The 54596-nt window shown below is 66.7% G+C and carries 60 protein-coding genes and 3 pseudogenes (1 of these 63 running past the window's edge); 31 read left to right on the top strand and 32 right to left on the bottom strand.

Translation table 11 applies throughout. The features are described from left to right. The first annotated feature begins 469 nt into the window (after positions 1 to 469). A complete protein-coding gene (locus F2P45_RS19135; RefSeq protein WP_370663281.1) occupies positions 470 to 1960 on the top strand; it encodes an FAD-binding oxidoreductase in 1491 nt (496 codons plus the stop codon). Between the two features lie 228 nt (positions 1961 to 2188). Next, positions 2189 to 2815 carry a pyridoxamine 5'-phosphate oxidase family protein gene (locus tag F2P45_RS19140; RefSeq protein ID WP_166878833.1) on the top strand — a complete coding sequence of 209 codons (627 nt, stop codon included), beginning with the start codon at positions 2189 to 2191 and terminating at the stop codon, positions 2813 to 2815. Between the two features lie 665 nt (positions 2816 to 3480). Here F2P45_RS19140 and F2P45_RS36300 read toward each other — a convergent pair. The 5 genes and pseudogenes from F2P45_RS36300 to F2P45_RS19165 form a co-directional block, all read right to left on the bottom strand. Continuing rightward, a pseudogene (locus F2P45_RS36300) lies at positions 3481 to 3603 on the bottom strand (acetyl-CoA C-acyltransferase); the annotation flags it as partial. Positions 3604 to 3819: 216 nt separating this feature from the next. Next, the gene (locus F2P45_RS19150; RefSeq protein ID WP_229505170.1) at positions 3820 to 4125 is read right to left on the bottom strand and encodes a DUF5676 family membrane protein; all 306 of its coding nucleotides are present in this window, start codon (positions 4123 to 4125) and stop codon (positions 3820 to 3822) included. A gap of 6 nt (positions 4126 to 4131) precedes the next feature. After that, positions 4132 to 4452: a hypothetical protein gene (locus tag F2P45_RS19155; protein ID WP_166878618.1), complete on the bottom strand. Its 321-nt coding sequence runs from the start codon at positions 4450 to 4452 to the stop codon at positions 4132 to 4134. Between the two features lie 352 nt (positions 4453 to 4804). Beyond that, complete coding sequence (locus tag F2P45_RS19160; protein ID WP_229505171.1) at positions 4805 to 5563, bottom strand: universal stress protein; 759 nt, start codon at positions 5561 to 5563, stop codon at positions 4805 to 4807. Between the two features lie 208 nt (positions 5564 to 5771). Then, a complete protein-coding gene (locus tag F2P45_RS19165; protein ID WP_166878622.1) occupies positions 5772 to 6308 on the bottom strand; it encodes an Hsp20/alpha crystallin family protein in 537 nt (178 codons plus the stop codon). Between F2P45_RS19165 and F2P45_RS19170 the strand changes: the two genes are divergently transcribed. Together F2P45_RS19170 and F2P45_RS37285 are read left to right on the top strand one after the other, a co-directional pair. After that, a complete protein-coding gene (locus F2P45_RS19170) occupies positions 6307 to 7515 on the top strand; it encodes a sensor domain-containing diguanylate cyclase (RefSeq protein ID WP_166878625.1) in 1209 nt (402 codons plus the stop codon). The two genes, F2P45_RS19165 and F2P45_RS19170, sit on opposite strands and share 2 nt — an antisense overlap. Positions 7516 to 7657: 142 nt before the next feature. Further along, positions 7658 to 7726 (top strand): annotated as a pseudogene (locus F2P45_RS37285) (hypothetical protein); the annotation flags it as partial. Positions 7727 to 7964: 238 nt separating this feature from the next. Here F2P45_RS37285 and F2P45_RS19180 read toward each other — a convergent pair. Further along, entirely contained in the window at positions 7965 to 10700 is a 2736-nt protein-coding gene (locus F2P45_RS19180) for an HAD-IC family P-type ATPase (RefSeq protein ID WP_166878627.1), read from the bottom strand. A gap of 899 nt (positions 10701 to 11599) precedes the next feature. Between F2P45_RS19180 and F2P45_RS19185 the strand changes: the two genes are divergently transcribed. Next, positions 11600 to 13687 (top strand): hypothetical protein, encoded by a 2088-nt coding sequence (locus F2P45_RS19185; protein WP_166878630.1) that lies wholly within the window; start codon positions 11600 to 11602, stop codon positions 13685 to 13687. Between the two features lie 183 nt (positions 13688 to 13870). Next, positions 13871 to 14428: a M35 family metallo-endopeptidase gene (locus F2P45_RS19190; RefSeq protein WP_166878633.1), complete on the top strand. Its 558-nt coding sequence runs from the start codon at positions 13871 to 13873 to the stop codon at positions 14426 to 14428. A 207-nt stretch (positions 14429 to 14635) separates the two neighbouring features. Here the strand turns inward: F2P45_RS19190 and F2P45_RS19195 are convergent, their stop codons facing one another. Further along, on the bottom strand, positions 14636 to 14779 hold the full coding sequence (locus tag F2P45_RS19195; RefSeq protein WP_166878636.1) for a hypothetical protein: 144 nt from the start codon (positions 14777 to 14779) through the stop codon (positions 14636 to 14638). A gap of 333 nt (positions 14780 to 15112) precedes the next feature. On the opposite strand from F2P45_RS19195, the pseudogene F2P45_RS19200 reads away from it, so the two are divergent. Next, positions 15113 to 15496, top strand: a pseudogene (locus F2P45_RS19200) (IS21 family transposase); the annotation flags it as partial. 89 nt (positions 15497 to 15585) lie between these two features. On the opposite strand, the gene F2P45_RS19205 reads toward F2P45_RS19200, so the two are convergent. Beyond that, the gene (locus tag F2P45_RS19205; RefSeq protein WP_166878638.1) at positions 15586 to 16134 is read right to left on the bottom strand and encodes an RNA polymerase sigma factor; all 549 of its coding nucleotides are present in this window, start codon (positions 16132 to 16134) and stop codon (positions 15586 to 15588) included. Between the two features lie 217 nt (positions 16135 to 16351). Beyond that, positions 16352 to 16897, bottom strand: coding sequence for an RNA polymerase sigma factor (locus tag F2P45_RS19210; protein WP_166878642.1), 546 nt, complete (start codon positions 16895 to 16897; stop codon positions 16352 to 16354). A 313-nt stretch (positions 16898 to 17210) separates the two neighbouring features. Here F2P45_RS19210 and F2P45_RS36305 point away from each other — a divergent pair, with 313 nt between their 5' ends. From F2P45_RS36305 to F2P45_RS19260, 10 genes are all read left to right on the top strand, one after another. Further along, positions 17211 to 18173, top strand: coding sequence for an FHA domain-containing protein (locus F2P45_RS36305; protein WP_166878645.1), 963 nt, complete (start codon positions 17211 to 17213; stop codon positions 18171 to 18173). Beyond that, positions 18167 to 19534 (top strand): FliI/YscN family ATPase, encoded by a 1368-nt coding sequence (locus F2P45_RS19220; protein WP_166878838.1) that lies wholly within the window; start codon positions 18167 to 18169, stop codon positions 19532 to 19534. Before F2P45_RS36305 ends, F2P45_RS19220 begins: the two co-directional genes overlap by 7 nt. Further along, on the top strand, positions 19531 to 20019 hold the full coding sequence (locus F2P45_RS19225; protein ID WP_166878647.1) for a hypothetical protein: 489 nt from the start codon (positions 19531 to 19533) through the stop codon (positions 20017 to 20019). The genes F2P45_RS19220 and F2P45_RS19225 overlap by 4 nt, the downstream gene beginning before the upstream one ends. Beyond that, positions 20009 to 20590 (top strand): hypothetical protein, encoded by a 582-nt coding sequence (locus F2P45_RS19230; protein ID WP_166878650.1) that lies wholly within the window; start codon positions 20009 to 20011, stop codon positions 20588 to 20590. Before F2P45_RS19225 ends, F2P45_RS19230 begins: the two co-directional genes overlap by 11 nt. Before the next feature lie 67 nt (positions 20591 to 20657). After that, positions 20658 to 21722: a type III secretion system cytoplasmic ring protein SctQ gene (gene sctQ / locus F2P45_RS19235; protein WP_166878653.1), complete on the top strand. Its 1065-nt coding sequence runs from the start codon at positions 20658 to 20660 to the stop codon at positions 21720 to 21722. Further along, positions 21719 to 22378, top strand: a complete 660-nt coding sequence (gene sctR / locus F2P45_RS19240) for a type III secretion system export apparatus subunit SctR (protein WP_166878656.1) — start codon at positions 21719 to 21721, stop codon at positions 22376 to 22378. Before sctQ ends, sctR begins: the two co-directional genes overlap by 4 nt. A gap of 22 nt (positions 22379 to 22400) precedes the next feature. Continuing rightward, positions 22401 to 22664, top strand: a complete 264-nt coding sequence (gene sctS, locus F2P45_RS19245) for a type III secretion system export apparatus subunit SctS (RefSeq protein ID WP_166878658.1) — start codon at positions 22401 to 22403, stop codon at positions 22662 to 22664. Positions 22665 to 22667: 3 nt separating this feature from the next. After that, a complete protein-coding gene (locus F2P45_RS19250) occupies positions 22668 to 23453 on the top strand; it encodes an EscT/YscT/HrcT family type III secretion system export apparatus protein (protein WP_166878661.1) in 786 nt (261 codons plus the stop codon). Next, complete coding sequence (gene sctU / locus F2P45_RS19255; protein ID WP_166878664.1) at positions 23450 to 24556, top strand: type III secretion system export apparatus subunit SctU; 1107 nt, start codon at positions 23450 to 23452, stop codon at positions 24554 to 24556. The genes F2P45_RS19250 and sctU overlap by 4 nt, the downstream gene beginning before the upstream one ends. Further along, the gene (locus F2P45_RS19260; RefSeq protein WP_166878667.1) at positions 24546 to 24965 is read left to right on the top strand and encodes a hypothetical protein; all 420 of its coding nucleotides are present in this window, start codon (positions 24546 to 24548) and stop codon (positions 24963 to 24965) included. Before sctU ends, F2P45_RS19260 begins: the two co-directional genes overlap by 11 nt. On the opposite strand, the gene F2P45_RS19265 is transcribed toward F2P45_RS19260, so the two are convergent. Further along, entirely contained in the window at positions 24962 to 26056 is a 1095-nt protein-coding gene (locus F2P45_RS19265) for a type IV pilus twitching motility protein PilT (protein WP_166878670.1), read from the bottom strand. The genes F2P45_RS19260 and F2P45_RS19265 overlap by 4 nt on opposite strands. Positions 26057 to 26295: 239 nt before the next feature. On the opposite strand from F2P45_RS19265, the gene F2P45_RS19270 reads away from it, so the two are divergent. Together F2P45_RS19270 and F2P45_RS19275 are read left to right on the top strand one after the other, a co-directional pair. Further along, positions 26296 to 26445 carry a hypothetical protein gene (locus tag F2P45_RS19270; protein WP_166878673.1) on the top strand — a complete coding sequence of 50 codons (150 nt, stop codon included), beginning with the start codon at positions 26296 to 26298 and terminating at the stop codon, positions 26443 to 26445. A gap of 88 nt (positions 26446 to 26533) precedes the next feature. Further along, positions 26534 to 26716 carry a hypothetical protein gene (locus tag F2P45_RS19275; RefSeq protein ID WP_166878676.1) on the top strand — a complete coding sequence of 61 codons (183 nt, stop codon included), beginning with the start codon at positions 26534 to 26536 and terminating at the stop codon, positions 26714 to 26716. A gap of 153 nt (positions 26717 to 26869) precedes the next feature. Here F2P45_RS19275 and F2P45_RS19280 read toward each other — a convergent pair whose 3' ends face one another. Then, the gene (locus F2P45_RS19280) at positions 26870 to 27061 is read right to left on the bottom strand and encodes a hypothetical protein (RefSeq protein WP_166878679.1); all 192 of its coding nucleotides are present in this window, start codon (positions 27059 to 27061) and stop codon (positions 26870 to 26872) included. Between the two features lie 323 nt (positions 27062 to 27384). Here F2P45_RS19280 and F2P45_RS19285 point away from each other — a divergent pair, with 323 nt between their 5' ends. Both F2P45_RS19285 and F2P45_RS19290 read left to right on the top strand, forming a co-directional pair. Further along, entirely contained in the window at positions 27385 to 27798 is a 414-nt protein-coding gene (locus F2P45_RS19285; RefSeq protein WP_166878682.1) for a hypothetical protein, read from the top strand. Between the two features lie 346 nt (positions 27799 to 28144). Next, positions 28145 to 28576 carry an N-acetyltransferase gene (locus F2P45_RS19290; RefSeq protein WP_166878685.1) on the top strand — a complete coding sequence of 144 codons (432 nt, stop codon included), beginning with the start codon at positions 28145 to 28147 and terminating at the stop codon, positions 28574 to 28576. Here F2P45_RS19290 and F2P45_RS19295 read toward each other — a convergent pair. The 11 genes from F2P45_RS19295 to F2P45_RS19345 are packed head-to-tail and all read right to left on the bottom strand — an operon-like array spanning position 28573 to position 39082. Next, positions 28573 to 28995: a lytic transglycosylase domain-containing protein gene (locus F2P45_RS19295; RefSeq protein ID WP_166878688.1), complete on the bottom strand. Its 423-nt coding sequence runs from the start codon at positions 28993 to 28995 to the stop codon at positions 28573 to 28575. The two genes, F2P45_RS19290 and F2P45_RS19295, sit on opposite strands and share 4 nt — an antisense overlap. Further along, complete coding sequence (gene pilV, locus F2P45_RS19300) at positions 28992 to 30305, bottom strand: shufflon system plasmid conjugative transfer pilus tip adhesin PilV (RefSeq protein WP_166878692.1); 1314 nt, start codon at positions 30303 to 30305, stop codon at positions 28992 to 28994. The genes F2P45_RS19295 and pilV overlap by 4 nt, the downstream gene beginning before the upstream one ends. Before the next feature lie 8 nt (positions 30306 to 30313). Next, positions 30314 to 30739 carry a type IV pilus biogenesis protein PilM gene (pilM, locus tag F2P45_RS19305; protein WP_166878695.1) on the bottom strand — a complete coding sequence of 142 codons (426 nt, stop codon included), beginning with the start codon at positions 30737 to 30739 and terminating at the stop codon, positions 30314 to 30316. A 2-nt stretch (positions 30740 to 30741) separates the two neighbouring features. Beyond that, positions 30742 to 31719 (bottom strand): ATPase, T2SS/T4P/T4SS family, encoded by a 978-nt coding sequence (locus tag F2P45_RS19310; RefSeq protein WP_166878698.1) that lies wholly within the window; start codon positions 31717 to 31719, stop codon positions 30742 to 30744. Between the two features lie 22 nt (positions 31720 to 31741). Next, positions 31742 to 32266: a type 4 pilus major pilin gene (locus F2P45_RS19315; protein WP_166878701.1), complete on the bottom strand. Its 525-nt coding sequence runs from the start codon at positions 32264 to 32266 to the stop codon at positions 31742 to 31744. A 59-nt stretch (positions 32267 to 32325) separates the two neighbouring features. Next, complete coding sequence (locus F2P45_RS19320) at positions 32326 to 33402, bottom strand: type II secretion system F family protein (RefSeq protein WP_166878704.1); 1077 nt, start codon at positions 33400 to 33402, stop codon at positions 32326 to 32328. Beyond that, on the bottom strand, positions 33392 to 34996 hold the full coding sequence (locus tag F2P45_RS19325) for a GspE/PulE family protein (RefSeq protein WP_166878707.1): 1605 nt from the start codon (positions 34994 to 34996) through the stop codon (positions 33392 to 33394). The genes F2P45_RS19320 and F2P45_RS19325 overlap by 11 nt, the downstream gene beginning before the upstream one ends. Beyond that, positions 34993 to 35565: a type IV pilus biogenesis protein PilP gene (pilP, locus tag F2P45_RS19330; RefSeq protein ID WP_166878712.1), complete on the bottom strand. Its 573-nt coding sequence runs from the start codon at positions 35563 to 35565 to the stop codon at positions 34993 to 34995. The genes F2P45_RS19325 and pilP overlap by 4 nt, the downstream gene beginning before the upstream one ends. After that, positions 35555 to 36844: a type 4b pilus protein PilO2 gene (pilO2, locus tag F2P45_RS19335; RefSeq protein WP_166878715.1), complete on the bottom strand. Its 1290-nt coding sequence runs from the start codon at positions 36842 to 36844 to the stop codon at positions 35555 to 35557. Before pilO2 ends, pilP begins: the two co-directional genes overlap by 11 nt. 10 nt (positions 36845 to 36854) lie before the next feature. Then, entirely contained in the window at positions 36855 to 38540 is a 1686-nt protein-coding gene (gene pilN / locus F2P45_RS19340) for a PilN family type IVB pilus formation outer membrane protein (RefSeq protein WP_166878718.1), read from the bottom strand. Continuing rightward, a complete protein-coding gene (locus F2P45_RS19345) occupies positions 38537 to 39082 on the bottom strand; it encodes a toxin co-regulated pilus biosynthesis Q family protein (RefSeq protein ID WP_166878722.1) in 546 nt (181 codons plus the stop codon). The genes pilN and F2P45_RS19345 overlap by 4 nt, the downstream gene beginning before the upstream one ends. Positions 39083 to 39361: 279 nt before the next feature. On the opposite strand from F2P45_RS19345, the gene F2P45_RS19350 reads away from it, so the two are divergent. After that, complete coding sequence (locus F2P45_RS19350; RefSeq protein WP_166878725.1) at positions 39362 to 40063, top strand: response regulator transcription factor; 702 nt, start codon at positions 39362 to 39364, stop codon at positions 40061 to 40063. Between the two features lie 3 nt (positions 40064 to 40066). Here F2P45_RS19350 and F2P45_RS19355 read toward each other — a convergent pair whose 3' ends face one another. The 4 genes from F2P45_RS19355 to F2P45_RS19370 are packed head-to-tail and all read right to left on the bottom strand — an operon-like array spanning position 40067 to position 43028. Beyond that, positions 40067 to 40519, bottom strand: a complete 453-nt coding sequence (locus F2P45_RS19355) for a hypothetical protein (RefSeq protein WP_166878727.1) — start codon at positions 40517 to 40519, stop codon at positions 40067 to 40069. After that, entirely contained in the window at positions 40510 to 42375 is a 1866-nt protein-coding gene (gene sctC, locus F2P45_RS19360) for a type III secretion system outer membrane ring subunit SctC (protein WP_229505172.1), read from the bottom strand. Before sctC ends, F2P45_RS19355 begins: the two co-directional genes overlap by 10 nt. Then, entirely contained in the window at positions 42372 to 42791 is a 420-nt protein-coding gene (locus tag F2P45_RS19365; RefSeq protein ID WP_166878730.1) for a hypothetical protein, read from the bottom strand. The genes sctC and F2P45_RS19365 overlap by 4 nt, the downstream gene beginning before the upstream one ends. Before the next feature lie 3 nt (positions 42792 to 42794). Beyond that, positions 42795 to 43028: a hypothetical protein gene (locus F2P45_RS19370; protein WP_166878733.1), complete on the bottom strand. Its 234-nt coding sequence runs from the start codon at positions 43026 to 43028 to the stop codon at positions 42795 to 42797. A 24-nt stretch (positions 43029 to 43052) separates the two neighbouring features. Here F2P45_RS19370 and F2P45_RS36310 point away from each other — a divergent pair, with 24 nt between their 5' ends. The 6 genes from F2P45_RS36310 to F2P45_RS19405 all read left to right on the top strand — a co-directional run bounded on the left by F2P45_RS36310 (position 43053) and on the right by F2P45_RS19405 (position 47544). After that, positions 43053 to 44252, top strand: a complete 1200-nt coding sequence (locus F2P45_RS36310) for a hypothetical protein (RefSeq protein ID WP_229505173.1) — start codon at positions 43053 to 43055, stop codon at positions 44250 to 44252. Positions 44253 to 44317: 65 nt separating this feature from the next. Further along, positions 44318 to 44740, top strand: a complete 423-nt coding sequence (locus F2P45_RS19385; protein ID WP_229505174.1) for an EscF/YscF/HrpA family type III secretion system needle major subunit — start codon at positions 44318 to 44320, stop codon at positions 44738 to 44740. Then, positions 44737 to 45570, top strand: a complete 834-nt coding sequence (gene sctJ, locus F2P45_RS19390) for a type III secretion system inner membrane ring lipoprotein SctJ (protein WP_166878740.1) — start codon at positions 44737 to 44739, stop codon at positions 45568 to 45570. The genes F2P45_RS19385 and sctJ overlap by 4 nt, the downstream gene beginning before the upstream one ends. 3 nt (positions 45571 to 45573) lie before the next feature. After that, positions 45574 to 46167, top strand: coding sequence for a hypothetical protein (locus F2P45_RS19395; protein WP_166878743.1), 594 nt, complete (start codon positions 45574 to 45576; stop codon positions 46165 to 46167). Between the two features lie 46 nt (positions 46168 to 46213). Next, positions 46214 to 46837, top strand: coding sequence for an HrpE/YscL family type III secretion apparatus protein (locus F2P45_RS19400; RefSeq protein ID WP_166878746.1), 624 nt, complete (start codon positions 46214 to 46216; stop codon positions 46835 to 46837). A 47-nt stretch (positions 46838 to 46884) separates the two neighbouring features. Next, the gene (locus tag F2P45_RS19405) at positions 46885 to 47544 is read left to right on the top strand and encodes a hypothetical protein (RefSeq protein WP_166878749.1); all 660 of its coding nucleotides are present in this window, start codon (positions 46885 to 46887) and stop codon (positions 47542 to 47544) included. A gap of 68 nt (positions 47545 to 47612) precedes the next feature. Here the strand turns inward: F2P45_RS19405 and sctV are convergent, their stop codons facing one another. From sctV to F2P45_RS19435, 6 genes are read right to left on the bottom strand one after another with little or no spacing between them, the layout of a single operon-like run. Further along, positions 47613 to 49706 (bottom strand): type III secretion system export apparatus subunit SctV, encoded by a 2094-nt coding sequence (gene sctV, locus F2P45_RS19410; RefSeq protein ID WP_166878752.1) that lies wholly within the window; start codon positions 49704 to 49706, stop codon positions 47613 to 47615. A gap of 44 nt (positions 49707 to 49750) precedes the next feature. Then, positions 49751 to 50032: a hypothetical protein gene (locus F2P45_RS19415; RefSeq protein ID WP_166878755.1), complete on the bottom strand. Its 282-nt coding sequence runs from the start codon at positions 50030 to 50032 to the stop codon at positions 49751 to 49753. Then, complete coding sequence (locus F2P45_RS19420; protein ID WP_166878759.1) at positions 50029 to 50478, bottom strand: hypothetical protein; 450 nt, start codon at positions 50476 to 50478, stop codon at positions 50029 to 50031. Before F2P45_RS19420 ends, F2P45_RS19415 begins: the two co-directional genes overlap by 4 nt. Further along, positions 50475 to 50834: a hypothetical protein gene (locus tag F2P45_RS19425; RefSeq protein ID WP_166878761.1), complete on the bottom strand. Its 360-nt coding sequence runs from the start codon at positions 50832 to 50834 to the stop codon at positions 50475 to 50477. The genes F2P45_RS19420 and F2P45_RS19425 overlap by 4 nt, the downstream gene beginning before the upstream one ends. A gap of 11 nt (positions 50835 to 50845) precedes the next feature. Then, complete coding sequence (locus F2P45_RS19430) at positions 50846 to 52000, bottom strand: hypothetical protein (protein WP_166878763.1); 1155 nt, start codon at positions 51998 to 52000, stop codon at positions 50846 to 50848. 7 nt (positions 52001 to 52007) lie between these two features. Further along, the gene (locus F2P45_RS19435; RefSeq protein ID WP_166878766.1) at positions 52008 to 52166 is read right to left on the bottom strand and encodes a hypothetical protein; all 159 of its coding nucleotides are present in this window, start codon (positions 52164 to 52166) and stop codon (positions 52008 to 52010) included. Positions 52167 to 52626: 460 nt separating this feature from the next. Here F2P45_RS19435 and F2P45_RS19440 point away from each other — a divergent pair, with 460 nt between their 5' ends. From F2P45_RS19440 to F2P45_RS19450, 3 genes are all read left to right on the top strand, one after another. Continuing rightward, positions 52627 to 53907, top strand: a complete 1281-nt coding sequence (locus F2P45_RS19440) for a hypothetical protein (RefSeq protein ID WP_166878768.1) — start codon at positions 52627 to 52629, stop codon at positions 53905 to 53907. Between the two features lie 20 nt (positions 53908 to 53927). Next, positions 53928 to 54425, top strand: coding sequence for a CesT family type III secretion system chaperone (locus F2P45_RS19445; protein ID WP_166878771.1), 498 nt, complete (start codon positions 53928 to 53930; stop codon positions 54423 to 54425). A gap of 121 nt (positions 54426 to 54546) precedes the next feature. Continuing rightward, positions 54547 to 54596, top strand: the beginning of a protein-coding gene (locus F2P45_RS19450) for a TatD family hydrolase (protein ID WP_166878774.1). It continues 649 nt past the right edge of the window; 50 of the gene's 699 nt are visible here — the first part of the coding sequence; the start codon lies at positions 54547 to 54549; its stop codon lies beyond the right edge, outside the window.

Genomic DNA, 54596 nt, shown 5'->3' on the forward strand with positions numbered 1-54596 from the left:
TTGTCGGACTCGGAAAGCTTGGAAAGGTCGGGACGCGGGAGCTTGTTTGCCATGCCGCTATGATGAACGAAGCGTCCGGCGTTTACAACATGTATATTTCATCGTCACTCAGGCTGAACAGTTACGAGAAATTTTCGTAACGTGTTCCCAAGAACAATGCCGTTACGTCGTCTGTCGCGCACAGGTAAATGAATCTCCCTAACACTATCGCGACAATGCAATGCGTTCGACTGTCGGCTTCGGGGCGCAAACGGACTGGCGCGGCCGAGGTCCGGAATGTTGGCCTTTTGCGGCAACATAGCCTGAAATCGGCTGTTCCAAGTAAGTTGAACGTGCGCTGGTCAAATGCGAACCTGGAAAAAATCAGATATCGAGCAGGTATCAACCAACGCTACCCAATGGAGCACTGTCACGAACTTGAAACATGAGGACAATGCGCTGAGCGGCCGGGTAACGATTCGGTGCTAGAGTGATCTCCTTCACCACATTGCAAGCATGCGCGGCGCCGGTAAACGTCGCATCCCGCTTGCTACGCCCGATGTTTATGTCGACGACTCGCCGCACTTTCCTAGCCCAGGCATTAGGGTCTGCGGGGCTGCTCTCACTCTGCCACGTTTCGGTGCTGGCCCGTCCTACGTTCGGGATCTCCAACGTCAGCCAGCTGTACCCCGTCGAAGTAGCCCGCATCGTCGTCCCGTTGTCTACCGAAGAAGTGGCGCGTGAAGTCCTGGGATGGACAGGAAAAGTGGCAGTCGGCGGGGGACGATACAGCATGGGCGGCCAGACTGCTGTCGCCCTTGGCTTGCACCTCGACATGCGGCGGATGGATCGGTTACTGCGCTTTGACCCGACAGCGCGCACGGTGCGGGTACAGGCTGGCATGACCTGGCGCGACCTGCAAGACACACTCGATCCCGCTGGACTGGCGGTGAAAAGCATGCAAAGCTTTTCGAACTTCACGATTGGCGGCGCCGTCTCCGTCAATGCGCATGGGCGATACACTGATACCGGTCCGGTAGGGAGCACGGTGCGATCACTGCGCCTTGTGCTGGCCGATGGTTCGATCATCGACGCGAGTCCCAACGAAAACATCGAACTATTTCGCGCCGCTATCGGCGGATATGGCGCTGTCGGCGTCATCACCGAGATTGAACTTGAGTTGACGGAGAACTGCCGTATCGAACGCCTAGTTGTGCCGCTCAAGCTGGCAACCTATCGTGCGTACTTCACCCGCCACGTGCGCGATGCGGCCGATGTCATTATGCATAACGCAGACCTGCTACCGCCTCGTTTCGATCAACCAGTAGCCGTCTCGTGGCGCCGCACCAGCAAAGCGTTGACCGAATCGGCGCGTCTGGTGCCACGCGGCCTGTCCTATCGACTTAGCCAAAGCGCGCTACGAGTGGCCACCGAGGTGCCGGGCGGTGATCTCTTGGTCCGACACGTATTGCATCCTCTGCTTCGCTCGCAAGGCACGGTAAAGTGGCGTAACCACGAGGCCAGCCTGGACGTGCGCGAACTAGAACCACCATCGCGCGCAACGTCCACTTATGCCCTGCAGGAATACTTTATTCCAGTAGTTCATTTCGAGACCTTTACCCGAGCAATGGCAGCGCTGATCCTTCAGCATCGTGCGCAAGTGTTGAGCGTATCTGTGCGACACGCAAACCCTGACCCAGTTCCGCTTCTGCCATGGGCTAAAGAGGAAGTATTTTCGTTCGTGGTGTACTACAAGCAAAAGACCAATGCAGCTGCATGTGCCGCCGTGGGTGAGTGGACGCGGGCAATGATCGAGACGGCATTGCGGTATGGCGGACGGTACTACCTCCCCTATCAGTTGCACGCTACGAGAGCCCAATTTGCACTCGCATATCCCGAAATTGAAGCGCTCCGACGCCTGAAGCGGACGGTGGACCCTGATGGAAAATTCTCAAACGCGATGTGGGCGAAATACCTCTGATTGGGCGCCGACCGAATCCCTGCACATCTCGCTTGGCCTGAGCCATTCCAGCTTGACCACTGAAATGTGGGTTTCTGTTCAGCGCGGTATCGGCCGAGGTTGTGACCGCAGCGCAAGCGTCAAGTACAATTGGCAGGAATCGGCTGAGAATTCAACCGGTGTTCGCAGCGCCAAAGCACTGCTAAGTCAGCGTTCCGGTTTTTTGTAATGAGGAGGTAGACCAACGTGATCCAGCTTGACCCTAATTATGCCGTCTCAGATATCGATACGCTTGAGAGACTTTATGGTGCGCCTGCTGCTGCATCGGTTAAGAAGGAAGTCGCCTACGTGCATCCACAGTATCGGAAATTTATCGAGGCTGCGCCCTTTGTACTCCTCGCAACAAGTGGATCAGAGGGAATGGATCTGTCGCCGCGAGGCGACTCGGCCGGATTCGTCCGCATTCACGATGAGAACACCTTGCTCCTACCGGACCGGCGGGGAAACAACCGGGTAGATAGCTTGCGCAATATTCTTCATGACCCGCGCGTTGCTCTCCTGTTCGTGATACCTGGGATTGGGGAAACACTTCGGGTTGTGGGCAAAGCATCGATCCACCTCGACCCAGACTTGCTTACGACGTTTTGTGTTGATGGGAAGCCCCCTCGGTCCGTGTTGGTGATAAAGGTTGAAGCTGTTTTCTTCCAGTGCTCCCGTGCAGTGCTGCGGTCGAGCCTTTGGGATCATTCTATGCACGTCGCCCGGGATGATCTGCCGAGTCCAGGGAAGATTCTTGCGGAGGTGAGTGATGGGGCAATTGATGGTCTAAAGTACGATGCCGACTTGCCCGAGCGCCTAAAATCCACTATGTACTGACGATTTTGGACTACCAGATTTCATCGTCACCAAGTGGTCGCGATCCGGCGCGCCGATGGCAGCATGATCGGCTGGATCGACCCGCGGGCTTGACAGGCAGCTTTGGGGCGTTAGCGGTCATTCAAAGTTGATCCTGATCGTGCCATTTTCGGCTGAGACGTGGCATTTTATGGAAAGCAAAACCAGGTCTGCGCCTTGCATGTACGGCGTTGTTCGACTGCAGCTTTGCATAACCACGCACTTTCCATAAGTGCGGCGGACCGGTGCACCTCGGTTCCAGCCGCCAATTCCGCCATCCGCAAAGCCCCCAAGTGGTGATCGATCACGAAGATCAGATACTGCTGTTCAAACCGCGCCGCTGTGGTACCGAGGGCGTCCCTGGCCGCCGCCGGGGTGGCCGGCGCAAAGGCAATGACGGCGATTGCGCAAGGCGTTGCGCTATTCCGGTATCTCATGACGATGCTCCTTGTGGTGCCAGGGAATTGCGGCCCGGCTGTTGAGTTCCCCCCTGTTGACCCTACGCTCAGGCCGCCCAGGCCGCGAGAGCTGCGTTCATCCGGGAGCGGCAGGTCCTCGCGCAACAACACAGCGCCAGGTCGCGGGCCGACATGGCGCAGGCGGCGACTCCGCGCAATGCGTACTTCCTTGCTCTGCGGACAAGCCTGGACGGACTCCACTGCCACGGCGATGCCCTGCCCGCCGCCGATGCACAAGGTAACGATGCCGCAGCCGATGCCGTCACGCTGCATCGCATGCAGCAAACGCGTCACCAGGACGGCACCTGCTGAATGCCGATCCGGGTGGCGGGCGCCGGAAACGCCAGGCAGAGCCAGGCGCTGGTGGCCCGCAAGCCAGACCCTAACGCCCATGGCTCCCTGGCGGGGATCGTTGCGACGCCGTCATGCGTCGCCGTCCCGATCCGACAGCACGGCGGCACCAGCCTGCCCGTCGTGGCCGCACTCTGGCGGCCGGCGCCAGTGTCATGACGCCGGCCAGGCCGATTCTTATCCATAATTCAGCGAACGGTGCAACCGGATCCTGTCGAGCGCGCCATAGAGCGCCGCGAAGAACGCGCCCATGATGAATGCCCATAAGGCGATGACCGTCAGGGCGGAGAAAAAATCCCGCCAGGGGTGCGGCGCGACGGATTGCAGCGCCCGGAAGTCCATGCCATGAAACAGTGCATTCGTGAAGGCCATGAATTGCGCTGGCCACACGATCTCGATGAACGTGCAGAGCGAGTAAAACAAGGCGGCGGTCACCGATAAAGCGAGACCGGTTTGTAGCGGTTTCATATCCAATGGGTTCATTCGGCGTCATTGACAGCGCTGCCGCATCATTTCCATCTGTTGCAGGCGCATTTCCGGCGACATGCCTTTCATGTGCCGCTCCATCATCGCCGGCCCCTGACCCGGCGCCGCGCTATGCATGTCGCGATACATTGCGCACATTGCCGTCATGTCCATTGCGCCCCGGCCCGACCGCGGTGCACCCGCCTCGGCGCCGGGTGTGTCCCGGCCTGGAGGAAAGGAGCCGGGATTCGTGGTAGCGCAGCCAGGCATGGCGCATCCTGCGAGAACGTGCGCAGCGGCGAGCGTCGCCAGCATGCGTATCGGAAAATTCGGCTTGCTGAGCATGGCGGCGCTCCTTTTGGATGATGCAACAGGCCCCGATGCGGACATGCCCGGCCCTCGGCGCGGTGCCTGGTGCCGCTTGCCGAACGGTTGGCATTGCGCATGCACATTGGAGGACGGTAGCCGGTCATGGCTTGGCAGACCTGAATCAGATTAGATGTCTCCCGGCGCAAATCGTTCAGTCGCACGATTGAGCCGCGTCAAACTGCGGCCAACCCGAAACAGCGCAAAATCGACGGAGACCGCTTGCGCGGACGCGCCGGCAGTGGTCAGCGCTCCCCGGACCAGGTCGTATCTTGCAGGCGCGGGCCGGGACCAACGGCCGGGAACCGAGCCCGCCAGCACCTGACCCGCCTCAGTGAGCCATCCACAGCGGCAGTGGCGAAGAACGCAGTGCCGTGCGCGTCGCCCCGCCCATGATGACTTCGCGGAAGCGTGAATGGCCGTAGGCGCCCATGACGATCAGATCGGCGCCCCGGTCGGCCGCGTGCGACAGCAGCGCCGCGCCGACATCGGCAACGCCTTCCACCGCGCTCACCTCGACGCGCACGCCGTGCCGTGCCAGATACAAGCCGATGTCCGCGCCCGGAATGGACCCGTGAAGATCTCCCTCGGACTGCGCGTTGATCACCACCAGATCGACCTGTGTGGCGCTGTTGAGCATGGGAAGAGCGCTGGTGATCGCGCGCACCGCATTAGCACTGCCATTCCAGGCAAGCAAAACCTTGTTTCCAATTGCGCCCGCAATGCCGCTCGCGGGAACGATCAGGACCGGACGGGCGCAATTGAGCAAGACGTATTCAGGAAAGTCGGAACGCAGGCGCGGGGCGAATTCGTCGCGGCTGGTCTGGCCGACAATGACCAGGTCGCAGTAGCGCGCCTGCATGCTCACGCCGATTCCCGCTTCGTCATCGATCCTGCGCCGTTCCAGTGCGGTGACCCCTGCCGCGCCCGCACGCGCTTCGAATGCGTCCAGCGCCCTGTCGGCATCGGCCCTTAACTCGTCGACCGGGAAAACCACCGTCGGCATGCCGGGATCGCATCCGCCGACCGGGAACACATACGGAGACAAGCCGGTGAGCGCAGTGCCGACAAGGTGCGCGTCGTACTGCAATGCGAGGCGCGCCGCAAGATCGGTGCGCTGCGCGGCGCGGCGCGCGCCGATTGGTCGACATGAACCAGAATAGTCTTGTACATAAGTAGTCCTTCATCAGAATGGATAGTCTGCCCGCGGTGCCGGGTGCGTGTCAGCCGGCAACAACGTGAGGTGACGGCCTTGCCCGCCAAGGATGACAACATTAAGAACAGGCCATGTCGTGCCGCTACTGGACCGGGAGCTGCCTGACGCCGTTGCCCGCTTTTCTGGGAAGGTGCAGCTCAAGAACCCCGTCCCTCAGGGTTGCCGCGGCGCGGTCGTGGTCGATCAAGCCAGGAAGCGTGAAACTGCGATAGTCGCTACCCTGGTGGCGCTCGCGCAATACCATCGCTCCCTCCCTGCGCTCCTGGCCGGCCTGGCTTGCCGCGTTGATCGTCACTTCGTCCGCGCGTACCGCCACGTCGACGTCCTCCTTCCGAAAGCCGGGCATTTCTGCCTTGACGAGGCAGGCCTGCTCGGTTTTCGTGACGTCCATGCGCATGCGTTGATCCGCAAGGGCCCGCAACGGACGCATGACATCGAACATATCGAAAAGGTTGCCGATCTCGCGCAGTGGATCAAAGTGCGGCAAGGTGCTTTGCCGGTTGAGGCCCTGAAGGTTGCCGGGCATTGTGTTCTCCCTGTAGTCGTGGATGTACGGAAAGGATGCGTCGCCATGCGATATCACCGCGTCAAGCAATGATGATAGGCGCGCAAAGCGCATGATCTCTGCGATACATCAATCGTCCGATGAACTTCGGGAGCCTGCGCCTGAGCTGCGCCAATACGCCATACCGGGCAGCGCTGAAAAAATCCGCTACCGGGACTCATGGCTGTTCTTTCGCCGCCGCGCCGGTCGCTTGCTCGTGAACTTTCGGGAAGCATCCAGGTCCAAACTTTTCTTGGCCGTGGTCTGCGGCCGCACAGCAGTCGCAAAGCCAACCATGCACACCGTCCTTTCCACCGCGGCGTTGGACGGCCTGATGACACAGGCCCTTGTCGAATTCCCCACGCCAGTGATGATCACTGACGACGCCGGAACCATCCTGTGGGTAAATCAGGCCCTGTGCGACCTCTCCGGCTACGCCGCCGCCGAACTCCTCGGCCATACGCCGGCGCTGCTCAAATCGGGCAGCCAGGATGGCGCTTTCTATCAACAGTTGTGGAATACCATCCGGGACGGCCGCGTCTGGCACGGTGAAATGGTCGACCGGCGCAAGGACGGGTCGCACTACATCGCGGAGGAAGTGGTGGCGCCTTTGCGCGACGAGCAAGGCGTCGTTCGTCACTTCCTCGCGGTACAGCATGACATCACGGAACGTGAAAGCAGGCGCAAACGCGAACACTACCTGGCCTATCATGACCTCCTGACCGGCCTGCCGAATCGCGCCATGCTGCAGGACATCGCGCAGAAGGCCGTGGCTGGCGCCATGCGCTCGGAACAGCTGATCGCAATGATGTTTCTCGACCTTGACGGCTTCAAGTCGATCAACGACACGCTCGGCCACTACATCGGCGACCAGCTGCTTGTTGCGCTGGCCGAAAGAATGCAATCCGGGGTGCGCCATTCCGACACCGTCGCACGCATCGGCGGCGACGAGTTCGCCGTGCTGATCCCATCGCTGGAAAACCGGGCGACAGCCGCTCCGCTGGCGCAAAAACTGCTGGACACTTTGGCGCGCCCGTTTTCGTTGCGCGGGCATCAGTTCTGCATCCGCGCGAGCATAGGCATTGCGATCTTTCCATCGGATGCGGCGGACGTCGAGTCCTTGCTCAGATGCTCGGACCGGGCCATGTACCAGGCCAAGCTGCTGGGAGGGCAGCGCTACCGGTTTTTTGAACCTGGCACCACGCAGGATCCATCGGACGCGCCTGAGACGGACCAAGTTGCGCCAGCGCGCGTCCCGCCCTTGCCGGACGTGAATTCGTAATCGTCCCCGTGCGCGACCCAAGGCGCGCATCGCGCTCAATGGGATGGGCCAGGCCGCCTCGCTGGCGGCGTTGCGGGCCGGGACCGCGCGGGTCAGGCAACGGCCCGGCAGGCCCAATGTGCTGGGGGCGGTCAAGTTCGCCATGCCGAATCCCATGAACATTTACCTGCATTCCACCTCGGCGCGCGAACTGTTCGGCAAAGAGCGGCGCGACTTGAGCCATGGCTGCATCCGGGTGGAGCGTCCCACCGAACTGGCCGAGTTCATGCTGGCCGATCCATCGCGGTGGAACAGCGAGCGAGTCAGCGCGGCCATGCAGCCTGGCCCAACCCGCACGGTCCGCCTCGACGATGCCATTCCGGTGGTGCTGTTTTACGCCACCGGCGCGACCGCAAGCTGGCGCAGGCCTTGGGCCTGGATTGAACGGCGCAGCCGGACGGCATGGCCGGTCACGCAGTTGCGCGTGCGCCGGCCTGGCGGCGCCACGCCTTTTCGGCCTCGACCGCCAGAAACAGCAGCACGCCGAACCCGGCGATGCGGACCCAGGCATCCCATCCCAACGCGGCGGTTCCGAACCAGGACTGGAACGGGCTCGCATAGGTGAGCGCGGCCTGGCATAGCAGCGCCGCCAGCATGCCGAGCAGGGCCACCCGGTTGCCCGTGAAGCCTTCCCGGCAGAGCGCACTGGCGCTCAGGCGGCGCGTGTTGAACAGATACGCGATATGGCTTACCACCAGTGTGTTGACGACCACGGTGCGGGCTTGCGCCAGGCTGGCGCCGTGCCCAAGCTCCCACAGGTACAGGCCGACGCATCCGCCCATCATCAGCGCGCTCACGAAGACGATTCTCCAGACCAGAAAACCGCTCACCAGCGGCTCGTCGGGATCGCGCGGCGGGCGCGCCATGACGTCCGCCTCGGGCTTTTCGAAGGCCAGCGCCAGCGACAGGCTGACCTCGGTGATCATGTTGACCCACAAAATCTGGACCGGCGTGATCGGCAGCGTGAACCCCAGCAAGATGGCCAGCATCAGCATGCCGGCCTCGCCGCCATTGGTCGGCAAAGTGAACACGATGCTCTTGCGGATGTTATCGTAGACCACCCGTCCCTCCTCGACGGATGCGGCGAGCGTGGCGAAGTTGTCGTCAGCCAGTACGATCTCGGCCGCTTCCTTGGCCGCCTCGGTCCCCTTGCGACCCATGGCCACGCCGACGTCGGCGCGCTTGAGGGCGGGCGCATCGTTGACCCCGTCCCCGGTCATGGCCACCACCTCGCCGCTTGTCTGCAGCGCCCTGACCAGGCGCAGCTTGTGCTCCGGCGCGGCGCGTACGAACACGTCGGTCGCGGCGAGCGCGGCGCCGAGCCGGACATCGTCCATCGCATCCATCTGCGCACCGGTGATCGTGTGCACGGGCAGCGGAAAACCAAGCTGTTCGCCAATCGCCGTCGCCGTGGCAGCGTGGTCACCGGTGATCATCTTGACGCGGATGCCCGCCGCCAGGCAAGTGGCAACGGCCTGGACCGCTTCCTCGCGCGGAGCATCGACCATGGCCAGAATACCCAGCAGCGTGAAGCGGCCGGCTTGCACATCCGGGAAACCGAGGGTCGCGGGCTCAACCGGGACCGCACGCATCGCCACCGCAATCAGCCGCATCCCCTGCCCGGCCGCCGCCGCGATGCGCCGCTGCCAGTCGTGCGCTGCGAGCGCGCTGTCGCGGCCGCAGCGCCTCTGGGTGTCGCACAAGGGCAGCACCCGCTCGGGCGCGCCTTTCAGGAACAGGCGCCAGGCGCCGCCCCGGGACGCATGCAGGGTCGCCATGTAGCCGTGTTCGGACTCGAACGGAATGACATCGATGCGCGGATGGGCGGCGCGCTCGCGTGGCTCGTCCAGTCCCGCTTTCATCGCCAGGCTCAGCAAGGCTCCTTCGGTGGGATCGCCGCTCAGCTCCCACTGTTCGCCGCTGCGGTGAAGCTGGGCGTCGTTGCACAGAAGGCAGGCCAGCGCGATGTCGGGCAAATGCGCGTGCGCGCCGGGATCGATGTCCACCCCTGCGGACGTAAAGCGCCCGTGAGGTGCATACCCTGCCGCGCTGACATCGAGGTTCGCGTCCGGCGTGATCACTTCCCGTACCGCCATTTCATTGCGCGTAAGGGTGCCAGTTTTGTCGGTGCAGATCACGGTCACCGCGCCCAGCGCCTCGACCGCCGGCAAGCGGCGGACGATTGCCCGCCTGCGCGCCATGCGCCGTACGCCGATGGCAAGGGTGACCGTGATCACGGCGGGTAGACCTTCAGGCACGGATGCGACGGCAAAGCCGACGGCAGCGGCGAACATCTCAGACGCGGAATAGTTGCGCACCAGCATACCGAAACCAAACATGGCGCTGCCGATGAGCAGCACCGTGAGCGTGATCCGGCGGCCGAAGGCGGCCATCTTGCGCAGCAGGGGTGTGTCGAGCGGCTCGATGTCGTCCAGCAAGGAACTGATGCGCCCGAGCTCGCTGGCGGCGCCGGTTGCCACCACCACGCCCGTGGCGGTGCCGTGGCGCACGATGGTGCCGGAATACGCCATGCAAGTGCGCTCGGCGATGCCGGTATCGGCCACCACCGGTGCCGGGTTCTTGTCGACCGCGCCGGATTCGCCCGTCAGCGCCGACTCGTCGACGCGCAGGCCGCGCGCGGCCAGCAGGCGGGTGTCGGCGGCGACCTTGTCGCCCGAGACGAGAGAGATGATGTCGCCAGGCACCAATTCCGATGCCGTCAACTGGCGCCGCTGCCCTTGCCTCAACACCGTTGCGGTAAAGGGCAAGAGCGAGCGAATCCCCTGCAAGGCGCGTTCGGCGTTACCCTCCTGCAAAAAACCGATGACGGCGTTGATCAGCACCACGACCAGGATGACCAGCGCGTCGATATGGTCCCCGATGGCGAAGGTAAGTGCCGACGCGGCCAGCAGCAAATAGATCAGCACATTATTGAACTGGCTGAAAAAGCGGCGCAGCGGCCCGCGCCCGGGACGCGAGGGCACTATATTGCGGCCATAAACGATGGTGCGTTGCGCTGCAACGGCATCGTCCAGCCCGCAACCAGCGTCCACGCCCAGCTTGCGCAGGACGACATCGACCGGCGCCGCGTGCCAGTTTTCAAGGTGATGATCTGTCGCCTCGTGCTCGATCGCGCCGTTCCGCATCGCTCCCTCCGCCGCTGTCCTGACGAGGCTACAGAAGGCACACGGCAGGATCCATGATGCGCATCAAGCTACTACACAGGCCTTCCAACAACAAAGCCCCTGAATCAGGGGCTTTGCATGAAAATCGCCTGGCCGCTTGCCAGTTCAGGCAAGCGCGAGAGTCACTCCCACTCCATCATGAACGCGACTCGTAACATCGTGTTTTGCATAGATTTTTTTCCAGCCGATAGCCGTGGGACCATCAAAAATACCATGAGCTGTTACGGGCTGTACAAACGTATCCGAACTGTCGCCAGGCTATGATTGCCCGGCATTGTGGATGGCCGTACCGGTCACTGTTCAATAAGAGGGACGGTCGTGATTCGGCGTTCTGAGCATAGTGTTGCTTAGACGGTATTGCACATGGCCGTTTTCCCGCTTGCAACCAGTCCACCGTAGTGTATTTACTGGCGATCTATATTAACCCGTGACCGACATGTACCGGTGGAAGTGCCTGTCAAAACGGCCGGTATTGTGACCGGCGCCTGATGATACGCTGTTCTGAAGCGCCAAATTCTCGCACATTGTTCAATTGTCGCGAAGCCGGATAGCCTTCGGTTCGGGCAGCCATGCCCATCAGCAGCCAACCAGCGCTGCCCTCATTCCAGCTTGTTCCTTGCCAATCGCCAGTTTTGCTCTGCGCAGCGGCCATCCGCGCACGCCGGGTCACAGGAGACGCACGTACCATTTATCGCCATCCGATTTCCAGCAAATAATCATTTCTATCTGATTGGTGAGTCCAGCGGGCTTCTTGGCAAGGCGCTCGACGGCGACCATCCGAGCGAAGCCCATGTCGAAGTGGCGCGCATCGCAGGGCCCTTCGCTCCCGGCGTGACACCCGACGAAACCATGTCGGCGCCATGCAACCTGATTCTCAGCCCCCCCTTCGCATCCCCGGCGCTTTCGTGAGCGCCGGCGGCACACTGGGGATCGGCACCCTAAACACCGAACTCCAGGGAAAGGCCGAGCAATTGCGCCGACGCGCCCTTGCTGTGGCGGCCGAAGGCATCCGGCGCATGGCGTCGATCGAGATTGCGGTGGCAGGCGGCACCGCCCTTCCCGTCCCGACTTTCCTCGGCATACAACAGCCCTTCGGCGGCGCGTCCGCGTTCGGGGCGGCGCATGTACGCCTGCATTACTTCCTTATCGCCGAGGCAAGTCCGGACGAGCCCTTTCGGGTCGCAGGCGATGCTGCGCTCGAACTTGCTGCGCATGCCGAATTGAGCATCGGCCCGCTCAAGCGCTCGTACGCCCTGGTCTTGGCCATCCGCGCCGCCGCCGGTGCGCTCCTGTGGATCGACGGCACTGATCTCGGCTTGCGTTTCCCACCATTCGCCCTGCCCAATTTCGACCTGACCGCCGCGCCGATGTTGCTTTCCCTTGAAGCCGGCCTTGTTCAAGCCATCTCGAGCCTGAAGCAATTGGGCTTGGCGGCGGCCGTCGATGTCGATGTCGATGTCGAGCATACCAATTCCGCTGGCGCCGATCCGAAACTCGTGCTCAGGCAACGGGGAAATACCCCGGACCTCGACTGGCTCGTCGTCACCAGTGCCTATGCCAATGAAGACCTGGCAAGCACGCCAAATATCGCCCAGTTCTCCGTTGAAACCAAGGACTCGGTCTCGGCCACGGTCATGTTCAGCATTAGGGCGCTGCAGCTCGGCGACATCGCCGGCCGTGCACCTGTGTTCGGCGGTATCGTCACCGCCTCGATGGCGCCGATCGCTCTCGCTCCGCCCAATCCGCCGCGCCGCTTCAGTCCCTTGAAATGGGCCGACAGCAGCGATGCGAGCGGAGCGATCCTCACCGCGACCGTCAGCCTGACGCTGGATCCGCGCGAACAGTATGCCCCGGCACAGGCGCCCGCTGTTCTGGCCGAGATCGGCAAGGCGCTCGCCGCATCCGTGGCGCTGCCTGCCGTTGAGCTGCAATGGATGGTCTTGCCCTCATCGACGCGGCCGCAAGGGCCAAAGCCGGCCGCGGGCAGCATCAGCGATCTTGACACAACCACGCCTGCCGAACGGCGGCTGGTCGCCGGCGATGCCGAACGGCCGCCGCTGACCTTGCGCATGCCTCTGTATCCGATGGCGCAAGCGCGCGGCGCCCTGACCTTAACACCTGCAACATTGATCTTCAGCGATCCGGCCTACGACCGCGACCTGGCCGGCTCCCCGGCGAGCGCCAGAGACAAGTTGACCGTCCTGTCCGGCGCGGACCAGCGGGGCGACCTGAGGCTGATCCTGTCGAGCGACCGCGCACGGGTCAACCGGCGCGGGACTGTCACGCTGATGCTCGACATTGCCTATGAGCGCAGGTTGGACGAACTAGCGCAGGCGGCCGCGGAAGCGCGCGGCGCCGGGCCCGGCGGCGACCTGGAGGCAAAAGAGACAGGCGCGGTGGCGCGGCTAGAGGTCGGATTGCTTCCCGTGTTTGGCCCACCGCGCGAGCTGCGCTTCGGCCAGCACCTTGCGGTGAAGGACAAGAAGGGCGACGGAGAATTGTGGATCGGACTGGGCAAAGTCTACGAAATGCCGCTGGCAATGCTGGTCGAGACCGATGGCAGCCCAGCCGGGCTGGCGCCCGGCGACGTGCTGACAATCGGCGCCGCCCTGTGCGGCAAACGCGACAGCACCTCCGGCGATCTGCCTGCTACCTACACGGCCAGGCTATGGAGCACCCAGGCCGGAGACTTGGCCGATGTCAGCGTGGCGCTGAACCCGGCCCCTCACTGCCGCCTGACCTTGACCTTGACCGCTGAAGCGGTGGTCGAGCCGCCGCCTGCGTTGTATCTCGTCATGCAGCGCAGCGAAGCCAAGCAAACGCCTGCCGACTACCGCATCGGCGTGCCGCTGCATGCCCAGTCGCCGCTGCCGCGCCGCATCGACTTGATGAATCCGGTGCGCGGTTTCCGCTCCGGTCCGATGCTGCGCCACGCGGACTTCGTCTGATACCTGGCCAGTCCACAAAGCATGCTTGGCCCGAACTCGCTTGCCGTCCTCAAGAGTGACCGCAACGGCCAGGCCTATTGGCCGGACAGTGTGAATGACTTCCTGACCCCGGAAAATATGAATCCGTCGTGAAAAGCGGAGGCGCCTCCCTGACTTTTTGATGTGCTTCAATGAGGAGAAACCATGAGCAATTATGCGAAGACAATACTTTGCGGCCTCTTGCTGGCGATCGCGGCCGCTTCCGCCGGCGCGACGCCGATTGCCTGCACTGCCACCCAACTGGCTGCGGCGAAAGGAGCAATGAGCGAGGCGAAACAGGGCCTGGCCCTGGCAATCAAGGGGATTGACGACAATGATCCCGCCGTCCATGCCGCCCTGGGCAAATGGTTTAGCGCCGTCAATTCGTCCGATGCCCAACACGTGCGCGAGCGGCTGGTCAAGGTTTCGGCCTTCACCGGCGGGGCCACCTTTTTATGCGAGACCGCGACTACCCAACTGGGCGACGCCTGTGCCTACGTGGACCCGAACCAGGCCTTTGTCATCACCCTGGGGCATTTCTTCTTTACAGCCCCGGCCTCCGGCTACAGTTCGCGGCTGGGCGTGCTGGCTGGCGCCACCAAGGATCCCAAGATCCACGGCACCACCGAGGCGCTGGCCCTGGCGCAGAGCGCGCCCAAATCAGCCCAGGGCAATGCCGGAAACTTCGAATACTTTGTCGAATCGGTGATCTTCAAGCTATAGAAAAGTTCGCGGAAACCTTGATCAGGGGGCCAATATCCAGAACCAGATCGGATCAGCCTTCCAATACGCATCCCCGGCGGGCGCCGTACCGTCCCACAAGTCGATATGCCCCTGGCCTTCAAAGCCGGGCACGTTGATACAGGCGACTATCCCCTTCTTGCCGCTCACCGACGGCGGCGCCGATCCGGGATCCGAGAATCCCTGATCTTAGCGGCCGAACACCTCCGCCTTGCGCAGCACACCGGCGAGATCCCCGGCGCCCCGGACGAAGTCGTGCGGGCAGGGATTGACGCCGCCAGTCTTGAACTTGTCCTTGATCCCGGGAACGACCTGTGCGAGCGCTTCGCTCATCCGGATCGCAAAAGTGTTGGGGGAAATGCATCGAGCAGGCATGGACCTGTGCTGCATCCGTGTGGTACACGTCACGCAGCGCCGTATGTGTCGGTCGGGGCAAGGCGAGCGGCGGCAGCATTTTGTGCAGCGTTTCCCAAAGGGCGTCTTCGTCGTGGATGATCTCGGCATGCGGCAAGAGGCTGTCAAGCGATACGCACCGCCCTGATCGCCCGGCCCGACAAAGGCGACGACCGGCTTGCGCAGACCGGCCGCGATCTCAAACTCGGCTTGCGTCCCCCGTCCGCCCGGCAGCCCAGTCCGGTTGTGATCGGACGTGTCACAAGTTTCGTGTCATTCCAGTTTGACTGGAGCGAAAAGGGTCTGGTGGTCGGCCGAATTTACCCGCGCATGCAGGGTTCGCAACTGAAGCTGTGCGCCGGCCGGACATTTTGGCTGGCTGCCTATCCAAGTCAGGGTCACGAAAACCTGTTTGATGCCCACACCCGTTCGTTCGCGGCGCCGGGCGGGGTGCCACGCCGTGGCATCTACGACAACATGAAGTCGGCGGTGGTCAAGGTCAACAAGGGCAGGGGCCGGATCGTCAACGCGCGCTTCGCGGTCATGTGCGCCTACTATCTGTTCGATGCGGACTTCTGCAACGTGGCGTCAGGCTGGGAGAAAGGCGTGGTCGAAAAGAATGTGCAGGACGGTCGCCGCCGCATTTGGATCGAGGCGCCGCCAATCGGTTTGCAGGGCAGCGCGGTAAAAACAGCGTTCGCTCGGCACGGACGATGGTGCCGCCTTCCGCGTTGTGTACGACGCGCTCAGGCGCCCGTGCCGAAGCGCTCGCGCACGGCGGCGCGCACGCGCGAAACGCGCGAACGCACGGTACCCACCGGCACCTCCAGGTACTCGGCCGCCTCTTCGTAGGTGATGTCGCGGCTGACAACCACGTCGAAGGTCTCGCGGATCTTGGGCGGAAAGCTGCGCAGCAACGCGTCCACCTTGGAGCTGATCTGGCGCGATTCGCACAGCTCGGCCGGATTGGCGCCCTGGTCCTTGATCTGTTCGAAGTAGCCCTCCTCCACCGCCTCGTACAGGTCGGCGCTGTTGCGGCGCACCTGGTTGCGCGCCAGGTTCAGCGCAATGCCGAACAGCCAGGTCGACGGCTTCGACATGCCGGCAAAGCGGTCGGCACAGCGCATCGCTTCGATGAAGGTACTCTGCACCACGTCCTCGGCATCCTCCAGGTTACGCGTGTAGCGCTGCACGAAACGCACCAAGTGCTGGCGGTGTTCGATGAACAGGCGCTGGACGTCGACGGCCGGTGCGGCGGGCAACGACACGGTGCTGGAAACAGGCGCGGACATCATGACAATTCCTCCATGGAGTGATAGCAGTGGCGAATGAATAACTTTAAGAGCTTCAAATTTTCATTTAACAATGTATCAGGAAAAACACCGTCTTCGGGCCTTTGCCGCGCATCTTCCTGCGGTTTTGAGCATCGTTGAGAAGTTCGGCCACCGCCCCTGCAAAAAACGATAATGCGGCGACAACGGCATGCTGAAATGGCATGCTGAAATGGCATTCCTACGCCATGCTGCCGAACTGCTCGCGCACCGCGGCGCGCACCCGCGAGACGCGCGAACGCACCGTGCCCACCGGGATCGACAAGTACTCGGCCGCCTGCTCGTAGGTGGCATCACCGTTGACCACCACGTCGAAGGTTTCGCGGATCTTCGGCGGCAGGCTGCGCAGCAGCGAGTCGACCTGCAGGGTGATCTGGCGCGACTCGAAGCGGTCGGCCGGATTGGCAAACTGGTCCGCGATCTGCTCCATAAACCCTTCCTCCACCGTCTCGTACAGATCGGCGCTGTTGCGGCGCACCTGGTTGCGCGCCAGGTTCAGCGCAATGCCGAACAGCCAGGTCGACGGCTTCGACAAGCCCGAAAAACGGTCGGCGCAGCGCATGGCTTCGATGAAGGTGTTCTGCACCACGTCCTCGGCGTCTTCCAGGCTGCGCGTGTAGCGCTGCACGAAACGCACCAGATGCTGGCGGTGCGCCATGAACAGGCGGCGCACGTCGATGGCGGGGTTGGCGGCGGCCTGGGTGGCGGCGTAGTCGATAGTCATCATGCGGTTCTCCAAAATGGCGGGAAGGGGGCGTGCTGTGCGTATCGGCCGTGCCGGTGTCGCAGCACCATGGACGCCAAGATAGCAGCGATGAAACGCGTTTTCGCCGAACCATGAGCATTCGTGAGACTTTGAAAAACGTTGAGGAAATCGCCCGCCCGCGCCGCCGCCGCGACGGAACCGCGAGAGCGCCCGCGCCCACAGCGCGCGTCGCATCACTTTGTCCGTGGCGCGCCGCAGCGCAGCCATGCGAGGCCGGAACCAAAGCGCACCTGCGGGCACTCACCGGTATCGAACCAGCCACAGAGACCACACCATGCTTGAACTACGCATCCTCAACGGCCTGCACCGCGGCGCCACCCTGCCGCTCGACGGGCAGTCCGTCACCCTCGGCGCCGGCGACGCGGCCGACATCGTCATGGCCGACCACGGCATCGAAAGCGAGCACGCGCTGCTCTCGCCCGACGGCGACGCCTGGCTGCTGACCGCCTGCGGCGGCGCCATCTACGGCGCCGGTCGCGGCGAAGCGCAACAACTGGTCGAGCTGCGCGCCGGCGACTGCGCGCGCGTCGGCGACATCTGGCTGGCCATCGCCTGGCCGGACGCGCCATGGGAAGCGCCACCGCCGCTGCCCGCTCCCGAGCCCGAATTCGATGGACGCGAAGCCGACGACGAACCCGCCGCCACGCCGCCGCTGCGCAGCCGCAGTCGCTGGCGCCGGCGCGGGATCGGCGCGCTGCTGGCCATGCTCGCAGCGATGCTGGCCGCCACCGCCTACGCGCTGACCGCGCGCCCGCCGCCGCCATCGGCCGTCGCGTCCTCCCCGGTGAACATGCGAGCCGCCCCTGCGCCGCCCCCCGCGCCCGCTCAGGCCGGCCTGCCTGGCGCGCCCACCGCCGCGCCGGACCTGGCCGCGCTGTTCCGCAAGCGCCTGGCCGACGCCGAGCTGCTGAACCGCTTCGACCTGGCGCTCGGCGAACGGTCCTGGACCATGCAAGCCCATCTCGACGACGAAGAAAGCGCGCGCTTCGAGCGCATCCTGGGCAGCTTCATCAAGGAACACAACATCACCTTCCCGATCCATGCCAAGGCGGTGACGGCCGAAGCGATGCTGCCGTTCCGCATCGGCCAGGTGATCTCGGGCGCCAACGCCAGCGTGGTAACGCAGGATGGCGCCCGCATGTACGTCGGCGACGACTACAAGGGCGTGCGCCTCGTGGCGATCCAGCCCAGCCGCGCGACCTTTTTCGGCAAGCGCAAGATCGAGGTGATCTGGTGACGCGCGATGCTGGCGCCACCCGGCGCCTGGCGCAGCTGGCGGCCCAGGCGCCGTCCTGGCTGGCCGCCCTGCCGGCGGCGCCCGGACTGCAGCGCTTCGGCCGCGTGGCACAGGTGCTGGGCACCCTGATCGAGGCCCACATGCCGCCGGCCCGCATCGGCGAACTGTGCCACCTGCACAGTCCGGGCGCCCAACCCATGCTGGCCGAAGTCATCGGTTTCTCGGAACAGGCCACCCTGCTGTCGGGACTGAGCCCGCTCGAAGGCGTCTCGCGCAGCACCCTGATCGAGCCGCTAGGGCGCGTGCACACCGTCGACAGCGGAGAGCATCTATTCGGCAGCGTGCTGGACGGCTTCGGGCGCGTGCTGTTCCGCTCCCCGCACGCCCCGCCTCTGCGCCCGGGGTCCTGGCGCGAAACCGTGCCGGTGGTGCGCGAGGCGCCCGCCGCCGTCGACCGCCCGCGCATCGCCACCGCGTTGCCGACCGGCGTGCGCGCCATCGACGGCTTGCTCACGCTCGGCCGCGGCCAGCGCGTCGGCATATTCGCCGGACCGGGCTGCGGCAAGACCACCTTGATGGCGGCGGTAGCGCGCGGCTGCCAGGCCGACGCCATCGTGTTCGGCCTGATCGGCGAACGTGGCCGCGAACTAAACGAATTCCTCGATCATGAACTCGACCCCGTACTGGTCGCCAAGACCATCATCGTCTGCGCCACCTCGGACCGCACCTCGATGGAGCGCTCGCGCGCCGCGTTTACCGCCACCGCCATCGCCGAAGGCTTCCGCGCGCGCGGCAAGCAGGTCCTGCTGCTGGTCGATTCGCTGACCCGCTTCGCGCGCGCCCAGCGCGAAATCGGCCTGGCCGCCGGCGAGCCGCCCGCGCGCGGCGGCTTCACGCCCTCGGTCTACACCATGCTGCCACGCCTGGTGGAGCGCGCCGGCGCCACCGCCGAAGGCGCCATCACGGCCATGTACACGGTGCTGGTCGACGGCGAATCGGCGTCCGACCCGATCGGCGACGAAGCCAAGTCGCTGCTGGACGGGCATATCCTGCTCAGCAAAAAACTGGCGGAACAGGGCCACTACCCGGCCATCGACATCCTCGCCAGCATCAGCCGCACCATGGGCAACGTGACCGACAGCGCGCACCGCAAGGCGGCATTCCGCTTTCGCGCGCTGCAATCGCGCTACCAGGAGATGGAGTTGCTGATCCGGCTCGGCGAATACCGCAGCGGAGGCGATCCGCTGGCCGACCAGGCGGTGGCGCTGCGCCAGGCCCAGACCGACTTCCTGCGCCAGGACACCAGCGGCCAGACCCCGTTCGCGCAGACCCTCGAACGCCTCGCGGCGCTGGCGGCGTGAGGCTGCGCCGCGCTGATGCGGGGACGCGGCGCGAAGCGCCCGAGGTGGCCGAGCCGCGCGTTCCCGACCGCACCATCGAGCGCCTGCTCGGCGTGCGCAAGCAGCGCCTTGAACGCTTCGAACGCGAGCGGCGCGAGGCGCGCGAGCACTGGCGCGGCCGGCGGGACGCACTGCGCCTGGCCAAACTGGCGTGGCGCGACGCGCGCGAGGGCGCCGCCGAGCACTGGCGCCAGGCGCGCGCCCGCTTCTTTGCGATGGAAACCGACAGCCGCCAGTTTCGCGCCGCCCAGGGTGGCTACGAACGCATGAAGCGCGACACCGCACAGCGCCTGCTGGCATGGCGCGAGCGCGCCGGCCAGAGCCGCGCGGCCGGCAGCGCGTTTTTCGCCGCCCACCACCGGCTCGCCGAGGCCCGCCGCCAGCAGGAAAAGCTCGACATCCTGCGCCAGCACATCAAGGAATCGGAGCGCCGCCATGACGATTGAGCTACGAGCCCGCATTCCCGCCCCGGCGCGCGAGGACGACCCGCCGCCGCCGGTACGCCGGCCGGCACCGCCGCGCTATGCACCGCACCCCGCCCCCAGGGCCACCCCGGCCGCCACCGCCACGTCGCCAGTGGCGCGCGCCAGGATGCGCGATGCCCAGGCCGCGTGCCATGCCGACGCGCGCCGCGAGCGCGCCGCCACCGACCTGGCCGACGCCGACCCGCACGCACCATGCATCGACGCCTTCGCTCCACTGCGCGAACGCTGCCAGGGTGGCGAGCCCGATGGCGGCAACGGCGCCGTGGCCGGCGTCGGGAGCGCTGCCGCCAGCGGCGACGCCGGCGTCGAAGAGGCCCTGCTCGGACTGCACCAGCAGCAAGGCATCTTCGAACTGCTGCTGCCTTGCGGCCAGACGCTCGGGGTGGTGGTCCAGCCCGTGGCAGGCGGCGTGCACTTCATGCTCAGCGCCGGCGGCGGCGTGCTCGAACGGCGCCTGCGTCAAAACAAAATGGAACTGGAACGGCGTTTGCAGCAACGTATGCAAAAGGATGTGCGGATCGCCGTGCTGTAGCGCCCGATCCCATCCGCCATGCGGGCGCCGCCATCGCGGCGCCGCGGGCCTACCCGGATTCATGACCATGCCGAGCTCCCCCATCATCAACCCAAGGCCGCTGGCCGTGGCCGGCATCGGCCGCGTCCAGGCCGAACTGACGCGCCGGCTGGGCCTGGGCCGCCAGGCAGCGCTGCCGGCGCTGGCCCCGGACGCCGTCCTGGCGCTGCACATGGCCGTCGACAGCGCGCCGGCGTGGATCGATCCGCTGACCGTGCACGGCAGCTTCGGCAGCATCGCGCTGGACCGTGGCGCGCGCCTGCTGCGCGCCCTCACCGGCATCGACCTGGGCGAACACCAGCACGGACCGCATTGGGATTGGCTGCAGGGCGCCGTGTGCGCCCGCCTGGCCGGCACGCCACTGGCCGGCGCCGACAGCCTGGCGCCAGGCGTCGCCGACGCCCCGGCGGCTGCGCTGGCGACCCTGCGCCTGACCCTGCGCAGCGGCGGACACCTGGTGGCGACGCACGCCCGCGCCAGCGCCGCCGACTGGCTGCGCCTGCTGGCCGGCCCCGGCTGGCTGCCGCTGCAAGCCCCGCAAGAGGCCTTTGCCGCCCTGCCGCTACGGCTGCCGCTGCGGCTGGCCCGGCACCGCCTGCCGCACGCCATGCTGGCCAGCCTGCGTCCCGGCGACGCCCTGCTGCCCGACGCCGGCACCTTCGATTGCAACGGCTGCGGCCACGTCGGCCTGGGCGCACTGCGCGCCAGGGTGCGCTACCAGGCGCCGGGCACTTTGATCATTTTAGCTTTGGAGAACCGCATGGAACCGATACACGACAACGACATCGACAACCATAACGACAACGACGACGACATCGACAACGACGACGCCTTGCCCCAGGATGAGCCGGCGCCCGAGCCGCACGCCGCCGCGCTCGACCAGTTGCCGGCCACGCTCGACATCGAACTGGGCAAGCTCACGCTCACACTCGGCGCCCTGCGCAGCCTGGCCGTCGGCAGCGTCCTGCAACTGGCCGGCGCCAACCCGGCCGCCCTCGACATCCGCTGCGCCGGGCACCTGCTGGGCCGCGCCGAGGCGGTCGACATCGACGGCGCCCTGGGCGTGCGCATCACCGAATGGAGCGCGGCATGATGGGCAGCCAGTACGACGTCGTCTCGTTTGCCATCCTGCTCGGGATGATGTCGCTGATCCCGCTGATCGTCGTCGTCACCACCTCTTTCCTGAAAATCTCGCTGGTGCTGCTGGTGTTGCGCAACGCCATCGGCGTGCAGCAGGTGCCGCCGACCCTGGCCATCTACGGCATCGCCCTGGCCGTAAGCATGTTCATCATGGCGCCGACCGCGCAGCAGGTCGGCACCCGGGCGCTTGCCATCGAGACGCGCGGCGGGGCCGCCCAGAGCGGCCAGTTGCTGACCCAGGCGCGCGAAGCGGTCGAACCGCTGCGCGCCTTCATGCTGCGCTTTTCCCACCCGGACCAGCGCGAGCTGTTCCTCGACTCGGCCAGAAAACTGTGGCCGAAAGAGATGGCGCAAGCGGCCACCTCGAGCGACCTGCTGGTGCTGGTGCCGGCCTTCGTGGTCTCGGAACTGCAGACCGGCTACCAGATCGGCTTCCTGATCTACATTCCCTTCGTCGTCATCGACCTGCTGTTGTCGAACCTGCTGATGGCGCTCGGCATGCAGCAGGTCAGTCCGCAAACCATCACGATTCCGCTCAAGCTGCTGCTGTTCGCGATGGTTGGGGGCTGGGGCAAGCTGCTCAATGCCCTGGCCATGTCGTATCTCTGATCCACCAACCGCGAGGCACACCATGGGCGACACACTCCAATTCTTCCAGCAGGGCTTGTGGCTGGCCATTGTCATCTCGGCGCCGCCGCTCTTGATTGCGACCCTGTTCGGCGTGCTGGTCTCGCTGGTGCAGGCGGTCACGCAGGTGCAGGACCAGACCCTGCCCTACGTGGTCAAGCTGCTCTCGGTGGCGCTCACCGTCGCCATGCTGGGGCGCTGGTTCGGCGCCGAGATCATGCAGCTGGCCGAACGCGCCTTCGTGCTGATTCCGACCATGGGACGCTAGCCCATGACGACATCGCTGCTGGTCGACCTGCAGACCTTCCTGGTCGCAATGGCGCTGACGCTGCCGCGCAGCGCCGTCTGCCTGGCGATCCTGCCCGGCTTCGGCACCCGCACCTTGCAAGGCATGATGCGCAACGCGGTGGCCTTCGCCATCGCATTGCCGGCGCTGGCCCCGACCTTCCTGTCGCTCCAGCAGTCCACGCCAGGCCTGCTGGTGGCCGCCATGCTGGCGCTCAAGGAAGCCGGGATCGGCCTGCTGCTCGGGGTGATGATGGCGATCCCGCTCTGGGTGGCGCAGTCGATCGGCTCGATCCTCGACACCCAGCGCTCGCCGATCCAGATCCAGTCCAACCTCGACCAGGATGCCAGCGCGCTCGGCGCCATGCTGCTGCAGGCGACCGTGGTGATGATGATCGAGGCCGGCCTGTTCCTGGCGCTGGTGCGCATCCTGATCGACAGCTACGGCCTGTGGCCGGCGCTGAACCTGGCGCCGCCGTTCGAACCGGGCCACCTGGACTTGCTGCTCAAGCGCTTCGGCGAATTCTTCTGGCATGTCGCGGTCTACGGCGGCCCGGTGATCATGCCGCTGCTGATGATCGACTTCGGCGTCGCCATCATCGGCATTTTCGCCGGCAACCTGCAGGTCTCGTTCATCTCGGCGCCGCTCAAATGCGTGGCCGGGCTGTTCATCCTGCTGGTCTACTGGCCGATCTTCTCGCACTACGTGGCCGGCGACTTCGCCCGCATGCTCGACCTGATTCCCCTGATGCTGGACTACGGCAGACGATGAGCGACGACAAAACCGAACAGCCCACCGACAAGAAGCTGAGCGACGCCCGCGACAAGGGCCAGGTCGCGATGAGCCGCGACCTGGCGCGCGTGACCATGCTGATTGTCGTGGCCGAACTGGCGCTGGCCACCGAACCGCAATGGCACGCCGCGCTCGACGCCCTGTTCGAGCTGGCCCTGGGTCAGGTCGGCCGGCCCTTCCACGACGCCGTGCCGGCCATGCTGGGCGCCGCCGGCACGCTGCTGCTTGGCGTATTCGCCGTGTTCTTCGTGGTCTGCCCCGTGGTGGCCTTCGCCGCCCACTGGGGCCAGTTCGGGGTACTGATCGCGCCGGGGTCGCTCACGCCCTCGATCGACAAGCTCAACCCCGTCAACGGCGTCAAGCAGCTGTTCGCCAAGAAGAAGCTGGGCGAGCTGCTGATGGCGCTGGCCAAGGCCATCGGCCTGGCCCTGATGATCTGGGCCATGGTGCGCAAGCAGCTGCCATCGATCCTGCAGATGGCCAGCGGCGAGCCGAAGGATATCTACTTCGGCTTCATCGCGCTGCTGCGCATGGTGCTTCATCCGGTGGTGGGCATGTGCCTGGTGCTGGCAGTGATCGACTTCGCGCTGCAAAAATACTTCCACGTCAAATCGCTGATGATGGACATGGAAGAGATCAAGCGCGAATACAAGGAATCCGAAGGCGACCCGCACGTCAAGCAGGCGCGCAAGGGCCTGGCGCAGCAGTGGGCGTCCGAATCGGCGCCGGCCAGGACCGCCGGCGCCAACGCGGTGGTGGTCAATCCGACCCACTTCGCGGTGGCACTGTTCTACGACCCGGGCCACACCCCGGCGCCGCTGCTGCTGGCCAAGGGCAAGGACGAGGTGGCGCAGGCCATGATCCGCGAAGCGCGCGCGCTCGCCATTCCGGTGATCCGCCACGTATGGCTGGCGCGTACCCTGTATGCCACCGGCAAGGCCGACCACTACGTCCCGCGCGCCAGCTACGAATCGGTGGCCCAGGTCTACGCGGTGGTGCAGGAACTGATGGAGCAGAACGATAGCGGCCGCGAGGTCGAACTGGAAAGCCGTGGCGAACCACCCCCGAGCCATGCGCCCTGAGCCCGCCCAGGCTGCGCCGGCGACGCAGGATGCGGCAGCCGAAATGGCGGCAGTGCCGGTGCTGGCCGTGCCGCAGGTTGCACCGATGCCGCAAGCTGCGCTGCGGGCGCCGGCGCAGGACCTGCTGCCAGCGCGCCGCGCCGCCCATGCCGACTACCTGGTCGGCGGCGGCGAGGACCGCATGCACCACCTGGCGATGGTCGCCGGCAGCCCCGTGCCACCGCTGCGCATGGCTGTCCCCGGACGCGCACGCACACCGGCGCCGGTCCGTCCGGCCAGCCGCACCGACTGCATGCGCCGCTGCGGCAGCGACGGCTTTTGCGATCCGTCCAGCGCCAGCGGCTGCGGCTGCGGCTGCGGCTGCGGCTGCGGCTGCGAATATTGCCTCGCCTGCCGCGACCACGTCTAGCGCTTGTTGCTCAGCATTTCGTGCAGTTCGAGCCGGTTGTAGGCCGACCGCATCGCATCCTTGGTGCCGATCATCTTTTTAGCGACCAGCTGCGCCAGCACGTCGTTCAGGCTGCGCGACATATTGTCTTCCTTGCGCTTGAGGAAATCGGCGATCAGGTGCGTCTTGGACGGATCGCTGATCAGCGGCGCCACCTGCTGGTTGTGGTTGAAGATCATTTCGCTGGCCAGCACGAAGCTCTGGCCGTCCTCGCTCGGCAGCAGGTTCTGGTAGATCACGCCGACCAGCGAGTTGGCCAGGGCGGCGGCGCGCTGCGCCTGCTGCTCGGCCGGAAAATATCCGAGCAGCTTGCCGATCGCACCCAGCGCGCTGTTGGTGTGCATGGTGGCCAGCACCAGGTGGCCCGACTCGCCCGCATGCAGCACCGTGTCGGCGGTATCGAAGTCGCGGATCTCGCCCACCATCAGCACATCGGGCTTTTGCCGCATCGCCTCGCGCAGGCCGCTCGAGAAGCTGGCCGTGTCGGTCGGCACCTCCTTCTGCGAAATGATGGCCTGGTCGCGCCGCAGGTAGTATTCGATCGGTTCTTCGATGGTCACGATGTGGGCGCTGCGGGTGCGGTTGATGTGCTCCAGCAGCGCGGCCATTGTGGTGGTCTTGCCGGAACCGGTCGGGCCGGTCACCAGGATCACGCCCTTGGTCGCTTCCAGCATGGTGCGCACGTAAGCCGGCAGCCCGGTTTTCTCGATCGGCAGCGGCTCCATCGGAAGACGCCGGATCGCGATGCCGATGGTGCGTCCGCCCGACATGCGGTACAGATTGCAGCGCAGGCGGCAGTTGGTGAGCACGAAGGAACGGTCGATGGCGGCGCTGAGGATCTTGTCTTCCCAATCCTCGTCGATGGCGACCAGCAGCGGCTTCATGTCGGCCAGGGTCACCGCTTCGTCGCCCGCCGCAGTCCAGCCGCGCGGCGTCTTGATCATGATGCGCGCGTCCTGCTCGATATGGATGTCCGAGAACACCTCGCCCTGGTTGACCAGTGCAATCAGCTCGGACAGCAAATCGCGTTCCGCCAAAAATTCATCGCTCATATGTATCCCGAAAAATGGCGCCCAGGCGGCGCCGCTGCCTCTTGCCCTGTGGCGTATGCAAGTCAAATCATACTTGGCCCGGGCCGTCGATTTCTCAACAAATCTCAGCGGGGCGTCGGCAGCGAAAAAGTGCGCGGCGGCGGCGGAACCAATGGTGAGCGCGCAGCTACTCATGTTGGACCGCTGCGGCAGACGATGGCCAAGGCGGCACTTTCAATCAACCATTTAAGGAGAACATCATGTTTGGTATCGCTACAACGGCAGCCACTACAGCATCAGGTCTGGGAAACATCGCGGCAGGTATGGCGGCCAACGAGGTGCTGACCGCAGCCGAGATGGCGGCGGCGATCCAGAAGAAGGCGAACACCGCTGCGGTGAACGCCATCTGATGCACGCATGGCCGCGCTCCGGCGTGCCGCGGCGCGCGGCTTTTTCCGCATCCCATCCTCAATAGACATACCACGACAGGAGGCAGCGATGACCTATCTGAACAACCGTAGCCAGCATTTGCCGGCACCGCCCCGCAGCGGCGCCGGCGAATGGTCCAGCGCCGCGGGCGGCGACGCCGACTTGATCCGCTGGGCGGCGGCGCAGGGCCAGGCCCTGTCCAAGCTGCAGATCTTCAGCACCATGGCCAAGCAGGTAAACGAGCAACAGTAGATGCGGCGCCGCCATCGGGCGGCGCTGTTTTCCCCGACCCGGCAGCGGCGCGTAACGGTCCCGCTGTCCGCGCTCCCTCCCGAGCTTCTCCCGCTCCCCCGCGTTCTCCCCCTTCTTCCCCTCTTCCCCTCTTCCCTTCCTCCCTTCTTCCCGCTATGTCCACGCTTTTACTGCGCTCGGAGCCCGGCGCTGCGCCGGGCCGAGCCGCTCGATCGACTGGGCCGTCGCGGTACATGCATGCTTGAAGTCCAGGAACTGTTCGAGCGCGAGGCTGGCGCGGCTGCCAGGCAGCGGCGCCGCAAGCCTGCTGCCGGCCGTACCGGCCAAGACGTTCAATTTCCTCATGCTGGGGCTCCGAGGACGCGGGGAAGTCGGACTCTGTGTGGCAGCGCCGCCAGCCCTGGTTCCATCGGCCGCCCCTGCCCGATCCGCGCAGGGGCGCGCGGCCTGGCATGAAATCGATGGTCATACAACACCCGAACGACAGGGAACGGCGTAACACTTTTGGACCACTGAAGCCGGCGCGGAAAATCAGTATGATCGAACACATGGGGCGGATCGCGGCAGGCTCGTGCGCATTGTTTGATCTTGGCGATGCGCACCGGAACGCGTAGCATGCACTTACCCATTTTGCATTGCTCCGACCGCTTACTTTTCCTAAAGGTTCTATGCAGCAACACGACTATGTCCCACCAGAGGAGTTCGGTGGCTCGGCCGCTGCCGTCCTGCGTTGCCTGCGCGAACTGGTCGAGCTGACGGGCCAGGAGAGCACCGCCGGCCCACCGGTGCTGGAGTTGCAGTTCGACGAGATTGTTACCCTGACGTCGCTGGCGGCCGACGCGGCACAGCCCTTCCTGTGCGTGTCGGTGCATTTACCGCGCCGTACGCTGGTGGCGGCGGCGGCGCCGCCGCTGGCCAGCCCCGGCTATCCCGGCGGCGAATGGCTGTGGGACGCCAGCGAAGGGCGTTACATCATCCTGCACAATATCGGCATCGAGCAGCTGGCCGACGAGACCAGCCTGCTTGATGCGATCATGGACGCCAGGGACAAGGCCGGCGCCTGGCTGCTGTCGGTGTCATAGGCCGCGCGCCGGGCCCGCTCAAAATGCGGCGCTGGCGCGCGCCGATGGAACCATGGCCCGCCGCGCGCCACTCATAGCTACTCCAACCGGAGTTGCAACCGTCACTTTGAAAGGAATCACCGTGCCAGTCCTCGCCCCTGTCCTGAGCGCCGCCTCCACCCTCGCCGCAATGGTGCCGCCACCGCCACCACCTGCGCCAAAACCTGACAGCGCCGCCATCGTCTAAGCGCGTTCCCGGTGTGGGGCTGCCGACGCGGTCCCGCACCCTGGTTGCCTGCGCAGCGATGCCTGCGCGGCTCCCCCTGCTTCATTCCCACCTTACCCACCCTGTCCGCACGGAGTTCCCATGGCCGAGCTGCGCCTCACCGACTGCGCCGATGTCGGTCTCATGTACGACATCGAACAAAGCCGCTACCCCAGCGCGCAGACCGCCGTTGCCACGCGCGAGCGCACCGTTACCCACTACCTTGGCTGTCCCTCGGTCGGCTACGAGATCGATGGCGTGGCGGCCGGCGGCGCCGTGTTCGACGGCCGCGAACTTCACCTGGCGGTGCTGCCGCAATTCCACGGGCGCTGGGCGTGGCTGCTGAAACCCACCTTGGACTGGCTGTTTGCGCTATGCGATCCGGTGCGGGTGCGCATCGAGCAAGATAACGCGCGCTGCATCCGCTTCATGGACAGCGGCGGCTGGGAGCGCGTCGACGAAGATCGTCAATACATCACCTATCTGCTCAGCAGCACCACGCCGCACGTGTTCCGGCGCCGCCGCGCGCACTAGCGCCCTGCCGCCTCGCGCGGCAGGTTGCGGTAGACCTTGAGCGCATACGCCAGCCGCTTCTTTGGATCGGCGGCGTTGTAAGCCCCTACCGCATCCCAGGAATTGCCGAGCCGGCGCATGTTCTGCGCCAGTATCCACGCACCGACGTGGATGCTGGTGCAGGCGTCGTACAGCTGGCGTTCCTCCAGACCATGGCGGCGCAATGTCGGCAGCCAGCTGCTGTTGATCTGCATCAGGCCGATATCGTAGGACCCGTTGGCGTTCGGGCGCCCGCGCGCCAGCGGATCGAGCCCGGATTCGGTGCGCGCGATGGCGTACAGCAGGCTGGCGTTGACGCCATGGCGCTCGGCGGCCTCCTGCCAGCAGGCGCCGGCGCGCCCGCACAGCAGTGCCAGCGCCAGTGCGCATGCCGCCTTCATCGCGTCAGCGAACCGCTCATGTAGCGCCACACGGCATTGTCCGGGTCGGTGCCGGTGCAGATCAGCGGCAGCGGCGGCGAGCCAGAATCGAGCACGATGGTGCCGATGATATTGACGCGCACCGGCGGGTTGGCGCCTTCCAGCCACTTGTTGCAGCCCCAGCCCGGCCCGTAGTGGCTGCCGATCGAATAGGTCGCCGCCCAGATGTAGTCGTCGGCGGTGAGGGTGTACGCGTGGACGTGGTCGTACACGTCCAGGTCGCCCTTGATCTCGCCGTTCCTGGCGGCGACGAGATCGCGCCCGGCCTTGATGTCGGCGCCGGCTGTCAGGCTGCCCGCAATCGCCAGGTTGCCGTCCTGGTCGGCCGCCAGCGGCCGCCATGCCCCGCTGGCCTGGTGGTAGCTGAAGGCCAGGCCGAGCGACGTGACCATCCGCACGTCGCCATCCTTGCTGCCGGGCTGCGGCGCCAGGTCGGCGTAGCCGGCCACCGGCTCCTTCCAGGACGAGGTGCTGGCGACCCTGGTCCAGCGGTTCTCGCCGCTGCAGTGCATCAGGTTGCGCGCGGCGTCGACCGCGATGGCGGCGCCGCCGCACGGCGCGTCGAGCGTGACCACCGCCGCCGCGCCCATCCCGAGCGGCGCGTTCATCTGGTTCAGCTCGGGCATGCCCGGCACCTTGTTGCGGTACAAAAAATCGGCCGCTTGGCCAGTGCCGTCGAACAGCAGGGCCGACACCAGGCTGCCGCCGCCGGCCGCCGTGCCGCTGCACTTGGCGCCGATGAAGCTGGCCAGGGTCGGCGCGGTAGTCGCGTCGAGCGCCCAGGCGCCGGCCGCGCTGCGCGCCCGCCCCGGCTCGCGGCTGCTGATGAAGCCCGCGCCGGCGCTGGCGGCGGCAAAGGCCAGTACCCGGTCCGGGATCGGCGCGCCTTCGCTCACCACCAGCGCATCGAGCACGATGGTGCTTGAGGCCGCCGCCGACTTGGCGCGCGGGCGCACCAGCAGGCAGGCGCCCTGGCCGTAGGGATTGGTCGCAGCCATTCCGGGCGGCAGCATGCCGGCCGCGCGCAGCATGTCCGGCGTGATGACCAGGGTCTGGCCGACCTTGGCCGGCTGCGCCAGCGTCCCGTACCGGTCGGCCAGATAGGTGCTGGCGGCGGCCGTCATGGCCGACTGGTATTGCGCGCTGCGCTGCGCCTTGGCGTCTTCGAGGCCGGTGTCGATCATCGACGCCAGGCCCGCCACCAGCATGGCGGCGATCAGGAGCGCGCCGAGGATTTCGATCATGGCGATGCCGTGCTGTTTGTGGTGCATGCTTGTCCTTAGTTGGCGGCGGCCAGCCACACCGGGCCGCCGTCCGGAATCGCCAGCGCCGGAGTGGCGATGGAACTCGGCGCGGCGCCGAGCGCCGGCCAGAAAAATCCGCCGCTGAAGCGTCCGACCATGTGCGAGCGCTGCGACAGCGCCAGTAATTCGGAGGTCAGCCCCGGCTGCGGCGCCAGCGCATACACCAAAATAGTGCCCTCGGCGAGGCGGTAGTTGGCAAAGCCGGCCCGGTTCACTGGGGCGGCCTGGAACTGCTCCGGATGGGCGGTAAAGTATCCCACCACCGCCTGGCGGTACTGGGCCATCGCGCTGGCCTGGCCGCGCTGCGCGGTACGCGCCGCCAGCACCCCGGGGTCGCCCTGGCCGGCGCAATACCAGGTGGTGAGCGCCAGCAGCACGGCGACGATCATGGCGTTGAACATGGCTAGCGCTGCGCCAGCGGGTGCGCCGCGTTGGAGGCGATCAGCGCCGCCATCTGCTGCCGTGCGATGGCCGCCAGCAGATCGTACTGGCCGTTGCGCACATGGCTACGCGCCGATGGAGCGTCTTTCAGCAGCAGCATGTCGGTCTTGAGCGTCATCTTGGCGCTGGTGCCGAGCTGCTGGTACAGCACCCCGGCCACGCCCTCGGCCATCAGCGCGCGCGCGTGCTCGGCGCCGAGCCGCTCGGCCGCCAGCGATTCGAGCTTGCCGATGGCCTGGGTCGCGCTGTCAGCGCGCATGGTGCTGATCAGGAGGTAGCCGTCGATGCTGGCGCGCAGCGCGGCCACGGCGGCTTCCTGGTCGCGGATCTCGTCAAGCAGGATGATATGCGCGCCGCTCCCCAGCACCCGCCGCAACGCCTCGGCGCAGCTGGCGCCGTTGTCCGCGCCGGTGCCGGTCTGGTAGCAAACGCCGTCGCCGTAGCTGCCTTCGAGCGGCAATTCGATCAGCGCCTCGCCCGTGACGGCCACGCCGCCGTGCGCCGCCAGCCGTTCCTTGACCATGGCGCAGGCGGTGCTGGTCTTGCCTGACTTGGCCGGGCCGGCCACCAGGAACAGGCCGGACAGCCCGCGCGCCAGCAGCGCCGGGATGAACGCGTTCGGGATGCCGAGTTCGGCCAGCGAACGGATGGCGGCGGCAATGCGGCGCAGCACGAACACCTGGCCGCCGGCCGTGAGCATGGTCGTCATGTGGTAATCGACGCCGTCGTGCGCCACCTTGCAGCGCGCCGGCGCGCGCGGCCCCGCCAGCGCCGCCTTGCACACGCCGATCAGCAGATCGAGGTCGCCGCGCAGCGCGGCGCTCGCGCGCAGCGGATTGGCACTGGCGCCGGGGACGTCGCAAAAGCGGTCCTCCAGGGTCGGATGGCCCAGGTAAAGGTCGGAAAACACCAGCTGGCGGACTGCGGTAGCGTCAAGCATACGAAGGTCGATCGGGTCGGGTTCAGTTGGAGGTGAAGGTCAGCGCGTTGCCGGCGGCAGCGGTCACGCTGCAGGCGGTGGCGGCTTCGGCCGGCGTGACCGGGAAGGTCGTGATCGAGGCCGTGCCCGGCGCGGCGATCGACTTCCAGCCGCTTGCCGCCACCAGGGTGGCCAGGCAGACGTCCTGCGGCAGGGCCGGGTAGGCGATGGTAAAGCTGCCAGTGGCGCCGGTGACGACCACGTTGCCGCCCCAGACGTTAGTCGCAGTGCCGTCGGCCGTTACCGACAGCGTGCCCGGAAAGGCGCCGGCGGTTTTCAGCGTGCCATTGAGCGCACCGGTGCCGTAGCCCTGCCCCATGTACAGCTTGCGCACGGCGGTGCGGATGGCGGTGACTTCCTCGCCGGCCTGGTTCGATTGGGCGCTGCTGAAGGCGCCGGTCAGCAGCGACACCGCGCCCAGGATGACGATGGCGGCGATCCCGAGGTAAGCGATGGCTTCGAGCAGCGAGGCGCCGGCTTGGCGGCGTGGGTAGCGGGCTTGTTTCATGGTGTTCTCCAGTCGGTGGGCTAATAAGAAACTACAGGTTAAGAAATGAGGTAGTGGGTTCAGCGCATGCTGCGCGTCATGCTGGCAATCTCCTGCTGGATGCCGAAAAATCCCGTGACCAGCCAGGCGATCACCACGGCCAGCGCAATCACGGAAAAGCCGTTGAGCACCTTCATCTGGGCGCTTACCGTTTCCACGCCATCGGCCATCCACTCGTCGGCCAGGATCTTGAGCGCGTCGGCAAAGCCCTTGTATTCGGCATACACACACAGGTCGTCGACCACCTCGGGCGACGGGAAGCCGTAGCCGGCGTTGCGCAGCGCTTCGCCGCAATTGAGGCCCGACTTGACCCCCAGCAGCGCGCCGTCGAGCCTTTCGCGCAGCCACGGCGGGGCCTGGCCCGAGAGGCGCTGGAGCGATTTTTCGACCGTGATGCCGGCGAACTGCAAGGCCGAGAACGCCATCAGGAAGCCACTGCCGACCTGCAGCCGGTAGATGGAATACGGCGCGTAGCGGTCCAGAACCACGCGCAGGTTGCCGCGCCAGCGCGGCATGGACACGGCAATCGCCACCAGCACCAGCAGCAGCGCGCCGACGATCGGCAGCATCCACTGCTGCACCAGCTGCGACATGACATACAGCGAGCGCGCCGACCCGCGCCATTTTTCCGGGTCGACCATGCGCGCGAACTGCGGCACCACGGTCACCCCGAACACATACAGATAGGCCAGCACCATCGCCAGGATCGCCAGCGGATACGACAGCCCGCCGACGATCACGCGCTTGATTTCCTTTTGCGACCTGACCACGCCGGCCAGCACCTGCAAGGTCACTTCCAGGCGCCCGGACTGCTCGCCGGCCAGGATGATCATGCGTTCGGTGCTCGGGACCCACCATTCCAGCCCATCGCCCAGGAAGCGCCCGTTCTGCACCGTGCGGCGGCAGTCGGCCAGCACGATGGCGAGCGGTTCGTTCGGCTTGCGCCCCTGGTCGGAGGCGCGCTCCCACAGCTCGTCGAGGATTTTCAGCAGCGGCACGCCGTTGCCCAGCATCGCCGCGATCTTGCGGTACACACGCAGGCGCACGGCCTCGCCGAACTGGGTACGCGCCCACCAGCGCTGCAGGTCAACCTGCATGCAGCGCCTCCACCACGTTCAGGTGGCGCTCGGCGCGCGGCGCCTCGAACGCCAGGTGGCCCACCACTTTTTCGGCCATGCGCGGATCGACCAGGCCGGCCGCCACCTTGGCCAGCGCGTGTTCGAGCAGGGTCTGGCCGCCCAGTTCGCGCCGCCAGTAGTCCAACGCCTGTCCCTTGGCGCCGCTGCGGATCAGATCGAAAAAGCGCGCGTCGGGCGTAATGACTTCGGCCACCACGGTGCGCCCCGCCGTGCCCTGCTCGCGGCACTCGGGGCAGCCCGGGCCCGCCACGCACACCTGGTCGAAGGTGGCGCCGCAGGCCTGGCGCACACGCGCCAGCAGCGGCGCGGCCAGCACGTCAGGCGCATCGCTCAGCATGACCTTGCAATGGGGGCACAGCAGCTTGACCAGGCGCTGGCTGATCAAGCCGGTCACCACCAGGTGGTCGGCCACCATGTTCATCGGCAGCCCGAGGTCGAGCAGGCGGTCGACGATCGCGATGGCGCTGTTGGCGTGCACCGTGGTCCAGACCTGGTGCCCTGTCATGGAGGCTCGCAGCGCGCTCTGGGCCGAGGCCTTGTCGCGCATTTCGCCGATCATGATGGTGTCCGGATCGAGCCGCATGGCGTTGCTGATCGCCGCCGAAAACAGGCGCGAACGCTCTTCCTCGCTGCCGGCATTGGTGACCGAGGTTTGCACCGCGCCATCGATCGGATACTCGACCGGGTCTTCCACGGTCAGCACGTGCAGCTTGTTGCCGGCTTCCTGGAGGGCGCCGCTCAGCACCCGCTGCAGGGTGGTCGACTTACCCGAGCCGGTCGGGCCGCTGATGATGTTCATCCCGGTCGGCTGCTCCTTGAGGCGCTGCATCTGGCACGCGTGCAGCTCGGAAAAGCCGAGCGGGCGCAGGTCGACCGTGTCCCCGGCGTCGTTGTACAGGAGCCGCAGCACCATCAGCGTGCCTTCGCTGGTGGGCGCGGTGGCGATGCGCACGCCGTACAGCTGCGGCGGCAGCTTGTCGCGGTCCGCTATGCTGGCGTCCTGGCGTTCGGTCGGCTTGTACGAGCTGTCCGACACCGACGTCATGGCGCCGTACAGGGTGGCCAGCAGGCGCTCGCCGTATTCGGAAGTCTGGCTGCCGACCCGCAGCAGGTCGTTATGGATGCGAAAATAGGTCTCTGTGCTGCAGCGGCGCACGCGGATGTGGATGTCCGAGGCGCGTTCGCGGCAGGCGCGGTTAAGCAACTCCTTGGCCGTCACCTGCATCATCGAGTGCTCGTGGCGGCGTCCGCCCTGCTCGCCCGCGCCATTGTTGTACAGGGCGGCGATGGTTTCGATGTCGACCGCCTCAACGGTGCACTGGCGCGCCATCTTCTGCAGGCGCGCGCGGTACGACAGCACGTGCGGATTCGATTCCTGGCCTTGGGCGATCAGCAGGCGCCCGTCCGACAGCAGGCAAAGCAGCTTGCGTTCCTCGGCGCTGCCCTCGAAGTCGCCGGCGCTGCTCAGTACCTGTAGCGCGCCACCGCTGCGCGCTGCCGGCGGCGCGGCCTTGGCCGGCGTCGCGCCGCGCAAGCTGGCAAAGGGCATCATCGCTCGCTCCCGGTGGCGCCGGGGAACAGCGGCGGCAGGGCGACTGCCGCGCGCGCCGGCGCAGGTGCAAGCGCCGGTGCAAACGCGGGCACTGGGGCCGGTGCAGGAGCCGATACGGCCCCGTTGCCGGCCAGCGGCAGGCGCACGCGCTTTTTGCGCGCCGTTTCGACGATCACGCCATTCGACTCCACGCTCAGCACGCGCAGGCCGCCCGCCAGCATATCGCCGGCGCGCACCTCGACCACGGCGCCGCTGTCGAAGCGCAGGGTCGCATACTGGTGCTGGCCGATCCCTTCGAGCGACTGCACCACCGGGCTGGCCGCCGGCGCCGGGCTGCCCAGTCGCGCCGCCTCGTCCTGGCGTCCGGCGATCTCGTTCTGGCGCTGCGCGATCGCCGCCCGCACCGCCAGCTGGCGCTCGCGCGCTTTCAGCACCAGGGTCTCGGACTCGATGCGGGTGAGCGTGTCGGAGGCGCTGGCGGCGGCCGGCACCGGAACGGCGGCAGCGGCGGCGGCAGACGGACCGGCCGCGACCGCCGCCAGGAACAACAGGCTCAGGCTATTTCGCATAAATGACTCCTTCAAAAGACCAGATGCCGGCGCGGTAGCGCATTCTTTCGATCCGGATGCCCGGCATGTCGAGCATCGCGGCCACTTCCAGCGGCGACACGGCGACCGGGCCGATCGCATATGTATACGTGTGCCAATCGGGGGGCATGGTTCCATCCGGTTTGCTTCCCGCCGGCGGCGCTGGCGGCGCTGGCCGCAGGGCCAGGTGCAGGCCCAGGTTCATCAGCTGCAGGCGCGACTGGAGGCCCGCCACCAGCTGCTGGCGCGGCAGCAGCACATCGTCGGCGCCGGGAGCGGGCGCGAACGGGCGCGCCAGGGTCGCGGTGTCGCCGCCGATGTCGACCTGGGCATCCGGCACCTGGGCCAGCAGCAGCTCGATGGTCGATTCCTGGCGCATCCAGGTGAAGCGCTGCTCCGGTGCGCCGCAGCTGTATTCGGACAAGGCCCAGCCCCCGGGCGTGAGCTGCCCCAGCCCCGCCACGCAGGCACGCGCCACGCTGCCCGGGGCCGCGCTGTTGATCCATGGATGCGGCGCCGGCATCAGCGCCGCCTTGGGAGGCGCCAAGCCTGCGCGCGCGGCCAGCGCAGCGTCGGCGGCGGCGCGCTGCGCCTGCTGGCGCGCCTGGTACTGGCGCCATCCCAACGCGGCGCCGAGCACCAGCAAGGCGCACACGGCCACGCCGGCCGCCAGCATGCGCGGCGCGATGCGCGGCGTGGTCGGGCGCAGCAGCCAGGATTTACTGACCTTGATGCGCCCGTCTCCTGCATCGCCCAGCACTTCCTCGATACTGCGCTCGCGAAAATTGTGGAAGCCGTAGTGTTCCAGTTCGGCGTCGCCGATGACCAGGTTCCAGCCACCGAGGCCATAATCGCCGTGCAGGCGCTCGAACACTTCCTCGCGCGTGCCGGCGAAGTCGCCGTTGGGCAGGAAGTTCGCGTCGCGCACGGCGAAGTAGGCCCAGTGCCCGTCCGGCAGGCGGAACGCCGCCAGCCAGTTGTGCACCGGCTGGTTTTCGCCATCGTAGTGGGCGCCGTCGCGCGCCAGCCGGCTGGCCACCGCGGCCGCCAGCGAATACAGGGCCTGGCGCGGACCGGCGCCGCTGTGCGCGAAGCCCGCCTGCGCGGTCGAATACTCGCGCCGCAGCACGGCCAGGTCGCAATCGATCTTGCGCGCCAGGTCGGCCGCCTCGCGCGCCAGTTCGCGCGGGCGCGACAGCGATTGCCAGAACAGGCCGCAGACGAACTTGTGGCGGCCCAGCTGGATGACGGGATTACTCATCGCGCGCGCCTCAACTGCCAGCCATGGTGGTCGGCGTCACCAGGATCACGATCACTTCCTTGTTGGCCTTGCGCGCCAGTGCGCCGCCCAGCAGGAAGTTGGACGGATGGCCCACGCCCTGGCGGTCGATGTCGTCGTCGGTCTGCTCGAAACCGCTGATGATCAGGGTCTCGTTCGACTTCATCGCGACCCGCTGCAGGAAGTTGCGGGTGTCGAGTTCGGGCGACTCGATGCTGGTGTTGGTGCTGCTGCCGGCGCTGCCGCTGTTGACGCGGCGGATCTGGCGCAGGGCCGAGATATCGGTCGAGAACTGCAGCATCACCGTGCCGTCGTCGAGCAGGTGCGGCAGGATGCTCATGTTAAAGCCCGAGGTGACCACGCCGGGCGTGAGCGAGGTGGTCGACCCGGCCAGCGGCGAGACGGTCGTTTCCGACGACTTGAGGTAGCTGGTCTGCTTGGCCACCTGCACCGGGACCGGCTGGTTGTTCAGGGTGACCACGCTGGCACTGGTCTGGCGCCGCACCTTGCCCTGCTGCGACAGCGCCTGGATCATCAGCGAGCTGCCCGCGAACTTGCTGTTCGAGGAAGCCAGCACGCCGGCTGAAAATGCCGCAGGGCTGCTGCCGGGCGCACCGGCGATGGTGTTGCGGATGCCGTAGGTGTTGAGAAGGTTGCTGTATACAAGGTTCCAGTTGATGCCGTATTCGTCGGCGTCGCTGAGCGTGACCGACAGCACCGTCACATTGATCGCGATCTGGCGCGCCATGGCCCGGTTTTCGCTTTCGACAAAAGCGGCAATGCGTTCCAGCGCGTCGGGCGTATCGACCACGGTGATGCTGCCGGTGGCCGGCGACGCCACCACCTGCCCGTATGCGGAGAGCATGGCGCCGATCGATTTTTGCAGGTTCGAGTAGACCGAGAGCTGCGAGCTGACGGCGGTGTTCTGGTTGTTGCTTGCACTGACGCCGTTGTTGCCACTGCCGCTGCCGCCACCGCTGCCGCCACCAGATACGCCGCCGCTGGAGGTCGCGCCGCTGCTGACGGTGGCGCTGAAGGTGGCGTCGCCCGGCAGCGCATTGATCTGGAACGAACGCGCCTCGGTATGGAAGAACTGGATGGTGCCGTTGGCGTACTTCCAGTAGACGCCGTAGCGCGCGGCCACGGTGTCGAGGAAGTTCTGGAAGCTGCCATTGCGGTAGGAGATGTGCACCGGCTCGGCCTTCGGCGTCGCGCTTTTTGCCGGCGCGGGGTTCAGCGGCGGCACGATCGGGTTGACCGTGCCCACGCCTGCGGTGCCGGCGATGGCGGCGGCGGCCGACGGCGCCGGCGCACCGCTGGCCACCGCCAGCGCGCCGGGACTGACCTTGGTCGGAATCCCCGAGCGCATGGTGATGCGTTCGGCCAGTTCCGCCAGCGACGAGACGGTGCGGTCGAAATTGGCCGGCTCGCGGAACACCGGCGGCAGCACCGGCGCGCTGGCCACCTTGATCGCCTTGTGGCCAAGCCAGATGCCTTCGGCATGCACCACGGCGGGCGTCGGCAATGGCTTGGCCGTGCCGACCTGGCGCGCCATGCGGGCGATCTTGTCGCCCGGGTCGCCGAAAGTCCGGGAATCGCGCTGTGCGATGTCGGAGCACGCCGCCAGGCTGGCGCACAGGGCGATCAGGACCGGCTTGATCATCGGGCTTGCCTTCATGATTGCGCTCCCTTGGCGACGATGCGGATGACGCGGTTGCTCTTGTAGAAAATCGCCTGCAGCGGCGTTTCGGCGCCCGCCATGCTGTGCGCGACCGCTTCGATCGCCTGTTCGAAACTGCCGCCGACGCTGGTGTCGCGTTCGACCGCGTAGTCGACCGGCGCTTCCCACACCAGCTGCCAGCCTTCGCTGGAGGCCCAGCGTGCCAGCGCCGTCCTGAGGGTCTGGTCGGCGGCCTTGAGCTGCCAGGCCGGCGGAGGTGGTGCCGGCGGAGGTGGTGCCGGCGGAGGTGGCGCCGGCGTCATCGCCACCGGAACCGGCAGCGCGGCCGACTGTGGCGCCATCATCGCCAGCACTGACGGCGGCGGGCGCACGGCGGGCGCCTCTTCCACGCAGTCGGCGTCGTCGATCCAGTAGCCGTAGGACGGCACCAGCAAGGGCTGCGGAAGCGGCGCCGGCGCGGCGGCAGCAGCGAGCGGCAGGCCGGCGCACACCCACAACAGCAGGCCGGCACGGGGAGGAGAAAACAGGGACTTGAGCATAAGCGGCATCAATCAGAAGCATCCGATGAAAAAATTGAACCCGAAAAAATGAACCCGGCCTCGCCAACGTGAAAGCGCAGCTTGCGCGCCTCCAGTGACGATGAGTGTCGCCGGGATCGAAGCGGTTCCATAATTCCGAAAATATTCTTTCGAATGTGGCAGACAGGCCGCCGTTATTGGCTCCACGCAAAAATTCCTTGCAGCGCGGTGGGGTTTGCTGATACAACTGCGGTCGCACCATTGACCACTACATCAAGGCTTTTTCCGGGGACCGACAGCATGCTGAATAATTCCGAGAACATCGGCTGTTACGTGCGTAGCGACAGCCTGTTCGCCAGGCTGCAGGCTTTGCTGCAGCAGTCCGGTTTCGGCTGCGAACGCTTTGCGACGGAGAACAGTCTCTCGCGCATGCTGAGCCGGCGCGGCTTTGCGCTGCTGATGATCGACATCGGCAAACACCGCGACGACAGCGAGGATTTCGTCTCCTGGCTTAACTGCCGCACCGGCAACAGCACGCCGGTGATCGCCCTGTCGCAGGGCACGCCCGAGATGGCGGCGCTGGCGCTCAACGCCGGCGCCGACGACTTCATCGGCGCGCACTTCGAGGCGGTGGAGGCGATCGCGCGGATCCGGGCCGTGATCCGGCGCCATCATCCGAACAGCATGCGCCGCACCATCGCCCTGGGCAAATTTACGCTCGACCGCGAGGCGGCCAGCGCCGCCTACGACGGCGTGGCGGTCGAATTGACGCCGCGCGAGTTCACCATGGCCTGGCTGTTCTTTTCGTCGCCGGGGGTATTCATTTCGCGCGGGACCATCGGCGCGTCGATCTGGAGCGCCGACAGCGACGTGGCGGGACGCACCATCGAGCAGCACGTCTACAAGCTGCGCAAGAAGCTCCAGTTCGGGCCGGAGCGGCGCGTCATCATCCGCACCTCGTACAGCCAGGGCTACCGGCTCGAGTACACGCCCGAACCCTGACGCTCACTCCAGTCGTTCGAGCTCGCGCCGCAGCGCGGCCACGTCCCCGCGCCGCCGCCCGATGTGCGCGGGTGCGCCGCCTGCGGCCAGCAGCTGCGCCAGTTCCGCCTCCGCCGTTTGCAGTTCGGTGCCGATGATGTGGCGCCGGCCGCGATCGAGTTCGTGCTGGCGCGCCGCGTCGATGCGCGGAAAATCGGCCGGCCCGAGTGTCGCCCTGCCCACCGCCGCGACGGCCATGGCGGGCGCGCGGGCGGCAGCCGGGCGGCGGCGCGGAGGATCGAGCCGCAGCGCCAGTTCGCGCGCGTCCGGCTGGGCGGGCCGGTAGTTGGTGTAGCTGGCAATGTGCGTCTCGGGATCGACGTACTTGAACAGCGCCGCCTGCGCCGCCGGCATGGCGCCGGCCAGCAGCAGGCAGCCCAGGCAGGGCAGGCGCAACACGGCGCCGCTCAGCGCCATGGCGGCGCCTGCCGTCTGCACAGCACCGAACGCGGCTTTTTCGGCCACATGACATCGGCCAGTGGAGTGCGGCGCAGCGGCGCGGCTGCGGCGACAGGGGCTGCGGCCGCCGCAGCGACTGGTGCCGAAGCCGCCACCGGCGCCTCGCCGCTGCGCGCCTGCTGCCGCTGCTCGGACGCCGCCAGCCGGCGCGCCGCCTTGTTGGCCTTCGACTGCTCGGCCGCCAGCATGCCGGCGCTGCTCATGATGCGCGGCGTGATCAGGAACAGGCGCTCGCGCGTGCTGTGGGTTTCGCTGGCACTGCGAAACAAGCCGCCGAGCAGCGGCACGTCGCCCAGCACGGGTACCTTCTGGTTCTGGCGCGACACCGACTCGGCGTGGTAGCCGCCGATCATCAAGGTCTGCTGGGCATCGACAATCGCCTGGCTGCTGATGGTGGAACGGGTCACGCTGCTTTTGCCGCCATCCTTGCCGGTGTTCTTGTCCATGGCGCCGTCTTCGATATCGATCTCCAGGCGCACCCGTAGCGACGCGCCCTCCTGCACGATGCGCGGCACCACCCGCAGCATGGTGCCGACGGTGATGTCGGCCAGGTCGGCCACCCTTTCGCCGACCAGCGGCACATACGCGGTCTGGCTCAGGTCCAGCACCGCCGCCACGTTGTCGAGCGTGAGCACGGTCGGCTTGGCCAGCACGCGGGCGTCGCCGCTGCCTTCCATGGCTTTGAGGCGTGCGTAGAAGCGCCCGGCGTTATTGATGAGCAGGGTGGAGCCGGGCAAGGGCAGCTCGACGCCCTGCGACTCGGCGCCGCCGGCGTTGATGGTGGCGCTGGTGCTGCCGCTGCGCACGCCCCACTCCACTCCCAGTTCGCTCAATTTGCTGCGGTCGATGTCGACGATCAGCGCCTCGATCTCGACCTGGCGCGGTTCCACGTCCAGCTGCGCGATCAGGGACTGGTAGGTGGCACGCCTGGCGACATCGTCGTAGATGATGATGGCGTTGAGCGAGGGATCGGCGTCGATGCGCACCCGCTCGGCGCGCGTGGCGCTGGCCGCGCGGGCGCCGCGCCGGTCCTCGGGCGCCTCGGGAGGCGGCTCGCCGGCCTTGCCGACCGGTCCGCGGCGCGACGGCTTGCTGCTGGCGACATCGAATTCGCCGGGCGACGGCGCGCCGGACCTCGGCGCCGGGTCGCTGTCGAGCAGGCGGGCCAGGATGCTTTTGATGCCCGGCACCAGCTCCTTCTGGCCGCGCGTGGTGATGGTGCGGTCGGCGGCGCTGGCGTACTTGAGCCGGAACACCATCACCTGCCTGCCGCTGGCCGGGGTCTCGTCCGGTTTGCGCTCGGGCAGCAGCAGCGAGCGCACCAGGTCGACGTAGACGCGCGGGCCGCTGACGATGATCACGCCCTCGTCGGGCAGTTCGCCCCAGCCGAAGCGGGCGTCGAACAGGCCCACGCCGGTGAGGGCGGCCTTGGCATCCTGCACCGCGTCTTCGCCGATCTGCAGGCGCACCGAGATCTGTTCGCCGCGCGGGACTATATAGACAGTCTCGTTGTAGACGAACCAGCGAAAGCCGGCGCTGGCGGCCAGGCGGTCGAGGAACTCGGTGCCGCTGGCGGCCTTGATCCGGGTCGGCGCCAGCAGCGCATCGGGCACGCGGCTGTCGACCTGGACCCCGTAGGCCGCGCCGAACTGCTCCAGCACGCGCGCCAGGCGCAAGCCCCTGGCATCGACGGCGAAACCGGTCTCGTTCCAGCTGGCGGGGGCCACGGCGGCGGCCGGTGCCGCCTGCGCCAGGCAGGCGGCCAGCAGCACGCCGCACGCCACCCGCGAAGCATTGAATGCAAGGCGCATCATGGCCGCGCTCCGCCGAGCATCTGGCGCATGCGCTGTTCGTGACGCGCGGCGCCGCCGGCGGCCAGGCGCGGCTTCGCGGACGGCGGGGCCAGCGCGGCGCGCCAGGCGGCCAGCTGGTCGAGCAATTGTTCCAGCGCGGACGCGGCGTCGCGCCAGCCCGCGCAGGAAGGCAGCCAGCAGCTCAGCACCAGTCCGTCGCCGCACAGGCCCAGGCCGGCGTCGAACGCGAGCGCACCGGCGAAGCCGTGATGCAGGGCCGCCTGCACCTGCTCGCCGCTGGGATCGGGCCACAGGCAGGCCGACAGTTCCGCGCCGCCCTCGCCCGGGCGCAGCCAGACCGATTCGCCGTCGATGGCGACACGCGCCCCGAGCGGCTGCGCGCGCAGCCAGCGGGCCAGTTGATCGTGATCGTCCATGGTCTATTTGGCCTCGCTGAGGACGGTCTTGAGCGGCTTTTCGTGCAGCTTCGCTTGAGACTCCATGGCGCGCCGTGTCACCGAACGCTGCTCGAGCATGCGCAGGAAGCTGTCCGGGTCGGGCTTCTCGCCGGCCGCCTCGGCGGCCAGGAAATCGCGCATGCGCAGGTCGCTGTCGTCGAAGCGGGTTTCGAGGCGCCGCAGCGCCCGGGTAATCGGATTGTTATCGTGGGACATGCTGTTTCTTCCTCATGGCGGATGATGAACGGTAGCGGCGACAGCCCGGCAATGCTGGTGAGTGGCAGCGCGTTCCGATTTAGTTCGCCCGAAACGGAAATATATTTCCCGATGGCGCCAGCGGAACCTTCGTGGTGGCGGCAACACCTATCGGTGCAGTTCGAACATTTCCCGCTCAACCCTATTCATGAGAGAACGACAATGACCATTTCCAACCAGATGACGCTGTCTGCTGGCACCAACAACAACGTCCAGCTCAGCATCACCTATGACAAGGACCTCGATGTGACGACCGAGACGCTGATCCAGGACGGCAACAGCATCGGTTCTTACCAGCAAAAAGGCAACAACGTGATTGGCGCGGCGCAGGAGGCACTGGCGACCGAGGACATGACCAGCTCACAGTATTCCGACCCCGGTAGCGCAGAGAAGGGGCGTGAACGGGGACTGTACGCGGCCTTTATGAAATGGGCCGGCATGGCGCCGGCCGCTAAACAGGCCGACCCTAAACCGGCTGACACCAAACCAGCCGACACCAAACCAGCGGACACCAAGCCAGCCGATACCAAGCCAGCCGATACCAAACCAGCTGCCCCCAAACCGGCAGCGAAGCATACCCCTTACACACCACCAGAACCCGCAACCGACAAGGACACAGAGCACTATGCCGACTTGAAATACAAAGAAGAAATAAAAGATTGCAAAAAAGACAATAAGAACAAGCGCGGCTACGATCCCGAGGTAAAGAGTGCCGCCGGCATCCCGGTCAAGGATTTCCAGGGCGGAACTTACGGCTTTGTCCCGGGCACAAACAATACCGTCATCCGGGTCGGCAACAAAGTCATCAGCGCCCACGAAAATGAGGCAGGTTTCAAAGCCACCATGATGAGCAAGCACACCTGGGACGTGGCCAACGACTCCAGCACATGGAAGCTCGATGACAAACAGGCCGACAAGTGGGGGCCGGTGGGCGACAAGCGCGTCGGCAGTGACAAGGCAGTCGCCAAACCTGGTGCGGACGACAACGGCGACGGCAACTACAGTATATACCGCGACAAGAAAGTGCCAGTTGTTCAACGCGCCTTCTCTACGCCGGAGATGGAAGACGCCGGCGTCGTCGCCTACGAAACCAAGGATGGGTATCGCAAGGTCATCCTCAAGGAAATCAATCCGGAAGCCTACGCGGCCGTGCTGGCAAGCGCAACAAAACCCTCGAGCAAGTAAACGCTCGGCGCGTCCGGCAGCGCCCGGGCGCGCCTCCCCATCATCCACCCAATGCGAGTACAGACATGCAGATCTCGAATAATGTCAACGGCAACATGGCTGCTTCCGGCGCCGATGCGGCAGGCGGCGCCGGCAAGGACGCGCTGCACCTCAGTCCCGTCAGCGACGCCGAATTCCGCGACATCATGGCGCGCCACGACACCCACGGCGGTGGCGCCGTACCCGCGACAGCCGCCGCCGTCCCGGGCGCCGGCCACGGCTCGCTCGGCGAACGCGTGATGCAGCGCGCCAGCGCCCTGTCGGGCGAGCTGCAGAAGGACCAGCAATTCATCTCGCGCAACCTCGAGCAGGCGGCCCGCTCGGGCGACTCGATGCAGCTGATGAAAGCCACGCTGGCCCTGAGCGACTACCAGACCCGGGTGCAGTTCGTGTCCAAGGCCGCCGCCAAGGCCGCCTCGGCGCTCGACCAGTTGACCAAGCTGCAATGAGCAAGCCGCCCCCGAAGCGCCTGCTGGCGCCGCTCCTGGCGGTGGCCCTGTGCGCGCTGCTGGCCGGCTGCGGCAACCGCGCCAATCTGCAGGTCGGCCTGAACGACGCCGACGCCAACGAAATCGTCACTCTCCTCAGCCGCTACGGAATCGAGGCGCACAAGGCCCCCACCAAGGAGGGCGTGACCCTGACCGTCGACGCCGCCGACATCGCGCGCGCCACCACCGCCATGCAGGCGGCCGGCCTGCCGCGCCGCGCGCTGTCCGACCTGGGCCAGGTATTCAAGAAGGACAGCATGATTTCGACCCCGCTGGAAGAGCGCGCGCGCTACATCCACGCGTTGTCGGCCGAACTCGAATCGACCTTGCAGCAGTTCGACAACGTGATCGCGGCGCGCGTGCACGTGGTCCTGCCCGAGCGGATTGCGCCAGGCGAGCCGATCCAGCCGTCCTCCGCCGCCGTATTGGTCAAATACCACGGCACGGTCGACGAAGATACGCTGCTGCCGCGCATCCGCCAGCTGGTCGCCTCCAGCATCCCCGGCCTGTCGGGCGAAGGCGGGCGCGCCAAGGTGTCGGTGGTGATGACGGCTAGCGTCTACACCGCGCCGGTCATCGAATGGACCAATGTCGGGCCGTTCCGGGTGCAGGCCGGGTCGGCCATGGCGCTCGGGCTGACCCTGCTCGGCATGTCGCTCCTGTGCGCCGTGATGCTGGTCGGCATGCTGTTCGCGCTGGGCCGCTACCATCCCGGCCTGGCGGCCTGGTTCGGGAGCCACTTCGGCAAGCCGCCGGCCTTCAGCGCCGATGGCGCCTCCGCGCGGGAATAAGGCGTGAATTGCGCCACTTCCCTGCCCGATGCCTTCCTGGACTGGTGGTTCGCGCCGTGGGACGCGGCCGCGCAGCCGTCCCCGCACGCCGCCATGGCGGGCGTGCTCGCGCTGCGCGACGGCTACCATGTGTGGTGCGCGCACGCGGAGCTGGCGCCGCAACTGCCGCCCAGCTTCGATCCCGCCTGGGCCGAGGCAAGCGGCACCGATGGCTCCGCGCTCGGCCCCACCGCGCAACTGTACGGCGGCTTGCTGGCGGCGCGCGCGCAGGATACGGCGGCGCTGGCCACCCTGCCCGCCGCCGAACGCGACTGGTGCCTGCGCCTGGCCGCCACCCAGCCGCTGCACAGCCATGGCGGCGACGCTTATCTGCCCGGCGACAGCCTGGCGCTGCGCGGCCTGTGCGAACTGGCCTGCCATCTGCAGGCGGGCTTTCCCGGCCTGTGGCCGCGCCTGCGCGGCCGTATCGACGCCGCCAGCGGCGCGCGCATCGCCACCCTGCTCGCTGCCATGCCGCACGCCTTGGATGCCGTCGCCGCCACGCGCGCGCGACGCTGCTGGCTGCGCTGCCGCGCGCGCGCCATGCAGGACGCATAAGGCGCATACGGCACCGCCCGATTTTCCAAGTTTGAAAGGCACTCCCATGAACGACTTCTGTGTCGCCACGATCTCCACCGATTCCCTGCTGCGCGCCGAGCATGGCGTATGGCGCGCCCAGGCGCTGGCGCTGACCCATGACGCCCGCGCCGCCGCCGCGCATATCCTCGACCAGGCGCGCGTCGAGGCCGAACAACTGCAACTGCGCGCTAGCGCCGACGCGCGCGCGGCGGTGGCCGAGGCCGAGCGCGGTGCGCTGGAACGCGGCGCCGTGCTGCTGCGCCAGCTCGAACAGTGCCATGCGCAACTGCTGGACGGCGCCCAGGCGCTGGCCGTCGACCTGGCGCTGGCCCTGTTCGAGCGCGCGCTGGCCGGGACCACGCCGCGCGAACGGCTGGAGGCGAGCTGCCGCCTCCTGCTGCGGGAGGCCCCGCGCACCCTGGCGCAGCCGCTGCTGTACCTGCATCCCGACGACAGCGAGCTGGCCCCGCCCGGCGCGGCGTGGGAGCTGCGCGGCGACGCCACCCTGGCGCGCGGCGCCTGCCGCCTGGAAGCGGGCGGCGGCGAATGGCGCGCCGACTTCGCGGCCGGCGCCAGCGCGCTCGCAGCGGCCTTCGGGCACGCCGCCGCGCAGGTACCCGATGGCGGCGCCGCGCGCGCGCACGACTGAATCCGCATCGACCACCCACCTCCCCTTCACCACTCGCCGGAGTCAGCATGGCCACATCAGGCAACATCACATCCACCACCCGCACCAGCCACGTCGCCCCCACCCCGCCGCAGGAACCGATTGAGGTATCCCGGCCCGCGCCGCCGCCGGCCATGCGGGATGCCGCGCCGCCGCGGGCAGCGATGCAAGCGCGCGGTACACGCCTCTCAAGCCGCCTGCATGCCCAAATGAACAAGCTGGAAGGCCGCGTGGCCGGCTCGGTCGAGAAGCGGATCACGGCGGTGCAACAGCAACAGGCGCAGTGGCTGCTGGATCAGATCGAGCAGCACCACGCGCCCACCGGCCAGCACGGACAGAACGGACAGCACCATGCGTCCGATGTCGCCGGCCAGCACGGGCTGCACCGCGCGCTTGCCCGCTTCCTTGCATCGCTGCCGGACCCGGCCCGTGCGCAGATCGACGAGCATCGCAGCGGCGCGGGCCAGCCTGTCGCCACCATCGAACGGCAACTGCACGAACTGGCCGCGCTCGAAAAGGAACATGCCGACGCTGTCGCCAGCGGTGCCGACATGGACAGCCCGGCGGCCAAGCACAGGGCCAGCGAGATCGAGAAGCGCATCGCCGCCCTGGAAGAGATCACGACATTGATGAAAACCTTCGCCGAACTGCACAGCCGCGCCAACCAGATCGCCGTCGCCGCCATTTGAGGCGCCGGCGCCGCAACGCACAAGCGGCCCGCAGGCCGCCATTTTCGATCCGCCGTCGCAGTCCGGGCCTACAGTTCGATCATGCCGACCGGCTGCACCCGGCTGTGCTGGGTCAGTTCGGCGAAGGCGAACACGGGCACCGAGAAGAACTCTTCCTCGATCAAGTTGCGCACGGCGCGCCGGATGTCGGCCGCCGTCACCAGCACCGGCGGGGCGGCCGGCGTGCCGCCGGTGCCGGCCAGCTGTCCCAGGCGGTCGAGGATGCCCTGCTCCAGTTCGGGATCCAGTTCCAGGTAGGCGCCCTGGCTGGTCTGGCGCAGCGCGCCGCGCAGCTGGTCTTCCAGTTCGGGCGAGAGCAGGACCACTTCGATCAGGCCGTCGCGCGCCACCTCGTGGCACAGCTGGCGCTTGAAGGCCAGCCGCACATAGTCGGCGATGACGTCCGGATCGCGCTCCTTGGGCGCCCATTCGAGGGTCGTTTCCAGCAGCAGGCGCGCATTGCGCAACGAGATGCCCTCGCGCGCCAGGCGCTGGATTACCTCCGTCAGGCGCGGCAAGGTCACGCTCCTGGCCAGTTCCTTGCCCAGTTCCGGGAAGCGGCGGTCGGCCCAGGCGGTGAAGCGCTGCACCTCGTGCACCCCGATGAACATCTGGCAGTTGCGCAGCATCTCGACCTGGACGTCGGCCGCGAACACCTGCTCCCAGGCCAGGTAGGTGACCCCGGCCTCGCGCAGGCCATCCTCGCCGGCCAGTTCGACCCAGACGCGGCGCCGGCGGGTGCCGGCCAGGCCATCTTCCTGCGCCGTAAAACCGAGTTCCTCCAGGCGCTCGGCCGATTCGGTGCTGGCGCCCCAGCCGCTGCGCAGCTCGACGTCGATCAGGGGAATCTCGGCCATCAGGAAATGAATGCGTCCGGGCGGCACGCTGGCCTGGAATTCGAAATCGATCGGCTGCAGGTCGGGAATACCCTTCTGGTCGAGCACATTGTTGCGCATGATGCGCACCGCGCGGATCACGCTCTCGGCCGCCGCCGTGCCCGCCAGCGCGGCGGGCATGCGCACCGCGAACGGCCGGGTGGCGGTAAACGTGGTCAGGTCGACGATGCCGGCGTTCTGGCGTTCCGCCTCGGCGCTCTGGCGCGCGCTGGCGGCCAGCGCGCGCGGCTTGAGCAGGCCGGCCGCGCCGCCGCCGCCGAGCAGCAGGGCCAGGATCAGGAACACCGCCGTCGGCATGCCGGGAATCAGGCCGAACAGCAGCATGATGGCGGCCGCCGTGAGCAAGGCGCGCGGCTCGCCGAACAGCTGCCTGGCGATGTCCTGGCCGATATTGCTCGCCGCCTCTCCCGGCTTCTCGTCGCCGGCCGGCACGCGCGTGGTGATCATGCCGGCCGCCAGCGAAATGAGCAGCGCCGGAATCTGCGCGATCAGGGCGTCGCCGATCGACAGGATGGCGTACAGGCGCACCGCGTCGCCCGCCGCCAGGTTGTGCTGCAACATGCCGATGGCGATGCCGCCCACCAGGTTGACCACCACGATGAAGATGCCGGCGATCGAATCGCCCTTGACGAACTTCATGGCGCCGTCCATGGCGCCATGCAGCTGGCTCTCCTGGCCCAGCAGGGCGCGCTTCTTCTTGGCCTCGTCGGCAGTCAAGAGGCCCGAACGCAGGTCGCTGTCGATCGACATCTGCTTGCCCGGCATGGCATCGAGCGAAAAGCGCGCCGACACTTCGGAGACGCGCTCGGAGCCCTTGGTGATGACGAGGAACTGCACCACGGTCAGGATCAGGAAAATGACCAGGCCCACCACCAGGTTGCCGCCCACCACGAAATTGCCGAAGGTCTCGACAATGTGGCCGGCATTGCCTTCGAGCAGGATCAAGCGCGTGGTGGCGACTTCCAGCGCCAGGCGGAACAAGGTGGTCAGCAGCAGAACGGTGGGAAAGGTGGAGAATGCGGTCGGGCCGGCCATGTACATCGACACCACCACCATCAGGCCGGCGGCGCACAGGTTGATCGCGATCAGGATGTCGAGCAGCCAGACCGGCATCGGCAGCACCAGCATGAAGACGATGGCAATGACCAGCCCGGCGGCGCCAAGTTCGGCGCGCTTGGCCATGCGGGCGGCGAGCGTGTTGACGGCCATGACAATATTGTTCAGCATGCGGGTTTCCTTGCGCGGTGAAGAAAGTGGAACGGACGGAGGAATCAGGCGGTGCCGCTGCGGCGCGCCAGCAGCGCGTTCCAGGACGGGCAAGCGCTGCTGCGCGCCAGCACGGCGGCGGTGTCGGGATCGGGGCCGTCGAACAGCTCGACCTGGGCAAAGGCGAGCAGCAGCGCGACGCGCTCCTCGTCCGGCCAGATCTGCCGGCACGCGCGGCCGAGCCGGTAGGCCTGCTCGAACTGGCCGGTATTGAGCAGGCCCCACAGCAGGCCGATGGCCACCGCAAGATCGAGTGCGATGGGGGCGTGGCGCGGGCGCAGCTTCATGCCGCCGCCCGCGCCGGCGTGGCCGGGTCGGCGCCCGCGCGCGCCAGCAGCTCCATTTGCTGCAGGCGCAGGCGCAGGCGCACCGCCTCTTCGACCACCACGATGGCGGCCATGCTGTCGGCGCGGTCGGCAAGGTCGAGCGCCAGCGCATGGTCGACCAGGCGCTTTTGCAGCGCGCGCAGGCCCGGCAAGGGATCGCGCGACCAGGCAGGATTGGCGACCGTCAGCGCGGCGCCCAAGAAGCGCGTCAGCGGGGCCAGCGTTGCCTGGGCGGCCGTTGCGTCCGGCGCCAGCGAGGCCGATTCTTCCCAGGGCGTCAGGTCGGCGCGCTGGACCGGGACGATCTGCTGGGGCGCCGCCGGTCCGGCGATGCCGAAGTGGGCGTCGCCGCCGGCGCCACCGGCGCGGCCGGCGCCGATGCTACCGACGGAGGCGATGCCGCTCATGCCAGCAGCTCGCGCGCCGCCTGCCATGCGGCGCTGTCGGGCAGGCACGGCTGGCCGCCGGCATCGAGGCGCAGGCGCCGCACCACATACCAGCTGCCGTCGCCCAGCATGGCCGGCAGCCAGCCGGCGTAGCGCGCCGGTTGCAGCGCGCGGCGCCGCAGGACGCTGTCGGGCTGCACGCGGTGCGCGCTGTCGCGCGCGAAGCCGAGCGCGACCAGCGCACCATCCGCCAAAGGATAGGCCAGCAGCTGCAAGCCGTCGCCGTACGGCTGCTGCATCACAACCTGCTCTTCGCGGGCCTGGCGCAGCAGGCGTGCGGCGATGTTCTCGATTGTGTTGTCGGGGGTGCTTTCCATGGTCTTCTCCATCAATTGTTTCTGGTGCTGTGGTGGTCCTGGCGCAGCCGCGCCTGCAGCACGTCGCCGGGCGCCGGTGCCAGCGCCGGCAAGGCGGCATGCTGTTCGATGGTCATCTCTTGCAGTTGGTCCAGCAGGCCGGGGCGCTGGGACGGCGGCGCGCCGCTCCACATGGCGTCCGGACAGCGCGCGAGGGTGGCGCGCAGCGCGAGGCAGGCGGCGCCGCGCTGGCGCGGGCCAAGGCGTTCGACGTCGACCAGCTGGCGCAGCAAGGGGCCGGCCTGGCCGGCACCGGGATCGCCCAGGCCCAGCAACAGCCTGGCCAGCGCGCCCTGCCCGGCCAGCGGCGTGGTGTGCGCCTGTTCCGACAGTTCGCGGCGCAACTCGCCGGCCAGCGCAACGCTGGTGTTGACCAGCTGGAAGCAGGCGGCGTCCTGCATGGACAGCCACAGGCGCGGACCGGAACGGCCGCGGCGGCGCAGTTCCGCGTGCAGTTGCGCCGGCGGACGGCCCAGCACCTCGCCGGACGGTCCGGCTTGAGCGAGCAGGATGTCGAGCAGCGCGGCGGGCGCCATGGGCGCATCGCGGCGACCGCTGGCCGGGGCGCCGAACTGCTGGCGCAAGGCCGACAGCGTGGCCGGAGCGGCATCGAGCGTGGCCAGCGCGCCTTCGAGGGCATCGGCAGCGCGCTGGCCCTGGGCGATGGCGGCGCCGTGGCGCGCAGCGAGTTCGGCCTGCATGGCGTCGAGCCGGTCCCCGCCCGCCGGGCGCCGGGCGCCATCGCCGCCTTTTTGGTCGAGCAGCTGGCGCGCCTGGTCCAGCAGCGTCTGTTGCTGAAGCGGATCGTCAAGGCCCTGCCACGGATCGCCGCCGTCGTCCGCCTTGCCCTCCAGCTTCGCGACCAGCCGGGCGGCGGCCGCGTTCAAGGGCGTGTCGGGCTCGTCCTGGGCAGAGGGAAGCGGGCTGGTGAGCGTACGCGACAGGCGCCGCGCCAGCGGCAGGCGTACCGTGGGCAAGTGCGTCTTCAGGGACGCGGTACCGGCAAGCTGGTCGAAGCCGGCCTTGCCCATGGCCTCGCTGGCAGCCGCAGGGGGCGTTCGCGCCGGCGCGTGGACGCCGTGCACGGGCAGCGCCGCTTGCAGAGACGAAATCGATTGGGTCGCCATGGCGGACCTACAGCGGCCAGCGGACGGCGTCGTCCTTGCGGCCCAGGCTGCGGCGCGGGCGCACAGCCGCCTCGGCGCCGGGTTCGTGCGGTTGCAGGATGGTGCTGGCGGGGACCGGTGAGCTATTGAGCGCGCGTGGTGTTGGTGGCATGGTGTCGATACGCACGCCTCCCGCCGGCGGAATGTTCCGCTCCGGCTTTCGGCGTGCCCTCCGTGGTAAGTGAGCGGTGATGCCGGCGCCATCCGCGTGACGACGCCCTTGCCGCCATGGGTGCGCAAGGAGGGGCGATTGGTTCCATGGGCGGCGCGTGCCAGCCGAAGCGCTTGTCGCCATTGATAGCCGGGCGAAGTGCCGCCCCCGCTCCGCCGTAAGGAAAAATGTCTGCTTGCGGCAATGGAACCATGAACCGCATCCGAGCGACCTACTACCGGACACTACAGCTATTACAGGGGCGGCCACACTGAAATCCCTTGCACGGCCTTGGTTTCACGCGCTCCACGCGGTGCATCGCGGGAATGCGTAACGAGCAAAACACCAACCACACTCTAACCAGCAAGTTCGGGTAAATGCGGTGATGCCAGGTGACTGGCGGGTCCGCTACCTGAAGCCACCAGGAGAATATATTATGGCCACAAACCCTCTCTCGCCCGCGTTCCGCGAGCGGCCCAAATTGAACGGGGACCACTACACACCAGCGCCGAGATTGACGGCCGCTGAGGTCGCTGAAAGGACAGGTCCGAGGTGGAGCGAAGACTGGAACAGTAATGTCGGAGATGCAGCAGCGGCGACCCTTACGGCGTGCATCCGCGCAAAGATCGGCAGCAAAGCCCAAGGTCCGATGATCGCAACAGGGACGAGATGGCGCCCTCAGCATCAAGTAGGCCAGTCGGCAAGAAACATCTCCCATATCAACCTGACATTGCTTAAATTTAGAGTGGGAGACCTTACCGCGCACGAAATGACTTTCAAGAACCGCCTTGAAACCGAAACCTTGCATATCACGCATGCAACCAATCATGCACTCACCGGTAACAGGGCGGTACTCTTTTCCCGCATAAAGCTTCAAGAAGAAAGGGTCTCCTTCGCTACAGAGAACACCAATGGCAATGATATTGACCAGCTTGCAACGGACGACCACGTCTTTTTCGCCTTGGAAGTGGGTGATTGCCAGAAGCCCGCAAGCCGATTCGGCGGCACCATCCATCGGTTTCCGTTCGATCAACCCGCCGTGAAGCAGCAGGGCATGATGCACTTGTTCGACGCTTTAATCGACAAACCTCCGAGACTGGCCTCGCAGTTCGAGAGCATTCCAGCGGTTGAGGCAATGTCGGACGATCAGCGTACGGATGTAGTGGACAGGCTGGCAGAGCAGGCAAAGAAGCTCAAAGCGACGAACACGCTATTTCATGGCCCGCACATCATGCAGGCATTGACGCTGTCGGTTATCGAACGCTGCCGCGCTTTGCCGCAGACATTGCGCGACGACCTGCTGCAGAATGGCGAGCTGAATACGATCGTGAATGTCTTGTTCCGGCCGCAGATTCTCGTCCCACGACAATTTTATGGGACGCCGACGCAATCGAGAACGAGCGAGCAGCTGGACATGAACGCCCTTAACGAATTGGACGATTCGTCGGACTCTTCTAGCGACTCGGAGGTTTCCAGTGGCGACGTGGATTTTTACAATACAAACTTACATCATGGCAGCGCGGCGCCACCCTCCCTCCCATCGTTGCATTCTGCCTCCAGCGAGAGTGGCGACTCGGAGGGTGCTCTCAGCGACTTCAACGGATCTATTAGCGACTCGGAGGGTTCTTTCAATCTACAGGAACTCTATACCAGCGCGGCGCAAGCCCCGCTCACGTCGCCGCATTCTTCCTCCAGCGAGGGTGGGGAATGGGTCTAGTGTAAGTCCAGGAGAAAACAATGGGACCAGATAAACTCTTGCCGGCACTGTGGCCGCTACTTCATGGCTTCGGCATCAACCCGCGAGGCCTCGCTCCGGCACCAAATTATGAGTTCGAGATCGGCTGCCACACGCTGTTCGTCGCGGTCGAGTCGAGCGGGCAGGTATTGCTGGTGACGCCGCTCAGCCGGGGCACGGCAAGCGCGGACGATGTTGGCTGGCGGATCCTGAATCAGAATACCTTCGGTCAGCCAGCGCCGATCCTGATCCACAGCGCCAGCGGTAATGCCGAAGAAGTCCTGCTGTGGTGCGAGTTTTCGCTGCTGACGCTGCCTTCAGATCAGCTGAGGGCACTGCCAGAGCGATTTCTCGCAAGGCTGCTCAACACCCAGTCCTTGCTGGAGGGCGTCGAATCGAACGGCCCCGGCATGGCGGAGCAAACAGCGGCAAAACCACAGCGCCGGCAACCGGCGACAGCGACGCAACTGCGCGAACGGCTCGACCGGCACGCCGCGTAGAGACTGAGCCGCGGCTGCCGATGCGCTGTCCTGCACCAGCCATCGGCAGCCCGGTCGAGGCGATGTCGTGCCCCGGCGCGGCATTGACGAACTACAAAACCTGGCATCCACAATGCCACCCATGCAGACATTTCCCCTGATCGACGTTGGACTAGACCTCGCGAGCCATCG

Origin of the sequence: Massilia mucilaginosa, from assembly GCF_011682145.1 — a bacterium.
GTDB lineage: Bacteria > Pseudomonadota > Gammaproteobacteria > Burkholderiales > Burkholderiaceae_D > Telluria_A > Telluria_A mucilaginosa.

Coding starts and splice junctions, on each gene's coding strand:
- F2P45_RS19440 (WP_166878768.1), top strand. CDS start 52,627: ATGGCCACAAACCCTCTCTCGCCCGCGTTCCGCGAGCGGCCCAAATTG.
- sctC (WP_229505172.1), bottom strand. CDS start 42,375: ATGATGCGCCTTGCATTCAATGCTTCGCGGGTGGCGTGCGGCGTGCTG.
- sctV (WP_166878752.1), bottom strand. CDS start 49,706: ATGCTGAACAATATTGTCATGGCCGTCAACACGCTCGCCGCCCGCATG.
- F2P45_RS19280 (WP_166878679.1), bottom strand. CDS start 27,061: ATGAGGAAATTGAACGTCTTGGCCGGTACGGCCGGCAGCAGGCTTGCG.
- F2P45_RS19265 (WP_166878670.1), bottom strand. CDS start 26,056: ATGAGCGATGAATTTTTGGCGGAACGCGATTTGCTGTCCGAGCTGATT.
- F2P45_RS19365 (WP_166878730.1), bottom strand. CDS start 42,791: ATGGACGATCACGATCAACTGGCCCGCTGGCTGCGCGCGCAGCCGCTC.
- F2P45_RS19310 (WP_166878698.1), bottom strand. CDS start 31,719: ATGCTTGACGCTACCGCAGTCCGCCAGCTGGTGTTTTCCGACCTTTAC.
- F2P45_RS19170 (WP_166878625.1), top strand. CDS start 6,307: ATGATCTCTGCGATACATCAATCGTCCGATGAACTTCGGGAGCCTGCG.
- F2P45_RS19195 (WP_166878636.1), bottom strand. CDS start 14,779: ATGAGCGAAGCGCTCGCACAGGTCGTTCCCGGGATCAAGGACAAGTTC.
- F2P45_RS19415 (WP_166878755.1), bottom strand. CDS start 50,032: ATGAAGCTGCGCCCGCGCCACGCCCCCATCGCACTCGATCTTGCGGTG.
- F2P45_RS19400 (WP_166878746.1), top strand. CDS start 46,214: ATGAACGACTTCTGTGTCGCCACGATCTCCACCGATTCCCTGCTGCGC.
- F2P45_RS19165 (WP_166878622.1), bottom strand. CDS start 6,308: ATGCGCTTTGCGCGCCTATCATCATTGCTTGACGCGGTGATATCGCAT.
- F2P45_RS36305 (WP_166878645.1), top strand. CDS start 17,211: ATGCTTGAACTACGCATCCTCAACGGCCTGCACCGCGGCGCCACCCTG.
- F2P45_RS19290 (WP_166878685.1), top strand. CDS start 28,145: ATGGCCGAGCTGCGCCTCACCGACTGCGCCGATGTCGGTCTCATGTAC.
- F2P45_RS19205 (WP_166878638.1), bottom strand. CDS start 16,134: ATGATGTCCGCGCCTGTTTCCAGCACCGTGTCGTTGCCCGCCGCACCG.
- sctJ (WP_166878740.1), top strand. CDS start 44,737: ATGAGCAAGCCGCCCCCGAAGCGCCTGCTGGCGCCGCTCCTGGCGGTG.
- F2P45_RS36310 (WP_229505173.1), top strand. CDS start 43,053: ATGAACGGTAGCGGCGACAGCCCGGCAATGCTGGTGAGTGGCAGCGCG.
- sctS (WP_166878658.1), top strand. CDS start 22,401: ATGGGCGACACACTCCAATTCTTCCAGCAGGGCTTGTGGCTGGCCATT.
- F2P45_RS19430 (WP_166878763.1), bottom strand. CDS start 52,000: ATGGCGACCCAATCGATTTCGTCTCTGCAAGCGGCGCTGCCCGTGCAC.
- F2P45_RS19385 (WP_229505174.1), top strand. CDS start 44,318: ATGCAGATCTCGAATAATGTCAACGGCAACATGGCTGCTTCCGGCGCC.
- pilV (WP_166878692.1), bottom strand. CDS start 30,305: ATGCACCACAAACAGCACGGCATCGCCATGATCGAAATCCTCGGCGCG.
- F2P45_RS19370 (WP_166878733.1), bottom strand. CDS start 43,028: ATGTCCCACGATAACAATCCGATTACCCGGGCGCTGCGGCGCCTCGAA.
- pilN (WP_166878718.1), bottom strand. CDS start 38,540: ATGAAGGCAAGCCCGATGATCAAGCCGGTCCTGATCGCCCTGTGCGCC.
- F2P45_RS19210 (WP_166878642.1), bottom strand. CDS start 16,897: ATGATGACTATCGACTACGCCGCCACCCAGGCCGCCGCCAACCCCGCC.
- F2P45_RS19350 (WP_166878725.1), top strand. CDS start 39,362: ATGCTGAATAATTCCGAGAACATCGGCTGTTACGTGCGTAGCGACAGC.
- F2P45_RS19155 (WP_166878618.1), bottom strand. CDS start 4,452: ATGCTCAGCAAGCCGAATTTTCCGATACGCATGCTGGCGACGCTCGCC.
- F2P45_RS19320 (WP_166878704.1), bottom strand. CDS start 33,402: ATGCAGGTTGACCTGCAGCGCTGGTGGGCGCGTACCCAGTTCGGCGAG.
- F2P45_RS19260 (WP_166878667.1), top strand. CDS start 24,546: ATGCGCCCTGAGCCCGCCCAGGCTGCGCCGGCGACGCAGGATGCGGCA.
- F2P45_RS19180 (WP_166878627.1), bottom strand. CDS start 10,700: ATGCGGAACGGCGCGATCGAGCACGAGGCGACAGATCATCACCTTGAA.
- F2P45_RS19270 (WP_166878673.1), top strand. CDS start 26,296: ATGTTTGGTATCGCTACAACGGCAGCCACTACAGCATCAGGTCTGGGA.
- pilP (WP_166878712.1), bottom strand. CDS start 35,565: ATGCGAAATAGCCTGAGCCTGTTGTTCCTGGCGGCGGTCGCGGCCGGT.
- F2P45_RS19185 (WP_166878630.1), top strand. CDS start 11,600: ATGCAACCTGATTCTCAGCCCCCCCTTCGCATCCCCGGCGCTTTCGTG.
- F2P45_RS19190 (WP_166878633.1), top strand. CDS start 13,871: ATGAGCAATTATGCGAAGACAATACTTTGCGGCCTCTTGCTGGCGATC.
- F2P45_RS19150 (WP_229505170.1), bottom strand. CDS start 4,125: ATGAACCCATTGGATATGAAACCGCTACAAACCGGTCTCGCTTTATCG.
- F2P45_RS19230 (WP_166878650.1), top strand. CDS start 20,009: ATGACGATTGAGCTACGAGCCCGCATTCCCGCCCCGGCGCGCGAGGAC.
- sctQ (WP_166878653.1), top strand. CDS start 20,658: ATGCCGAGCTCCCCCATCATCAACCCAAGGCCGCTGGCCGTGGCCGGC.
- F2P45_RS19325 (WP_166878707.1), bottom strand. CDS start 34,996: ATGATGCCCTTTGCCAGCTTGCGCGGCGCGACGCCGGCCAAGGCCGCG.
- F2P45_RS19285 (WP_166878682.1), top strand. CDS start 27,385: ATGCAGCAACACGACTATGTCCCACCAGAGGAGTTCGGTGGCTCGGCC.
- F2P45_RS19275 (WP_166878676.1), top strand. CDS start 26,534: ATGACCTATCTGAACAACCGTAGCCAGCATTTGCCGGCACCGCCCCGC.
- pilM (WP_166878695.1), bottom strand. CDS start 30,739: ATGTTCAACGCCATGATCGTCGCCGTGCTGCTGGCGCTCACCACCTGG.
- pilO2 (WP_166878715.1), bottom strand. CDS start 36,844: ATGAGTAATCCCGTCATCCAGCTGGGCCGCCACAAGTTCGTCTGCGGC.
- F2P45_RS19295 (WP_166878688.1), bottom strand. CDS start 28,995: ATGAAGGCGGCATGCGCACTGGCGCTGGCACTGCTGTGCGGGCGCGCC.
- F2P45_RS19315 (WP_166878701.1), bottom strand. CDS start 32,266: ATGAAACAAGCCCGCTACCCACGCCGCCAAGCCGGCGCCTCGCTGCTC.
- sctR (WP_166878656.1), top strand. CDS start 21,719: ATGATGGGCAGCCAGTACGACGTCGTCTCGTTTGCCATCCTGCTCGGG.
- F2P45_RS19420 (WP_166878759.1), bottom strand. CDS start 50,478: ATGAGCGGCATCGCCTCCGTCGGTAGCATCGGCGCCGGCCGCGCCGGT.
- F2P45_RS19445 (WP_166878771.1), top strand. CDS start 53,928: ATGGGACCAGATAAACTCTTGCCGGCACTGTGGCCGCTACTTCATGGC.
- F2P45_RS19355 (WP_166878727.1), bottom strand. CDS start 40,519: ATGGCGCTGAGCGGCGCCGTGTTGCGCCTGCCCTGCCTGGGCTGCCTG.
- F2P45_RS19250 (WP_166878661.1), top strand. CDS start 22,668: ATGACGACATCGCTGCTGGTCGACCTGCAGACCTTCCTGGTCGCAATG.
- F2P45_RS19345 (WP_166878722.1), bottom strand. CDS start 39,082: ATGCTCAAGTCCCTGTTTTCTCCTCCCCGTGCCGGCCTGCTGTTGTGG.
- F2P45_RS19405 (WP_166878749.1), top strand. CDS start 46,885: ATGGCCACATCAGGCAACATCACATCCACCACCCGCACCAGCCACGTC.
- F2P45_RS19425 (WP_166878761.1), bottom strand. CDS start 50,834: ATGGAAAGCACCCCCGACAACACAATCGAGAACATCGCCGCACGCCTG.
- sctU (WP_166878664.1), top strand. CDS start 23,450: ATGAGCGACGACAAAACCGAACAGCCCACCGACAAGAAGCTGAGCGAC.